Raw genomic sequence first — 57671 nt, 5'->3', positions numbered from 1 at the left:
GGTCGGACACGGCGGCGAAACACTCAGCCGAACCCGCGCTCGGTAACCCACAACCCCCGATCGCCCTGCGCGCCAACGGAATCAGCGCCACCATCGGAGAACACCGTGTCCTCACCGACATAGACCTGGCGCTCACCGCCGGCTCCGCACTCGCGGTCGTGGGCGCTTCCGGCGCGGGCAAGACCACCCTCGCCAGGGTGATCGCCGGTCTCCGTGCGGCCGAGGGTGGCTCGCTGCACTTGGCGGACAACCCGATCGAGATCGGCGGCAAGCGGCGGATCGGGCGCGGCGGCGACGGTATCCAACTCGTTCCGCAGAACCCGATGTCCGCATTGAACCCGCGCCGCACCGTCGCCCAAACCCTCGGCAGACCGCTGCGCCGAATCGCGCGTGTTCGGAAAAGCGCCGCACCGCAACGGATCACCGAACTACTCGACGCCGTAGAACTGCCCGCGGCGTTGGCAGCGCGGTACCCGCACGAACTGTCCGGCGGCCAACGCCAGCGGGTGGCGCTCGCCCGCGCCCTCGCCGCCGAGCCCTCGGTGCTGATCTGCGACGAGATCACCTCGGCCCTCGATCACGCGACCGCGGCCTCGATCATGGCCCTGCTGGACCGGATTCGCGCCGACCGCGGCACCGCCCTGCTCGTGATCACCCACGACATGAATCTGGTCGCTGGGCACTGCGCCGAACTGGTCGTGCTCGATCGAGGCCGCATCGTCGAATCCGGCCGCACCGCCGAGATACTCGCGAATCCCGTCGAACAGGCCACCCACGATCTGCTGGTCTGAGCGGGGCGGTGACGCGCGCCACGCCGCGAAACCCGAACTACCAGGGGTGATCCTCGCGACCGAGGAAATCGACCGGGAGCACTCCGGCGAATCTGGATGATGGAAGAGTGCTCCCGAAGAAGACCGGCGCCGTGGCCGCCGCGCTGCTGGCCCTTGTGCTCGCCGGCTGCGGCATCGGCCCCGATCTGCCGCCCATTCCCGAAGGCATCCCGCCCGGTCCCGGCACCCCGCTGCCGCTGATCGACGTGGACGGACCCGGCCGCACCGCACTGCAATTGCGCGGCTGGGCGGGAGACCAGGCCGACACGCTCGGCATCCCGCAGGTCGCGCTGGAGGCCTACGGCTACGCCGCCGCGGTGATGGCCAGGTCGCGGCCCGACTGCGGCATCGCGTGGACCACCATCGCGGGCATCGCCAGCGTCGAGAGCAAGCACGGCACCCACCGCGGGTCCGACGTCGACGAGTACGGCACCGTCGTCCCGCCGATCATCGGCATCCCGCTGGACGGCGCGCCGGGCGTCGCGCTGATCCGCGACACGGACGGCGGAAGGCTGGACGGCGACGAGTCCTACGATCGCGCGGTCGGTCCGCTGCAATTCATCCCGGAGACATGGAAGCGCTGGGGCGTGGACGCCAACGGCGACGGTGTGATCGACCCGCAGAACATCGACGACGCCGCGCTCACCGCCGCCCGCTACCTGTGCGCCAGCGGCGGCGATCTCACTTCCGAACGCGGTTGGCAGCAGGCGCTGATGACCTACAACCAGTCCACCCGCTACCTGCTCACCGTTCGCGACCGCGCCGCCGCCTACAGCGTGGGCCGCCGGGTCTGAGCGCTGGGCCGTGCGGTGCGCCGGAGTGCCGGTTACCTCGTACGCGGCGGGGGCGCTAGGCTCGGCACCGCACGGCCCATCCGTGAGACCTACCGTGCCAGCAGCCGAAGGAGTGTCGTTTTCGTGGCCATCATCGAACAGGTCGGAGCTCGCGAGATCCTGGATTCGCGCGGTAACCCCACTGTCGAGGTCGAGATCGCCCTCGACGACGGCACGCTGACCCGCGCCGCTGTCCCGTCCGGCGCCTCCACCGGTGAGCACGAGGCCGTCGAGCTGCGCGACGGCGGCGACCGCTACCTGGGCAAGGGCGTGCAGAAGGCCGTCGAGGGCGTCCTCGACGAGATCGCGCCCGCCGTCATCGGCCTGGACGCGGTCGAGCAGCGCACCGTCGACCAGGCGCTGCTTGACCTGGACGGCACCCCGGACAAGTCCCGCCTCGGCGCGAACGCCCTGCTCGGCGTCTCGCTCGCGGTGGCACGCGCCGCCGCCGAGTCCTCGGGCCTGGAGCTGTTCCGCTACCTGGGCGGTCCGAACGCGCACGTGCTTCCGGTCCCGATGATGAACATCCTCAACGGTGGCGCGCACGCCGACACCGGCGTCGACGTCCAGGAGTTCATGGTCGCCCCGATCGGCGCGCCGACCTTCAAGGAGTCGCTGCGCTGGGGCGCAGAGGTCTACCACGCGCTGAAGTCGGTGCTGAAGGCCAAGGGCCTGGCCACCGGCCTCGGTGACGAGGGCGGCTTCGCTCCCGACGTGGCGGGCACCCGCGAGGCGCTCGACCTGATCAGCACCGCGATCGCCAAGACCGGCCTGAAGCTTGGCAGCGATGTCGCGCTGGCGCTGGACGTCGCCGCCACCGAGTTCTACACCGCCGGTAGCGGTTACAAGTTCGAAGGCGCCGTCCGCAACGCCGCCGAGATGGCCCAGTTCTACGCCGACCTGCTCACCGCCTACCCGCTGGTCTCCATCGAGGACCCGCTGTCGGAGGACGACTGGGACGGCTGGGTCGCGCTGACCGACCAGATCGGCGACAAGATCCAGCTGGTCGGCGACGACCTGTTCGTCACCAACCCGGAGCGTCTGGAAGAGGGCATCACCAAGGGCGCGGCCAACGCGCTGCTGGTGAAGGTCAACCAGATCGGCACCCTGACCGAGACGCTGGACGCCGTCGAGCTGGCGCACCGCAACGGCTACAAGACGATGATGTCGCACCGGTCCGGCGAGACCGAGGACACCACCATCGCCGACCTCGCCGTCGCGGTCGGCAGCGGCCAGATCAAGACCGGCGCGCCCGCACGTAGCGAGCGGGTCGCCAAGTACAACCAGCTGTTGCGCATCGAGGACGCACTGGGCGACTCCGCCCGTTACGCGGGTGACGTGGCGTTCCCGCGCTTCGCGTTCGAGGGCTGACAGCCGCGGTGCGAGCGACGGGCCCGGAGGCGGCGACCTTCGTGACCACGCAGGGCCCTGGGAGCACCGCAGAGTGATACAGGGAGCGGTATGACCGAGCGACGTGCGCGTGGGACCAGTCCGGCCGGACGTGGGGACCGTCGCACGTCGCGTGCCGCTCGCTCACGCCCGAGGGCGGGCGCGGACACCGAGACCGCGGCCCGTCCCGCCGCGGTCAAACGCACGCGCAGGCGCACCGAGACCGCGGAGAAGAAGGCGCGACCGCGCAAGATAGCCCCGCGCGCCGGAGCGGACAAGCACGAGCGCACCATCCTCGGCTTGTCCACCGGCAAGGCGGTGATCCTCGCGGTCGTGGTGTGCGCGCTGGCGCTGACGCTGTCCGTGCCGATGCGCACCTACTTCAGCCAGCGCGCCGAGGCCGCGCAGCTGGCCCAGGAGCGCAATCAGCTGGAGGCCGATCTGGCCCGGTTGCGGGATCGCCGTGCGCAGCAACAGGATCCGGCCTACATCCGTTCGGAGGCCAGGGACCGGTTGCGTCTTGTGATGCCGGGGGAGACGCCCTACATCGTGCAGGTGCCCGGTATCGAGGCACCGCCGCGTCCCGCCGCGCCGCCGCGCTCCAAGGCGCCGGACCCGTGGTACACGGACCTGTGGCGGACCCTCTCCGAACCGCAGCCCGCGCCCGCCGCCGAAACGACGACGCCCGCCCCGCCAGGACCGGAAGGACCCAGGTGACCGCACCGACAGACCGCGATCTGGAGATCATCGCCGAACAGCTCGGCCGTGCGCCGCGCGGCGTGCTCGCCGTCGCCTACCGCACACCGGACGGGCTGCCCGCGGTGGTCAAGACCGCGCCGCGGCTGCCGGACGGCACCCCCTTCCCGACGCTGTACTACCTGACCGATCCCCGGCTGACCGCCGAGGCGAGCAGGCAGGAATCGGCGGGCGTGATGCGCGAGATGACCGAGCGCCTCGGCCGCGATCCGGAACTGGCCGCGGCCTACCGCGCCGCCCACGAGAGCTACCTGGCCGAGCGGAACGCGATCGAATCGCTCGGCACCGACTTCACCGGCGGCGGCATGCCCGACCGGGTCAAGTGCCTGCATGTGCTCATCGCACACAGCTTGGCCAAGGGGCCCGGCGTCAACCCGTTCGGCGACGAGGCGGTGGCGCTGGCCGCCGAGCACGGACTGCGCGGCACCGCCATCCCGGCCGACTGGCCGACATACCAGCCCGAGGACGGAGCACACCATGAGTGACCGGGTCGCCGCCATCGACTGCGGAACGAACTCCATCCGACTGTTGATCGCCGACGTGCTCGAGAACGGTCGCCTCGCCGACGTGCACCGCGAGATGCGGATCGTCCGGCTCGGCCAGGGCGTGGACGCGACGGGTTCGCTGGCGCCCGAGGCGATCGAACGCACCAGGGTCGCGCTCGCGGAATACACCCGGATGATGCGGGAAGCGGGTGTCGCGCGGGTGCGGATGGTCGCCACCTCCGCGACCCGCGACGCGTCCAACCGCGAGGACTTCTTCGCCATGGCCCGCGCCGAACTCGGCACCGTGGTGCCCGGCGCGGAGGCCGAGGTGATCACCGGCGACGAAGAGGCGCGTCTGTCGTTCACCGGCGCGATCGGCGAATTGTCCAGCGCGGCAGGGCCGTTCGTCGTCGTCGATCTGGGTGGCGGCTCCACCGAGCTGGTCTTCGGTGACGCCGACGGCGTGCACGCCGCGTTCTCCGCCGACATCGGCTGCGTGCGGATCACCGAGCGCTGCCTGCCCGGCGACCCGCCCACCGCCGAACAGGTTTCCGCCGCACGCGAATTCGCCACCGAGCGGCTCGCGGAGGCCTTTGCCGAGGTGCCCGTCGAGAACGCGCACACCTGGGTCGGCGTCGCGGGCACCATGACCACGATCGCCGCCGTCGCCCTCGACCTGCCCGAATACGACTCGGAGCGGGTGCATTTGACGGCGCTCACCCTGGATCAGGTTCGCGAGGTCTGCGACCGGCTGATCGGAATGAACCACGACCAGCGCGCCGCGCTCGGCCCGATGCACCCCGGCCGGGTCGACGTGATCGGCGGCGGCGCCGTCATCACCGAGGTGCTCGCCTACGAACTGGCTCGGCGCGCGAACATCACCGAACTGATCGTCAGCGAGCACGACATCCTGGACGGTATCGCCCTGTCCATCGCCTGATCGGCGGTTGTGCTGCCTTACGTCGGTCCCGTCGGCCGATAACGCTCGTCGGCGCGGCCCACGATGAGGGCGGCCAGTCGGGACAGCGACTCCTGGTTGCGCGGTTTCAGCATCGCCCGCTGCAGCTGGCTCGGCAGCAGCTTGCCCGGCCCGCTCATGGCGTGTTCGGTCATTCGAATGTGCGTGGTGTTGGGCTGAATCTCGGTCAGCTCCAGCAAGATTCGGGCGGAGCCGACCGGCCACAGGCGGGCCTCCAGCTCGATCAGCCGCGGCGGATCGACGTCGCGGACGGTGGTGTGGTCCCGCACGTTCAGCGGCCACAGGCCGACGCTGTGGTGAATCCGGGTGCCCACATCGGGCCAACCGGGATCGACCTCCCTGATGTGTGAGGCCCCGACCACCCAGCTGGAATACAACCAGCCGTCGGCGAGGACAGCGAAGGCCTGTTCGGGGTCGACCGGCACGGTCAGTTCGGCATCCAACATGTGCGCATCGCTTCCTTCCGGCTTCGACTGTCACGTTGCTGGGATCTCGCTCGTCCGCCTATCCAGGGTAGGCGGGAACCCCTACGGCCGCGCGGCAATGCGCCTCCGCTATCCCTGCCGTGGGTAAACGCCGCCCCAATGCCTGGGGACGGGTGAGTTGCTGCACAGTTGCAATTTGTGTCAAGGTGCTCTGCATGTCCCAAGTAGTGGAATCCGAGCGGCCGATCCCGGCTCGGACTCTGTTCGGCCACCCGATCGGATTGGCGAACCTGTTCGGCGTCGAGCTGTGGGAGCGGTTCTCCTTCTACGGCATGGTCACGATCCTCGGGTACTACCTGTATTACTCGGTGACCGACGGCGGACTCGGGCTGGAGCAGAGCACCGGCGTCGGCATCGTCGGTGCGTACGGCGGCCTGGTGTACCTGTCCACCGTGCTCGGCGGTTGGATCGCCGATCGGCTACTGGGGATGGAGCGGACCGTCTTCTACGGCGGCGTGGTCGTCATGGCCGGGCACATCGCCCTCGCGGTGCTGCCTGGGCTGGCGGGTGTCGGCGTCGGTCTCGTCCTGGTGGCCCTCGGCAGCGGCGCGCTGAAGGCGAACGCCTCCTCACTGCTCGGCACGCTCTACCCGAAGGACGACGCCCGCATCGACGGCGGCTTCACCCTCTTCTACCTCGGCATCAACATCGGCGCGTTCACCGGACCGTTGCTGACCGGCCTGCTCCAGACCCACCTCGGCTTCCACTACGGTTTCGGCGCCGCCGCCATCGGCATGGCGCTCGGCCTCACCCAGTACGTGGTCTTTCGGCGCAACCTGGGCAACGCGGGCCGCGAGGTGCCGAACCCGTTGCCGCGCAGCGCGATCTGGCCCGCCGTCGGCGTGGTGCTCGGCGCCGCGGTGGTCGTCGTCGTGGCCTTCGCGACCGGGCTGGTCACGCTGGAGAGCCTGCCCGAGGCGACGACGGTGGTGATTGCCGTGGCCTCGCTCGGGTATTTCGCCGTCATGCTCACCAGCGCCAAGGTCGCACCCGTCGAACGCAGCAGGGTGCGGGCGTTCATCCCGCTGTTCCTCGCCAACGCGGTGTTCTGGTCGTTGTTCCAGCAGATCTTCACGGTGCTCGCCGTCTACTCCGATGAGCGGATGAACTGGAGCATCTTCGGCTGGACCGCCCCGTCCAGCTGGATCGGCTCGGTGGAGCCGGTGTGGATCATCACGCTCTCGCCGTTGTTCGCGCTGCTGTGGACCAAGCTCGGCAACCGCGCGCCGAGCACGCCGCGCAAGTTCGCGCTCGGCGTCGTCGGCATGGGTCTGTCGTTCCTGCTGTTCGTGCCGCTCGCCGGATTCGACGACAAGTCGGTGCCCGCGCTGGCGGTTCTGGTGATCATGGCCGGGTTCGCTGTCTCCGAGCTGCTGCTCTCGCCGATCGGGCTCGCGGTCACCACCCAGCTCGCCCCAGAGGCGTTCCGGGCGCAAATGATGGCGTTGTACTTCTTTTCCGTCGGTATCGGTACGTCGATGTCGGGCGTTCTTGCTCGTTTTTACGCCCCTGAGCACGAAGTCGCCTACTTTGGCATCACCGGGGCCGTGGCGATAACGGTGGGACTGATCGTCGCGGCACTGGGACCGTGGATCAGTCGCTACATGGCCGGCGTCCACTAGCAAACCGGCGGCACCCGGCAATCCCGGCGTCCTGCCTCATCAGTAAGGAGAACACGTGGCGATTTCGAGCTCTTCTCGGCGAGATGGCCTATTTCGAACGAAGTCCGTCGAGCAATCGATTCGCGATACCGACGAGCCGGACTCGAAACTACGCAAAGATCTGACCGCCTGGGATCTCACCATTTTCGGTGTCGCCGTCGTCGTCGGCGCCGGCATCTTCACACTCACCGCCCGCACCGCGGGAAACGTTGCGGGACCGTCGGTTTCGCTGGCCTTCGTGTTCGCCGCCATCGCCTGCGGCCTGACCGCGCTGTGCTACGCCGAGTTCGCCTCCACCGTGCCGGTGGCGGGCAGCGCCTACACCTACTCCTACGCCACCTTCGGTGAGCTCGCCGCGTGGATCATCGGCTGGGACCTGATCCTCGAGTTCGCGCTCGCCGCCGCGGTGGTGGCCAAGGGCTGGTCGCAGTACCTCGGGCAGGTGATGGGCACCGGGCCCGCCGTCGTAGAGCTCGGGCCGGTGACCTTCGACTGGGGCGCGGTCAGCCTGATCACGGTGCTCGGCATTCTGCTCGCAGTCGGCACCAAGCTGTCGTCCCGGGTGTCGGCGATCGCGGTCGCCATCAAGCTCGGCGTCATCGCCGTGGTGCTCGTCGTCGGCGTGACCTACTTCGACAAGTCGAACCTCTCGCCCTACATCCCGCCGTCCGAGCCGGGCGCTGGCGGCGAGGGCATCCGCCAGTCGCTTTTCTCCTTCCTGACCGGCGCGGGCAACAGCAACTTCGGCTGGTACGGCCTGCTCGCGGCGGCCAGCCTGGTGTTCTTCGCGTTCATCGGGTTCGACGTCGTCGCCACCACCGCGGAGGAGACCAAGAACCCGCAGCGCAACGTGCCGCGCGGCATCCTCGGCTCGCTGCTGATCGTCACCGTGCTCTACGTCGCCGTCTCGCTGGTGCTCACCGGCATGGTTCCCTACACCGAGCTGTCCGGCGACGACGCGACGCTCGCGACGGCGTTCGCACTGCACGGCGCGGACTGGGCGAAGAACATCATCTCCATCGGCGCGCTCGCCGGCCTGACCACCGTCGTCATGGTGATGTACCTGGGACAGACCCGCGTGCTGTTCGCCATGGCGCGCGACGGACTGCTGCCCAAGCAGCTCGCGCACACCGGCTCCAAAGGCACGCCCGTCCGGCTGACCGTCATCGTCGGCGTGGCCTGCGCCTTGCTCGCCGGTTTCGTGGACTTTGGCACCCTGGAGGAAATGGTCAACATCGGCACGCTGTTCGCCTTCGTGCTGGTCTCGCTCGGCGTGCTCGTCCTGCGTCGCACCCGACCCGACCTGCCGCGCGGCTTCCGCGTCCCGCTGGTCCCGCTCATCCCGATCCTCGGCGTGCTCTCCTGCCTGTGGCTGATGCTCAACCTCTCCGTCGAGACCTGGCTGCGCTTCATCGTCTGGATGCTGCTCGGCTTCGTGGTCTACTTCGCCTACAGCCGCAGGAACTCCCTGCTCGGCAAGAGTCTCGCCGAATAACCCGGCCGCCGTGCCCCGCCCTCTCGGCGGGGCACGGCGTATCCTGAACCCCCGCCGATCCCACAACCCGAGACCCGCCGCGCCACCAATTCCGGTACAGCCGTACGAGTCGGTAGGCTGACCACACGCCCCTATAGCCCAATTGGCAGAGGCAGTGGACTTAAAATCCATTCAGTGTCGGTTCGAGTCCGACTGGGGGCACTCTGGCGGGGGATTTTTTTGTCGGCTCGCCGCTGTGTTTGGGGCCGAGTGGTTGCCCAAGGAAGTTTTGCCCAGGGAATTCGGGGGGTTGAGCAGGGGGATTTCGCGTAACGGGGTTCGGTGGCCGCCGATGTCACAAGCGGATCTCGGGGAGCGGAAGGCGGGCCATGCGGATTTCCCTGAAAAGTGTTGTGGCGCTGGGTATCACATTGGGGATGTGGGTGGTAGCCGGTGGTTTCGGTGGCACCGCCGCGGCGGAGCCAGGGTTGAAGTACTGCGCGGTGAGTCAGGGGCGGCAGTTTCAGACGGCGACTCCCGAGGAGGTCGGGCTCGACTCCGTGACGCTGGGTCGGGCGATCGCGGCGGCTTCTTCGCCGAATCGGCTGAATTTCAAGGTGTTTCGGAACAATTGTCTGATCGCGTCGGGGCCGCGGAACGGGTTGACCGGTGCGGTGCCGTGGAACCTGTGGAGTGCGACCAAGAGTGTGGTTTCGCTGATCGCGGGCGTCGCCGTGGACGAAGGGCTGCTGCGGCTCGACGATCCCATCGACAACTATCTGCCGCCCGGACTCGGCGATGCGGAACATCGGGGGATCCGCGTTCGGAACCTGCTCACCGAGTCGTCGGGGATCGATGTCGCGGTGGTGTCCGAGGGGGTGACCGGGCTGATGGAACTGGATTCCAATGTGGTTGCCCAGGCTTTGGCGATGCCGATCGAGTATCCGCAGGGCACGAAATGGCAGTACAGCCAGCGCGCCGTCGATCTCATCGCCTACGTGGTGCAGCAGGCGGTCGGCGAGGATTTTCAAGCCTATGCGCAGCGTAAACTCTTCGACCCGTTGGGTATTCGGGCCAGCGACTATTACTGGGCACGTGATCGCAGCGGAAACACCTACGGCTACGCGCATCTGGTGATGGCACCGGACGATTTCGCGAAACTCGGTCTGCTGGTTGCCAATCGAGGAAATTGGGGTAGCAGTCGGGTCGTCTCGGCGGATTACCTGGCGCGGGCTTCGGAACCTTCGCCGTCGCACGAGTGCTACGGCTTCTTGTTCGTGGTCAACGGTCCCGGTTGCGCGCCGGAATTCCCCGCTCTGCCCACGGACGCGGTGAAGATGAGCGGCATGATGCGCCAGGACAACTACATCGTGCCGAGCCTGAACCTGCTGGTCAGCTGGACCGGGTTGACCGTGCCCGGCGAGGCAGGCTTCGCCTACGGCGTGCTCCGCGATGTCGCCGGTGCGTTCCGGGAACCGCCGCTGCCCGACCCCGGGCCGTACGTCCCGCTGCCGGACGTCAGCATCACCGACCCGATGATGACCAACCCGGACGCCACCCTCGCCGCACTCGGACTCGGTCCCTACGCCTATCCGGGCTGCGACCCGATCACCTGCCTGGGGAAGCCGTTGCCGCCGCCGTTCGCCGATTGGCCCGTCGGCTGCTTCATAGTCGGCTGCTTCACCAACACGCCCGGTCGGCGATAGGTCGGTGCGGAAGCCCAGCCAACACAGACGCCGACGGGGAAGGTGCCTCGAGACGACGCCAAGCGGATCGTCTGGCTGACGTGACCGCTTGGCCAACGTCGATATCGGCGGAAGCGACCGCTGCTCGGCGCCGAGATGGGCCGTGACCACCGGCACCGGGAGTCGGGGAACACCCCCGATTGCCGCGGCGTTGCTCCCACCCGGGGCGATGACGAAAGCGAGGACGACCGTGCGGGTCGAGATCTGGACCGATATCAACTGCCCGTTCTGCTACCTGGGCAAGGCCCGGTTCGAGCGGGCGCTGGCGGAGTTTCCGCGGCGTGATGCGGTCGAGGTGGTGCACCGCTCGTTCGAACTGGATCCGACGTTGCCCGCGGGCGAGACCGGTCCCGTCGTCGCGAAGATCGCGCGGAAGTACGGCATCAGCGCGGCGCAGGCCGCCGCGAACGAACGCGGTATCGGCGCGCAGGCCGCGGAGCTGGGGCTGCCCTATCTGACCGAGGGCCGCGACTACGGAAACTCCTTCGACATGCACCGTCTCCTGCACTTCGCACTGGCCGAGGGCCGCCAGGACGACCTGCTCGACGCTCTCTATCGCGCCAACTTCGCCGAAGAGGCGTCGCTGTTCGGCGATGCCGAGCGGCTGGTCGAGATCGCCGTCGCGACGGGCTTCGACGAAGCCGAGGTCCGCGGCGTGCTCGCCGATCCCACCGCCTACGCCGACGCAGTCCGGGCCGACGAACGCGAGGCGGCCCGGCTCGGCGCCACCGGTGTGCCGTTCTTCGTGTTCGACAACAAGTACGGAGTGTCGGGCGCGCAGCCGTCGGCGGTCTTCGCCCAGGCGTTGGAGCGCGCTTGGGCCGATAGCGAACCGGCGTCGCAGATCGTGGGTGACGCTGAAGCATGCGGTCCCGAGGGATGCGCGGTGCCTGGCCGGAACTGACCCGGAGTCGGCTAGCTGAGCAGGAGCTGAACCTGGAGTTCTCCGACCAGGAATCCGAGAACGCCGCCGATCGCCACCAACTTCCATTCGTCCTGCTTGAACGCGGGGCGAAGAAGTCCTTCGTATTCGTCGTCGGTCAGCTCGCGGGTCTTCCGCACAACGAGGTCGCGCAGACCGAGGATCTCGATGGCCTGGCGTTCGAATTCCCCTGCGTGCGTACGCAGATACTGGATCGTCTCGCTGACGATGTCACGCTTCAGCGCCGCGATGCTGTCCCCGGCCACCAGTAACACCAGCGGGCGCGCGGGGGCGGATTGGGCATCGATGAACTCGTGCATCCGGCGAGCCAGGATGGTGGCCAACCGATCCGCGCGCGGACCGTCCAGCACCGCCGCCAAAATCCTGGTCGGCGTGAAGATCTCGGTCGCGATCAGATCCGCGTAGTCGGCGCACACCTGCTCGCGGCGCTTGTGGAACAGTCCCTGCCAGCGGAGTGGACCGAGCCGGAACGGCCGGACCGGGCGGAAGATCATTTGCAGCGCGAGCCAGTCGGTGGTCAGGCCGGTGACGCCGCCGAAGACCGGCATCAGCCAGGGCGAATGCGTGAACGCCCAGGTCACCATCTGTACGAAACCGAGCAGCGTGCCGAACAACAGCCCCGAGCGCACGATGAACCGCAGCTCGTGGTGCCCCACCCGGCGCACCATCTCGACCAGCAGCGACTTGTCCGTGACGAGCGTGTCGATGGCGATGGCACGCAGGTCCATCACCTGGTCGAGGTTGGTGTGCAGGTCGGTGACGATCTCGTCGATCAACTCCGGCACATCGCGCTGCACCCGCCGGACCATCGCGTCCTTGGCGAAGCCCGGCATCGTCACCCAGATGCGCGGCTCATGCCGCATCATCACCTCGTGCACCATGTGCGCGACGGCGGCGTCCAGCGGTTCGCGCAGCCGCGCGGTGAGCTCGCCGACGTCGACGCCTCCGATGATCTCCTTCGGATCGATCAAACGCGAGAACATCAGGTCGACGGCGATCGTCGCCATCCGCGGCGCGGCCCGCGGAATCACCCCTTGCCAACCCAACCACGGCGGTATGCCCCGGAATTCGAGCGGCCGCATCAACATCTCGACCGCGACGATCTTCGTGCTCCACCCGATCAGCGCCGCGACCAGCGGGATCGAACAGTAGAGCAGCCAGTTCTCGGCGAAGTCCGCGATCATGGCGCGGCTTCCGAGGTCGGCTTCGGTGTGGATGAGACAGTAGGAGGCTGCACGCCGGAACTGTAACAGGTTCTAATTGCGGCTCAGGGTGGCTTCTCGACAGCGGTAGTCAAATGGTGGCTAACCAAGATCGCCTAGCGACCATATGACTACCGTCGAATGCATTTCTCTATCGACCGTAGTCAAATGGCGGTAGCCCCATGGGCAGACGCAACAGGGCAACCCCGCGTCACCAGTCCGAAACGCAACCACGGCCGGTCGACCCGGCTGGAAGCCGAACCCACGCCCACCGACCGCGGGAGGTAACGGCACCTAACGCGCCCGGCACCGTTCGGGGCAATCTGGTTCGGCCAAACCATTGGCAGGCGCGTCCTGCCCGACGCGCTGGCCAGGATGGCGCGCGAGCGCCCGGATGTCACGGTCTCGCTGTGGGAGAAGCGCACCGGCCACCCGGCTGAACCCGACGCGCATAGTCACCCGAACGCAACCCACCGCCGAAACAGCCACGCCGTCCCGAAACCCGCACCGTCCTGAAACCCGCACCGTCTCAAAACCCGTATGCCCGCCAGCTCAGCTGTCGCGGTAGTTGCGCAACACGAGCGCCAAACACCCGGCCGCCGCCACCGCGAGCCCTGCGTACATCGAGGGATAGCTCAGCCCCGCCGTCTGATGCAGGAACGACAACGTCGCGGGCACGCCGAACCCCAGGTAGCTCACCGAGTAGAACACCGCCGTCAGCCCCGCGAGATCATCCGGCCGGGCGATGCGCTCGATCTCCTGCAACCCGGCGACGAGTCCGATCCCGTATCCCGCACCGAGCACGACGGCGGTCAGGATGGTCGCGCCCAGCGTGAGCGCGCCGGAAGCCCAAGTGGCGGCGAGCATTCCGCAGGTGACCAACGAAAGACCGACCACGGCGGCGCGCGAGGTTCCGGGTCGGTCGATGCGCCGAGCGACCGACTGGATGGCGAACCCGCAACCCAGCGTGATGACGGTGATCGACGCCGAGAACGCGATGGGCGCACCACTTACATGCGGCAGCATCAGGGTCGGCATCACCGCGTAAGCCGTTGCGGCAGAAGTGAACAACCACAGCGCGGCGGGCAGGGCGATGCAGAGGAAGCGGCGGTGGCCCGCGGCGGGGATCTTCAGATCGTCGATGAGCCGCTTCGAATCGACCTGAGGCAGAACCGTTTCCGGCGCGCGCGACATCCACGCGGCGGCGAGAACGCACAGCGCGGCATTGATCAGATAGGTGAGCGAGCCGGGCAGCGGCCCCCACTGCGCGAGCGCACCGGCCACGCCGGCCCCGACGGCGAACCCGCCGGTCAAGCTCATCGCCGACCGACGCGCACCGGTTCCCGCGGGCAGCGCCGGCCCGTGCGGCGGCTGCGAGAGCTCCTTGAGCCAGCTGCTGCCCACCGCCATCGCCAAGCCAAGGGCGACACCACACAGCACCCGCCCCGCCGCGAGCGCGAGCACCGAATCGGAGCCGACGGCCAGCAGGAGGGATCCGCAGGCCGCGATCAGCGGTGCGGGCAGCATGAGGCGGCGGCGTCCGTAGCGGTCGGACAGTGGCCCGCCGATCAACAGCGCGGGGACGATGCCAAGGACGTAGTAGAAGAGCAACAGGTCGACCGTCGTCAGCGGAAGACCGTGGCTCTTGTACATGACCAGCAGCGGAGTGAACTCGTTGCCGCCCCAGGCGATGGCGAAGACGGCGGCGGCGACGCCCCACCACCGTCTGGTTCCGGTGGGTGCTTCGGCGGGACGTAGGGCGGTCAGGGTCGTCATCACAGGCCACGTAGCTCCAGCTGGTGCACGCCCGCGAGATGGTCGACCAGCGCCGTGGCGAAACCGTCGACGTCACCGCCGACGACCAGCTCCGCGAGGCGGGCGTGCTGGTCGACGATGCGGTCGATGTCGAGCGGGCCGCGGCGCAGGGCGATGCTGTTCATCCGGCGCTGCCGCTCCCGCAGTGAGTCGTAGAAGTCGGTCAACAGCGGATTGCCCGCCGCGGCGACGTAGGTGCGGTGGAAGTCGGTGTCCTCGACGGCGAAGGCGTCCAGGTCTCGGCCCGCGGCGAGGGCGCGCTGCCGATCCAGCGAAGCGCGCAGCGACGCCGCGACGGTACCGGGACCGGTCGCCGCCAGCGTGCGAACGGCCGCGGTCTCCACGACGTGCCTGGCGTGCGCGACATGCGCGGCTTCGTCGGGCGGTATCGGCACCACCAGCGCGCCGCGCTTGGGGTAGAGCCGCATCCACCCTTCGGTCTCCAGCCGGAGAAACGCCTCGCGTACCGGCGTGCGCGAGGTGCCGAGCGCGGCGGCGATCTCGCCCTCGCTGATCAGCTCGCCACCGGGCAGCGCACCCGACAGGATGCGCTCTTTCACCTCGCGATAGGCGTGCTCGGCCGATGAATACGTCTTAGACACAAGTTGTATCTTAGGCAGGCACGCGGCGCGCCTGATCGGCCGGCCCGGGTCAGATCAGCGACACGATTATCGCGATAGCGACCACGGCGAAGACGGCCACCAGGGCGATCGTGACCGCCATCGCGGCCACACCCGTTCCGGGGAACCGGTGCCTGGTGCGCGGTTCCGGTGCGGAGAGGCCGGAGGTCTGTGCCGTTTCCGGTGGGGTCGAGCCGGGTGCGACGCCGCCGCCGGGTTCCAGATCGGGGGTGCGCGCGGGATCGGGGTCCATTGCCGACATGGGAATCACTTCCCGTCGTTGCCGGGTGTTTCCGGCGACTCGGGTTGCCGTCCGGACATCTTGCGATAAAGGACCACCGCGCCGACGAGCACGGCGATCCCGATGATCACCAGTAGCTCCATGTCCGCCGGTTACCCGCGATCGGGTCCGCCAATCACGTTGTGGGATCTCCAAGGCGGCGCGCGCCGCACTGGTGATTTCCCCAGCGATCGCCGAACGCGTTGCCGGTGCCCGACTCGCGCAAGGAACATCGAAAGGGATCGCGGTGTGGCGGGACGATGTCGCCGCCTCGCGATCGATTCCACAAGCCTGCCGACCCGTGGAAGGTGGATGGCGACGATGACATTGCGGCAGACCTTCGTGACCTATCGGGAGATGTACCGATTCCCCGTCGCGATCATGGGCACCCAGGTGGTCCTTCGGGTGGGCGTTGTGGGGGTCGTGGCGATGCCCGAGCCGCTAGGCACGCGCCTGCAGACCTTGTTACAGCCCGCGCAGCACGCCGGGCCCGTGTTCGTCGACCCGGACACCGGCCGGTGGGTCTTCCTCACGGCGGGCATCCCCACCGGCGAGCCGTCGCACCGGCCCTTGTTCGCCGAGGCCGACGTGCGGATCTCGGAGTGGGGTGAACAGGTCGCGCTACCGCTGCTCAGCGAATCGAGCCGGCCCATCTCGGACGAGCGCCGCTGGCTGTGGCCGCCGGGTTACGAGCTGCCGCAGCCTGCGCCGTTCGTCAACGAATTGCTCGGCGCTGTACCGAGATTCGGTCACCCTGGGGATATGCGGGGTCGCGCGTTAGCCGGTTGAGTTGTCGCGCGGGCAGTTTCGGCGGGACAGGGCTGGGCACCCAGCTGGCGACACTACCGATCCGCTGAACGAGGTGGTCGCATCATGGCATCCGACGGAGCGTGGGAGATTCCCCCGCTCGACGACGCACCGGATATCGCCCGCACGGCCGAACCGCAACCCGGGGAGACGATAGGCGACGCCAGGAACTGGGCAGGCTTCGTGCTGGTCGGGATCGGGTTGTCCGCCGTGGTCCTCACCATCGCCATCGCGGCGCTCGGCGCGGACGGAGGGGCGTTGTTCGCGGCCGTCGTCGCGAGCGCCGCGTTGCTGACGGGTACGGGGTTGCTGTTGTTCGAGCGGCGGAATCGGCGTGCGAGACAGCAAGATTCGAGCAACGAGCAGCAGCCTGCGACGTGGTGAGGGGGCGTTCCGCTCGCTCGAGCCGCCTCGGCCAGGCGCCGATCCGGCCGTCGCCGACACGGGCCCTCTTCGAAATGATCAGTCGGTCCGAGGGAGCGGTCGGCTCGGCGGATCAGTCGGCTCGGTCACAGTATTCGGGTCGACGGATCAGTGGGCTCGGCAGAGGAGTGGTCGGTGCTCGGCGGAGTAGTCGGGCTCGGCTCGGCGGAGTAGTCGGCCCGAGTGAGTAGTCGGCTAGATGGGATCAGTGGGCTCGGCAGACCTCGCGCGCGGCGTTCTTGGTCTCGTTGAACCGGTCGATGGCGTCGTTGAGCGTGTCGACGTCGACGCGGCGTTCGAGCAGATCGGCGAGGTTGTTGGTGTCGTCGCGGTAGGAGCGCAGGCTGCTCGCGACGTCCGGGGGCACGTCCCTGGTCAGCTTCTGGTCCACGTTGCGCGCGTTGGTGCGCAACGTGTTCACGGCGTCGCTGGCCTTGGCGTCGGCGTCGGGCGCGTTGTTGTTGCTCGCGTCGATGTAGGCGTTGAACGAGTCGACCGAGCTCTCGTTCGCTGCGGCGAAGGCGTCGCACGCCGCCCCTGCCGCGCGGGCGACGGCGGCGGCCCGCGACGAGGACGCCGCGGCCGAGGAGGCGGCGACTTCGGAGGTGTACGCGGCCAACTCGGTCTGGTTGACCTGGGGGTTGCCGGTGACCTGCGTGGAGCAGGCGCCGATGAAGATGATGCCCGTCGCGGTCGCCGCCGCCGCGGCGGCCAGGCCCCCGCGTTCCAGTCGTCGCATGTCCGTTCGCCTTTCCCCTCGGTGCGTCCAGCCGCGGACGAGACCGGACCCTACGACGTTACTGTGCGCGACCGGTCCAATCGCTCGGCGGGCCGATATCGATGGCCAACCGATATCGCGGGGCCTGGACCGGCCCGACCGGTCCGGATCGACGGGTTCGCATCAGCAAACGTGCTGGTCGGTCGGCATGGGGTGTCGGCGCTGACCCGGTCGGTTCGGGCTGAACGCAGGACACCGGTCCGCATCGCAGTCTGATGCGATGCGGACCGGTCGCGCGGTCAGTTCTGGCCGAGCATGCCGCGCATGGTGGCGATCTCGGATTCCTGCGCGGCGATTACCGCGCGGGCCAGCGCCTGGGCTTCGGGATTGACGCCGTCGGCCAGTTCGGTCTTCGCCATATCGATCGCGCCGGTGTGGTGTTCGATCATCATCTCCAGCCACATCTCGTCGAACGCGGGTCCGGACGCGGCCTGCAGCGCGGTCATCTGCTCGGCCGACATCATGCCCGGCATGCCGTGACCCTCATGGCCGCCGCCCGCGGTCGGCGCGGGCTTGCCGAAGCTTTGCAACAGGGTGCTGATCTGCTCCATCTCCGGCGCCTGCGCCTTCTCGACCTCCGCGGCCAAGGCGCGCAGCTGCGGGTTCTCGGTGTGGCTCGGCACCAGCTTCGCCATCTCGACCGCCTGCGCGTGGTGCGGGTACATCATCTGCAGGAACGTCACGTCGGCGTTGTTGAAATCGGTCCGCGCGGCCGAGGTGGCCGCCGCGGTGGTGCTCGACGCCGCGCCGTGGTCCATGCCGGACATCGAATCGGAATCGTCGCCACATCCGGCGGCGAACAGCAGGGCGCCCGATGCGAGTGCGGCGATCGTGAGGCGGGTACGGGTGATGAACATGGTTGAACTCCTTGGGAATTGCGAAAAGCACGGTTGATGAGGGCAGGACGGAACCACGCCGTGATCGAGCACGGACGCGGTCGACCTGTCAGATCCGCAGAATCGACAATTCGGCCAGGGACAACACGGTCCAAGGCGGTGGACGTTCACGTCTGGGCAGCCGGTGCCGCAGCTTCGGACCACCGCCGAGGTGGTCGCCCGCGATCCGGTACAGCAGAACGAGCAGGACCGCCATGGCGAGCGCGGTCAGGATGAAGACGCAGGCATGCAGACCGGCGTGGCCGTCGCCGCACTCGGCGCACCCCTGCTGAGCAGAAGTGCCCGCCGAGGATTCGCGGTGCGCAACCGCGCGGTCGACCCGATCGTCGAACCCGTGACGGTGGCCGCTGTCGGATATACGTGCGGCGTGTTCGGTCGGCGACGCGCTGCCCGAGCTCATCGCCAGGTCGGTGACACGCAGATCGATGGTCGCCGACGCGTTGCCCGTCGCCCGGCCGCTTGTCGTCGCGTGACCCCGAGCTGTGGGCACATCTGCGACCTGAGCCGCGATGGCGGCATCCGGGTCCTCCGCGACGGCTGCGGCTTGGCGCGACATCGGGGATGCGTGATCGGCCGTGACGGCGGCGGTGTGGTCGGCCGACTTGGCGGCGAGTGAGGCTCGGCCGGAGTCAACCTGGTCGGCCGAGCCGGCGGCAGCCTGGTTGCCCGAGCTGGTGGCAGCGTGGGTGGCCGAGCCGGTGGCAGCCTGGTTGCCCGAGCTGGTGGCAGCGTGGGTGGCCGAGCCGGTGGCAGCCTGGTTGCCCGAGCTGGTGGCAGCGTGGGCGGCCGAGCCGGCGGCAGCGTGGTTGGGGGTGCTGGTGGCGGCTGGGTCTCCTGCGGTGGCGGCAACTTGGTGGGCTGGCGCGGTGGCGGCGAGTGGGGCTGAGCCGGAGGCAGCGGGGGTGGTCGGGGCGGCCGCAGTGTGGCAGGCGGGGTTGGAGTCAGCCTGGTCAGCCGAGCCGGCGGCGGCCCTGTGGACCGAGCTGGTGGCAGCGTTGGTGGGGGTCCTGGTGGCGGCTGGGTCTCCTGCGATGGTGGCAACTTGGTGGTCTGGCACCGTGGCGGGGAATGAGGCTGGCCCGGAGGCAGCGGGGGCGGTCGACGCGGCGGCAGTGTGGCGGGCCGGGACAACAGGGTGGGCCGCGGTAGAGGTAATCGCGGATGAATGGTCTGCGGGGGTGGCGGTCGAGTGGTGGGCGGCCGACGCGGGGGTGGTGAAGATGCCGACGTGCATGGCCGCGATTCCGGCGATCAGGGCGACCATGCCCAGCAGCCGGGTGAACCCGGATGCATGCTGCGAGGCGGTCGGCGCGGTCACGTCAACCAGGGTATCGGGTCCGCAAATAAGTACCCGTACCCCCTGTATGTATCGGTGTTGCGCAGCTGCCCACCCTCTGTGCTGTCCACCCCACTGTGCTGCCCACCCGGCGGTGCTGCCCACCCGGCGGTGCTGTCCACTCGGCGGTGCTGTCCACTCGGCGGTGCTGTCCACTCGGCGGTGCTGTCCACTCGGCGGTGCTGCCCACCCGGCGGTGCTGTCCACTCGGCGGTGCTGCCCACCCCACTGTGCTGCCCACTCGACGGTGCTGCCCACTCGACGGTGCTGCCCACCCCACTGTGCTGCCCACTCGGCGGTGCTGCCCACTCGACTGTGCTGCCCACTCGACGGTGCTGCCCACACTGACGGTGCTGCCCACCCACGGCGCTGCCCACACCCACTGTTCTGCCCACCCCCAGCGCGTGCCCCGGCGGATGGCTTCCCACACACTTTGCATACGCCTCACACAGGCACCGGCTGTGTGAGGCGTATGCAAGGTGTGTGGGACCGGCGGGCATCCGCTTCCGCTCAGCTCGAGTGCGCTGGTTGGCGGCTTCGCGCGGCCGCATTGTGCGCGTGTACCTACGCAGCGCTCGGCTGGTACTGCGGAGGTTGTGCACGCCTCGCTGAGGTTTCGTACGCCTCGCTGATCTGTCTTCGCGCTGCGATGCGTGCGGAAGATCCGCGTCAGGACGTGGCGATGTCGATCACCAGGCGGGTCGGGTTGGACAGTGTGGTGACTGAGAAGGCGGGGCGGTCGGCGTTGACGCCGATGAAGGACTGGGTGGTGCCCTCGAAGACGGTGGTGCGGTAGACGCCCGCGATGCCGGGTGCACTCGGGTCGGTGGCGGGATCGGGGCCGGAGTAGGGGGTGACGCCGCTGTCGAAGGGGTAGGCCGAGCCGGTGATCTGGACTTCGAGCACGGACTGTCCGGCCACTTCGATGACATTGCCGCTGCCGTCCTGGACCGCCCGATCGGTGTACTGCACGATCCACCCGGGTGTTCCGGTGCCGCCGAGGTCGTAGACGACGCGGTCGAAGCCGGAATGGTGGCCGATGCGCAGATCGGTGACGGTGAGCGCGGCGTCGCTGGACGGGGTGCCGCGCTTGGGCCCCGCGTCGCCCGGCGGCTGGACGGGCGCCTCGACGAGCGAGCCCGTCGTCGTCGGCGGAGCCGAGGTGGCCGAGACCGATTCGCCGTCGTCACAGCCCGCGATCAGAGCCGCCGCGACCGCCACCGCCAACACCATCCTGTTGCGCATGGGGCTGATGTTACTCAGCGGCTGCACGGCAGCGGGTGACAATGACGGACCCGGCGTGTGCAATCGGCGTGCCGCACGAATCGCGCCGCCACCACGGCCGATCGACGGCCGGTAGCCAAGTGTTTCGGCCGACGCTCGATGATCGCGGCCCCGGGCGACCGGTGGCGGTCCCGTCGCAGCACTCGAGGCTGCCTCGGTATCCGATTGCCGTGCGCTCCGCTGGACGCCCACTCGCGGCGAACTCATGGCAGAACTCGGGGCTGCCTCGGTATCCGATCGCCGTGCGGTCCGCTGGGACGCCCACTCGCGGCGGACTCGTCGTTGCCCGCTCGTCGACGTCGCGGGTTCGGCGACCGCGATCAGCACCACCCATGCCGGGTTGCCCGCCGCCTCCAAGTCGAGCAGCCCGAACGACACCAGGCACGCGACGGTCGCCTGCGCGGCTGCGGCCAGCGAGAAGGCGGTCCCGTAGCCGCCGCAAGTACTCTCGGCGCGTCCCTAGGCTGTCGACGCCCGCGTGTGGCGGGCCGGTTCGCTACGGCCACGCTCGGTGGCCGGTCGGGAGAGTCGCCGGGAAGGTTCAGCGGGCGTCGCAGCCACATGGCGAGTGATCGGTTGCTGGGCAGTAGTTTTGAAGCGCTGACCTGGCTCGACATCGAACCTCCTGGTACGCGCCCCGGTAAAGCCCCCTTTCTGAAGTAGCGGCCTTCCCATTCGGGTTCGCCCCGAAAGACCGAGAGGTCCGTCGCGCTGCCCTGACCGTCGTCGGAATCCGAGATGTCCTACGCCCGAAACTCAATCGGCGCCCGACCCTGCCCCGGCCCACGGAAGGGGCGCGGCGCCGACACGCAGCCGCGGCTCGAGTCGCACCGCCGAGCCCGCGCGAGTTCCCTTGTGACAGTGGGCTTCACGCCGAGTTGCTAGCCGCGATGGCCGACCGGAACCCCCATTTGCCGGGCCGGGCGCGACTATTCGGCAACGATCTAGCACACTTGACGTGTGGACGATGTCGAGGACGTGTTTGGCCGACTGCGGCGGTATCCGGATGTGGAGGCGCTGAACCTCTATGCCGTCGATGCCGCCGACCGGCTGATCCTCGACGCGGCCGCCGACGCGATCGAGAAAGCCGGTAGCGGGAAGATTGCCGTTATCGGTGACAACTACGGCGCGCTGACGCTCGGCGCGATCGTCCGGCACGACCTGCGCGAGGTCCGTGTGCACCAGGATCTGCTCACCGGTGAGCTGGCGCTTGCCAACAACGCCCGCACGCTCGGCCTGGCCGACCGCTACACCGCGCACGCGCTCACCGAGGAACTGCTGAGCGGCGTCGAAGTGGTGTTGCTCCGGCTGCCCCGCGTCCTGGCGGGTCTCGCGGAAGTGGCCGACGCGATCGCGCGGTACGCCGACCCCGGGGTCAGCGTGATCGCGGGCGGGCGCGACAAGTATCTGACGAAGTCGATGAACGACGTACTCGCCGAGTCGTTTTCGACGGTTCTCGCCAGCCGGGGCAGGCAGAAGTCGCGCACGCTCTTCGTCGAGGGCCCGAAACCCGTTGGCGACCCGCGGTTTCCGGTGCGTGAATGCCTGGACGAGGTCGGCATCGAAGTCGTCGCCCACGGGGCGGCGTTCTCTGGTCCGCGCCTGGACATCGGAACCAGATTCCTGCTCCAGCACCTGAAGTGGATGAAGCCGGACGCTCGCGACGCCATCGACCTCGGCTGCGGCACCGGCATCCTGGCGGTGGCGCTGGCCAAGGCGCGCCCTGCGCTGCGGGTGGTCGGCACGGATCAATCGGCGGCCGCGGTGGCCTCGGCGCGGGCGACGGCGTCGGCCAACGACGTCGCCGACCGGGTGACGGTGGTGCGCGACGACGCGATGTCCTCGGCCGCCGACAACAGCGCCGACCTCGTGCTGTGCAACCCGCCGTTCCACGTCGGCGCCGCGGTGCACACCGGCTCGGCCATCAAGATGTTCGCCGAAACCGGTCGTGTGCTGCGCCCCGGCGGTGAACTGTGGACGGTGTACAACACCCATCTCAACTATCGCGGTGTGGTCGAGCGGATGGTCGGGCACACCGAGGTGATCGGCCGCAACCGGAAGTTCACGGTGACACGGTCGGTGCGTGGCCTGCACGACGTCCGGCAACGGTAGAGTCCGAATTGTCCGCCTCGGCGAACGTCTCGGGAACTCGACGCGAGTGCCGAACGTTGGACCAGGCAGTTGGATATCGAGCGAACAGCTCGGCAGACAGCGGCAACGACTCCAGAAAGGCACTCACGGTGCGCACCACAAGCAATCCGGTCTTCAAGAATTTGCCCAAGCAAGAGGGCGGCGGCTACGCCAACTTCGGTTCGGGTGTAGCGGGTGCCGGGCAGTTCGGACAGCAGTTCGGTAACCAGTACCCCAACCAGTACCAGCAGCAGCCTTATCAGCAGGCCCCGCCCACTCACCGGGCGATGACCATCGATGACGTGGTGACCAAGACCGGCATCACGCTGGGTGTGCTCGCCCTTTCGGCGATCATCGCCTACGGCCTCACCTCGGCCAACACCGGCCTCGCGCCGCTGTTCGTCATCGTCGGCGGCCTGACCGGCCTGGTCCTGGTGCTGATCGCCAGCTTCGCCAACAAGATGGACAACCCGGCGATCGTGCTCAGCTACGCGGTCGCGGAGGGCCTGTTCCTCGGCGCACTGTCGTTCATGTTCACCGACATCACCTTCGGTGGCGCCGGCGGTAGCGCGCTGATCGCGCAGGCGGTGCTCGGCACCTTCGGTGTGTTCGCGGGCATGTTGGTCGTCTACAAGACGGGCGCCATCCGCGTGACGCCACGGTTCACCCGCATGATCGTCGGCGCGCTCATCGGCGTCGTCGTGCTGATGCTCGGCAACCTGATCGCGAGCTTCTTCATCGACGGCGGCCTCGGCCTGCGCGACGGTGGCCCGCTCGCCATTGTGTTCAGCCTGGTCTGCATCGCGATCGCCGCGTTCAGCTTCCTGCTCGACTTCGACGCCGCCGACCAGCTGATCCGCGCGCAGGCGCCGGAGAAGGCGGCCTGGGGCGTGGCGCTCGGCCTGACCGTCACCCTGGTCTGGCTCTATGTCGAGATCCTGCGACTGCTGAGCTACTTCCAGAACGACTAGCGACCGGTCGGCGGGCGATCGACTGAACGAAGTCCCGCCTGACAACCGCGATCGAAAAGCGGACAGGGCGGCCACCAGGAAACCTGGTGGCCGCCCTTGTCGTCTGCGATCCGCTCTTGTCGTCGGCTCCCACCACCTGTCGGACCGCGGGTCGGCGGCGCCGCTGGTGTGCTCGGCGGTCCAAAACCGCTCCGAACGACAAAGCAGCCCCCGATCCGATGCGGATCGAGGGCTGCTCGGCGAAGCGAACTATCAGCTCAGCCGCTCGATGACCATCGCCATGCCCTGGCCGCCACCGACGCACATGGTCTCCACACCGAACTGCTTGTCGTAGGTCTGGAGGTTGTTGATGAGCGTGGTGGTGATGCGGGCGCCGGTCATGCCGAACGGGTGGCCGAGGGCGATGGCGCCGCCGGAGACGTTCAGCTTGTCCTCGTCGATCTTCAGCTCACGAGCCGAGCCGAGCACCTGTACGGCGAACGCCTCGTTGATCTCGAACAGGTCGATGTCGTCGACGGTCTTGCCCGCCAGCGCCAGCGCGCGCTTGACGGCCTCGATCGGGCCGAGACCCATGATCTCCGGCGACAGACCCGAGACGCCGGTGGACACGATGCGCGCCAGCGGGGTCAGGCCCAGTTCCTTGGCCTTGGTGTCGCTCATGATGACCAGCGCGGCGGCGCCGTCGTTGAGCGGGCAGCAGTTACCGGCGGTGATGGTGCCGTCGGGACGGAAGACCGGCTTCAGCTGGGAGACGGCCTCGTAGGTGACGCCGGCGCGCGGGCCGTCGTCGGTGGAGACCACGGTGCCGTCCGGCAGGGTGATCGGGGTGATCTCGCGCTCGAAGAAGCCGTTCTTGATGGCCTCCTCCGCGCGGTTCTGCGAGCGCACGCCCCAGCGGTCCTGGTCCTCACGGGTGATGCCGGTGGAGGTGGCGACGTTCTCGGCGGTCTGGCCCATCGCGATGTAGGCGTCCGGGATCAGGCCGTCCTCGCGCGGGTCGTGCCACACGCCCGCGCCGCCCTGGGCGGTCTTCGCGGTCCGCGCCTGGGCCTCGTCGAACAGCGGGTTCTGGGTGTTCGGCCAGCTGTCAGCCGAGCCGCTGACGTAGCGCGAGACGGTCTCGACGCCCGCGGAGATGAACACGTCGCCCTCGCCCGCCTTGATGGCGTGGAAGGCCATCCGGGTCGACTGCAGCGAAGACGCGCAGTAGCGGTGCACGGTGGTGCCGGGGAGGGTGTCGAATCCGAGCTGCACCGCGACGATGCGAGCGATGTTGAAGCCCTGCTCACCGCCCGGGGAGCCGCAGCCCAGGATCAGGTCGTCGATCTGGGTCGGGTCGAGCGCAGGAACCTTGTCGAGCGCCGCGCGCACGATCTGGGTGGTCAGGTCGTCGGGCCGCATGTCGACCAGCGAACCCTTGCGGGCCCGGCCGATGGGGGAGCGGGCGGTCGAAACGATAACTGCCTCTGGCATGAGGGCTCCTTCGTACTTGCTGCTCAGTTTTGTACTGGCACCTCTATGTGTACCGAACCTGTCGAGCGCCGGGAACGTCGCCCCGGCCATTGCGCGCTTCGGCGTCGTCCGCTGCGGCCGCGCCGGATTTCTGAGCAACCAGCCCGCGCAGCCGGGCCGCGAGTCCGCGACGCAGGCCGTGCGCGCCGCGGTCGGTGTTCAGTCCCCGCTGCTCCAGGGCCGCGAGCAGCGCGGGAAGCACCCGCGCCGCGGCGAGTTCGTAACCCGCCGCCGAGGGATGGAAGCCGTCGGCGGAGAACATCTGCTCGGGGGCGGTGCGGAATTCCCGGCCGAGCTCGCCGAGCGCTACCGGGTGTCCGCCCGCGGCGGTGGTGACCGCGAACTGCGCCCTGGCCAGTCGCACGCTCCAGTTCCGCACGATGGTGCGTAGCGGCTGCGGAATCGCGGATACCGTCCCCAGATCGGGGCAGGTGCCGACAACGACGACGCTGCCCGACAGATGCAGCCGGGCCACCGCGGCGCCGAGCCTGCGCGCCGAGGCGCCGATGGAGTGCTTCTTGGTGATGTCGTTGGCGCCGATGAAGATCACCGCGGCGTCCGGCGGCGGTCCCGCGACGAACATGGCGTCCACCTGTCCGGCCAGACCCTTGGAGGTGGCGCCGGAGATCGCCTTGGTGCTCAACCGGATTCGCTTCCCGCTGGCCTCGGCGAGTGCGCGGGCGATGCGCACGCCGGGCACACCGTCGGCGGTCAGACAGCCGACACCCGCCGCGGTGGAGTCGCCGAAGATCATCAAATGCAGGTCGGCGTGCTTGCCGGTGCGCCACGGCTCGGGCGCGACGCAGCCCGCGGTGTAGATGCCGTCCGCCTCCGGCGGCTTCGAGGTGTCGCGGCCGATCACGCCGCGCGCGACACCGGCCTGCGCCATGAGCAGCCGATACGCGGCCCACGATGCGGTGCCCGCACCGGAACCCGCGAGCAACGTCGCAGCACCGGTGACGGCGGCCGTTCGCCGGCTGATCCGAGGTGCTCCCACGCTCCGAAATTTTACGGGCTCGGGCCGACCGCCTCAGAAGACGTCGAACGTGCCGCGCGCCGGAATGCTCAGCGCGTCGGTGGTGACGGTGACCTCGATGCGGCCAGGCCCGGTGTCCTGGAACAGCGCGTACTGGATGCTGCCGTAGATGCCCGTGACCACCGTGTTCTCGTAGGCGCCTGTCGCGCCGGTGTTCAGGTTCCGCCACGCCACGGTGGTGCGCACCTCGCACAGCGGCGCGAGCGGGTACTGGCCGGGACCGATGCCCGCCACCGGCAGCGCGCGGACGTTCAGAATCGCCCGGCCCGGATACTCGGGGCTGGTGTCCGCCCAGGTCTGAATGGCGGTCCAGCAGAGTCCGCCGTGCGCCATGGTCGGCACGGTGGGGAACGACACCGTGCCTGCGTTCGCCTGCGCACCGGTCCCGATCAGCGCGGCCGTCGCCGTCGCGGCGAGGACGGTTGCGGCGCGAGCGATAGTGGGCTGCCTCATGTTTCCCGATCTTAAGGGCGCTCGGCCGACCGTGTGGCGTGTCGCCGAGGGGCGCTCCGAGCCGGGGTGCGCGAACTCACAGTGTTCGGCTCCGCCGCATTCCCCGGCCCCCGCGCGGTCACGTGGCGCGACCGCCCTCCGGGACCGTCGCACATGCCGTGACGGGCCTTCTGCAACGATAGGGCTATGCGCATCGCGGATCACGTCGTGGACCTCATCGGCAACACGCCCCTGGTCCGGTTGAACAATGTCGTCGGCCCGACCGACGGGCTCGTCGCGGCCAAGATCGAATACCTGAACCCGGGCGGCAGCGCCAAGGACCGCATCGCGGTGAAGATGATCGACGCCGCCGAGCAGGCCGGGCTGCTGAAGCCGGGCGGCACCATTGTCGAGCCAACCTCCGGCAACACCGGCGTCGGTCTGGCGCTCGTCGCGCAGCAGCGCGGCTACAAGTGCGTGTTCGTCTGCCCGGACAAGGTCTCCGAGGACAAGCGCAACGTGCTGCGTGCCTACGGCGCCGAGGTCGTTGTCTGCCCGACCGCCGTGCCGCCGGACCACCCGGACAGCTACTACAGCGTCTCCGACCGTCTGGTCCGCGAGATCGACGGCGCGTGGAAGCCGGATCAGTACTCCAACCCCGGCGGCCCCGCGAGCCACTACGAGACCACCGGCCCGGAGATCTGGCGCGACACCGAAGGCAAGGTCACCCACTTCGTCGCTGGCGTCGGCACCGGCGGCACCATCACCGGCGCAGGCCGCTACCTCAAGGAGGTGTCGGGCGGCAAGGTCAAGGTCATCGGCGCCGACCCGGAGGGTTCGGTCTACTCCGGCGGCACCGGCCGTCCGTATCTGGTGGAGGGCGTCGGCGAGGACTTCTGGCCGTCCGCGTACGACCCCGCCGTGCCGGACGAGATCATCGCGGTCTCCGACGCCGATTCCTTCGACATGACCCGCAGGCTGGCCCGCGAGGAGGGCCTGCTGGTCGGCGGTTCCTGCGGCATGGCCGTCGTCGCCGCCATCGAGGTGGCGCGGCGCGACCCGGACGCGGTCGTCGTCGTGCTGCTGCCGGACGGCGGTCGCGGCTACCTCTCCAAGATCTTCAACGACCGCTGGATGAGCTCCTACGGCTTCCTGCGCACCAGCCTCGACGGCAGCCCCGAGCCGCTGGTCGGCGACGTGCTGCGCGGCAAGTCCGGCGAGCTGCCCGACCTGGTGCACACCCACCCCTCGGAGACGGTGCGCGACGCCATCGAGATCCTGCGCGAGTACGGCGTCTCCCAGATGCCGGTCGTCGGCGCCGAGCCGCCGGTGATGGCGGGTGAGGTCGCGGGCAGCGTCACCGAACGCGACCTGCTCTCCGCGGTCTTCGAAGGACGCGCGCAGCTCACCGATTCGGTGGCCGAGCACATGAGCCCGTCGTTCCCGCTGATCGGTTCCGGCGAGCTCATCTCCGCCGCGACCAAGGCGTTGTCGGACACCGACGCGCTGATGGTGGTCGAGGACGGCAAGCCGGTCGGCGTCATCACCCGCCACGACCTGCTCGGCTTCCTGAGCACCGGCCGCATCGGCCACTGAGCCGCACCGCGTCCGCCCAGCCGGGGGCTCCACCGCGCGTGGGCGAGCCGCTCGGTTGCGTCCGAGCCGGTGGCGTGGCTGCGGCGGACGCGGCAGAACTCGATGGCGGCGCGGCGGGCACGACTTCGCCGTCGGGCCGCCGACACGCGAGATAGCTTGCAGCACAGCCCATTCCGTGCCGTCGGTGCGCTGTGCCGAGTCGTCGGCGGCGAGTTCTGCCGCGGCGTCCTCGAGGTGGAGGTCCTGCTGCCGCGGCGTCCTCTCGGCGGGGTCCTGGGTGGCGGCCGCACAGCCGCGGGGTGATCCAGTACCTGTCGCCTGCTGTCGCCGCCCGGGTGCTGGTCGACGAGTCCGCCGACGCTCGCCCTTCAGCTCCCGACGTCGACGCGGTCGGTGACTCCGACGTCCGCGAGGCGATCCAGCGACATCCGCGGCACCCACTCGGCGACGGGCCCAGTGCCCCGCCCCCAAAGGTTGGACAAGCACGGCCGACCAAAGGTCACCATCGGCCGGCCCACCGTGCTGAAGGTCACCCTCGGCCGGTTCACCAGGGCACGCAGGTCGGGTGAATGAAGGTGACGTCCAGTGGGTCTGGCGGGATGGCGGTGGCCTTCGGTCGGGTGCCGCGCCGACCATTCCGGACGCGGCGCCAGCTCGGTGGGACGGCTCGGAGTCGGCGGTGTCCGCTGAAGGCGGGAAACCTCTTCGGCCCCGCCGATTCTCGGCCCACCGGGGGCGCTCACGGGAAGCTTCGGAGGGCGTCCGCCGACGAATTCGACCAGGCGTGTCGATAAGGGCAAATTCTTCGCAAATTGGGGATTTCGGTGGATTTCCGGGGGTATAACCGGCCTGGGAAGTCGCCTCGGCAATCGCCCTGGCGTAATCGGATAGCGAAGGGAAGGGCGCGGTGTACACCTCCAGTTTGGCTATCGATTTCCAGCAAGGGCTTTCGGACGCGTGGAGTTCTATCGCGACGTTCGTGCCCAAGCTCGCCGGCTTCCTCGTCATCCTGCTGATCGGCTGGATCGTCGCGAAGGCGGTGGCGACGATCGTCGACAAAGTGCTCGAGCGGGTCGGCTTCGATCGACTCGTCGAGCGCGGCGGGGTCAAGAGGATGCTCGAACGCAGTAAATACGACGCGTCGGACCTGCTCGCCAAGCTGGCCTACTACGCGATCCTGCTGATCGCGCTGCAACTCGGCTTCGGCGTGTTCGGGCCGAACCCGGTCAGCGACCTGCTCGACGGCATCGTGTCCTGGCTGCCGAAGGCCGCGGTCGCGATCGTCATCATCGTCGTCGCGGGTGCCATCGCGCACGCGGTTCGCGAACTGGTCACCAACGCCCTCGGCGGCCTGTCCTACGGCCGCATGCTCGGCACGTTGGCCTCGGTGTTCGTCTGGGGTGTCGGCATCATCGCGGCGCTGAACCAGATCGGCGTCGCCACCACGGTCACCACGCCCATCCTGATCGCGGTGCTCGCCACCATTGGCGGCATCCTGGTGGTCGGCGTCGGCGGCGGTCTCGTCCGGCCGATGCAGCGGCGCTGGGACAGCTGGCTACGCAACCTCGAGCAGGAAGTGCCCGCGATGCGCGGCCATGCCGAGGCGTACCAGCGTGGGCGTGAGGACGCGTCCCGTGAGCAGTGGGCAGCTCAGCCCGCGCGCGCTCAGCAGTTGGCGCCGGAAGAGGCCATGGCGGGCGGGCGCCAGCAGGGTTACCCGCAGCAGCAAGGCGGTTATGTCGAGGGCCAGGGCGCGGGGTACGGCCAGGGTCCCGGCGGTGGCTACCCGCAGGGCGGTCAGGGCGGCGCCTATCCGCAGGGCGGCCAGCGCGGCGGTTACCCGGAGGGCGGCGGTTACCCCGAGGGTGGCGGCAGGCACGGCTACCGCGAAGGCGGACAAGGTGGCACCTACCCGCAGCAGGGCGGCCAAAGCGGTGGTTACCCGCAGGGTGGTCAGGGCGGCGCCTACCCGCAGCAGAGCGGCCAAGGCGGCGGATATCCGCAGGGTGGTCAGAGCGGCTACCCGCAGGGCGGCAGTGAGTACACCGAATACGGCGGTGAATCGCCCGAAACGCGGTAGTGCTGGAAATCGAGACGTCCGCCCTGGGTGCGCCCGGGGCGGACGTTTTTCGAGGTGACGGCTCGTCAGGCGGGCTGGTTGCCCGCGTACTGGCAGACGCCGGCGAGTCGCATCTGCAACCAGTCCGCATGAACCCAGCCCGGTGCGTCCGCGGGCGCACCGCTCGTCATGGGCGCGGCGTCCGGCTCACCGACGTGGTCGAGCAACCCGCGGACGTATCCGGCGAGCAGCACCTCGACGGGCACCGAGGAAGCGCCATCGATGCCGAAGTCGAGGATGTCGCGGACGGCGGCGGCGTGCTGATCGAGCGCCGCGGAGACCGCGGGGAATTCCGCGGCGGCGGTACGTGCCGGCACCCCGTGCGTCGTGTGCAGGCGGTTCAGCATTCGGCGCGCCGACACTTCGAGCAACGCGGGGCCAAGCAAAAACACTCGGAAATGCTAGCAATCAGTGGGCGTATATCAAAATGTGATGTTCGACCAATGTGGAGAGCCGTCCCGTAATTCAGCCAGCAAATCACGCGCGTGTAATTCAGCGGAACGCGTTGGCGTCGGTGAGCGCCTTGCCGAGCACCAGCTGGTGCACCTCCGCGGTCCCCTCGTAGGTGAGCACCGACTCGAGGTTGTTGGCGTGCCGCAGCACCGGGTAGTCGAGGGTGATGCCGTTGGCGCCGAGGATGGTGCGGCACTCGCGAGCGATGGCGATGGCCTCCCGCGTGCTGTTCAGCTTGCCCGCGCTGATCTGCTCGGCGCTGATCTCGCCGCGATCCTTGAGCCTGCCGAGGTGCACCGCGAGCAGCTGGCCCTTGCCGAGCTCCAGCGCCATGTCGGCGAGCTTGCCCTGGGTGAGCTGGTACGCGGCCAGCGGCTTGTCGAAGACCTCGCGGGACCTGGCGTACTCGATGGTGGCGCCGAGGCAGTCGCGGGCCGCGCCGAGGGCGCCGAAGATGATGCCGAATCGGGCCTCGCTCAGGCAGGCAAGCGGCGAGCTCAGTCCGCGCGATTCCGGAAGCACCGCGTCGGCGGGCAGTCGCACGTCGTCGAAGTCGAGTTCGGCGGTGATCGACGCGCGCAGCGAGAGCTTGCGGTGCATCTCCCGCGCGGTGAAGCCGGGCGTCCCCGCGGGCACCAGGAAACCGCGCACCACGGGCTTGGCGTCGCCGTCCTCGGCGTAGGCCCAGACCACCGCGACATCGGCCACCGAGCCGTTGGTGATCCACATCTTCGACCCGTTGAGCACCCAGTCGTCGCCGTCGCGCTTGGCCCTGGTGCGCATGCCGCCGGGGTTGGAGCCGAAGTCGGGTTCGGTCAATCCGAAACAACCGAGCGCGGCGCCCGCCGCCATGTCCGGCAGCCACCGCTGCTTCTGCTCCTCGGAGCCGAACTTGTGGATCGCGGTCATCGCCAGCGAGCCCTGCACCGACACCATGCTGCGCACGCCGGAATCGACCGCCTCCAGTTCCTGGCAGGCAAGGCCGTAGGCCGTCGCCGACATCCCGGCGCATCCGTAGCCGTCGAGGTGCATGCCGAGCAGTCCGAGTTTGCCCAGCTCCGGGGCGATTTCGCGAGCCGGGAAGGTGCCCGCCTCGAACCAGTCGGCGATGTGCGGACGCAGCCGTTGCGCCGCGAAGGCCGCGACGGTATCCCGGATTTCGCGCTCCTCGGCGGAGAGCAGTGCATCGATCGCGAACAGTTCTTCGACAGTCACCATGGTCTCAGCGTAATTGGCCGCCGTCGCGGTGAGACCCGCGTCACCGCACGCCCCGGGCGGATGGTCCGTGAGCGGCTTATCTACGCTGTCCCCATGAGTGAGCTGGGATTCTCCACACGCGCCGTGCACGCCGGATTCGATCCCGATCCCCAGACCGGCGCGGTCAACGTGCCCATCTACGCGAGCTCGACCTTCGCCCAGGACGGTGTGGGCGGGCTGCGCGGCGGCTACGAGTACGCCCGCACCGGCAACCCCACCCGCACGGCGCTGGAGGAGAACCTCGCCGCGCTCGAATCAGGCCGCTACGGAAGGGCTTTCGCGTCCGGCATGGCCGCGACCGACTGCGCGCTTCGCGCGACGCTGCGCCCCGGCGACCACATCGTCATCCCGGACGACGCCTACGGCGGCACCTTCCGGCTGATCGACAAGGTGTTCAGCCAGTGGGGGATCGAGCACTCGCCCGCGCACGTGTTCAACACCGACGAGATGCGCGCGGCGATCCGCCCGAACACCAAGCTCATCTGGGTCGAGACCCCGACCAACCCGCTGCTCAGCATCGGCGACATCCCAGCGCTGGCCGACATCGCGCACGCCGCGGGCGCGAAGCTGGTGGTGGACAACACCTTCGCCACCCCGTACCTGCAGCAGCCGCTGCTGCTCGGCGCCGACATCGTTGTGCACTCGACCACCAAGTACCTCGGCGGCCACTCCGATGTGGTCGGCGGCGCGCTGATCACCAACGACAAGGAACTCGACGCGGCCTTCGCCTTCCTGCAGAACGGCGCGGGCGCGGTGCCAGGCCCGTTCGACGCCTTCCTCACCATGCGCGGCACCAAGACGCTCGCGCTGCGGATGGAGCGGCACTGCGACAACGCCGAGACCATCGCCGACTTTCTCACCAAGCACCCGGCCATCTCCCAGGTCATCTACCCCGGCCTGCCCGACCATCCCGGTCACGTGGTGGCCGACAAGCAGATGCGCCGGTTCGGCGGCATGATCTCGGTGCGCCTGCACGGCGGCAAGGAAGCGGCGCACGACTTCTGCTCGCGCACCAAGATTTTCACCCTCGCCGAGTCGCTCGGCGGCGTCGAATCGTTGATCGAGCACCCCGGCGCCATGACGCACGCGTCCACCGAGGGTTCGCTCCTGGAGGTGCCCGCCGATCTGGTGCGGCTCTCGGTCGGCATCGAGGACATCAGCGACCTGCTGGCCGACGTCGAGCAGGCGCTCGGGAAGTAAGGACAGAGACGGGGATGGAGACGACGAAGCGGCCGCACTCGGGATCGAGTGCGGCCGCTCGCGTATCTGTCGGGTTTTCTCGTGGCGGATCCGGTCGGCGACCGGGCCGGTGCCTGCGCGCCGACGAGGAGCGCGCGGCGCGATCAGCCGTGGTACGGCTCGGCGCTGACCAGCGTCACCTTCATGGTGTTGCCGTTCGGCAGCGTGTACTCGCGGGTCTCGCCGACCTTCGCGTCGATGAGCGCGCCGCCGAGCGGGGAGTTCGGCGAGTAGGTCTCCAGGTTGGAGTTGCCGCGCAGGCCCTCTTCGCGGGTGGCGATGAGGAAGGTCTCGGTGTCGGACTCGTCGCCGTCGTAGTAGACCTTCACGACCGAGCCCGGCAACGCGACGCCGGACTTGGTCGGCGCGACGCCGACCTTGGCGGTGTTCAGCAACTCCTGGAGCTGGCGAATGCGGGCTTCCTGCTGGCCCTGCTCCTCGCGCGCGGCGTGGTATCCGCCGTTCTCCTTGAGGTCGCCCTCTTCCCGACGTTCGTTGATCTCCGCGGCGATGACCGGACGGTTGGCGATGAGCGCGTCGAGTTCGCCCTTGAGCCTGTCGTGCGACTCCTGGGTCAGCCAGGTCACGTTCGTCTCAGTCATCTCGATCACTCCCTAGTAGTTGTTCCCGGCGGGCCGGGATTCCCTGATGCACTGCTGCATTACCCACCGTGGGGAGGGCATGCACCAGCCGACGGCTAGAGCGATCCCCGGGGGTTGGTTCCACGGACCCCAACAGGACGTTCCGGGCAAACCCGAAAACCCGGAACGCGCAGCGCTGGCCGCCAATGCAGCAAACACGGCTCCGGGGTGCGGAACCGTGTATCACGCCATTTTAGCATGAATCACAAACATGCAGGTCGGAGTTTGTTTTGTCGGCGTCGCACCGTCGATTCGCTTCCGAATGGTCCGATCTGGGCGGGCGATCAGCCCGCGCGGAGGTATTCGGGAACGTGCTCGCTGCACCCGTAGACGCTGCCCGCGGCGGGGCGCGCGGACGAGCGGACGGTGGTGGTGAGTTCGACGGTCCCGCTCGGCGACGGCGCGATCAGCACCTCGCGGCGGCCTACTTCGGACTGGTCCCTGTCCATCGCGCGCACGAAGCAGACCACGGGTTTGCCCGGCTCGGCGCGGGTGACCTTGATCCGGACGGTGATGGTCGAGTCGTCTACGACCGTGTAGCCGAGCTGCTCGGCCTCGATGTCCTTCGGGCCGAACTTCTGGAACCCGAGGAAGGCGACGCCCAGCCCCGCGGCCACCACGACGACGCCCAGCACCAGCGCCAGCTTGCGGCGCGGCGTCCGCGGTTTCGTCCCGTAGCGGTCGGCGTGTCGAGCCGCCTGGTCGGCGGCCGAGTCGCCGCTGCTCGCGGGCGTCGGATCGCTCGTCACTTGTCGCTCCCGGGGGGGTACGTCGGAACAAAAGTCGGTCGAATGGAACTATAGGGAACGAAGACCCGACACCCGCGACCGAGAGCGATGGTGAACGAGACGTGAGTGGCCTTCGCCTCATGGCGGTGCACGCCCACCCAGACGACGAATCCAGCAAGGGTGCCGCGACGACCGCCCGATACGCCGACGAGGGCCACGAGGTCCTTGTCGTGACGTTGACCGGCGGCGAACGCGGCAGCATCCTCAACCCCGCGATGGACACCCCCGGGGTGCTGGAGCGCATCGATGAGATCCGTCGCGAGGAGATGGCGGCCGCGGCCCGCGCGCTCGGCGTGCGGCAGACCTGGCTCGGTTTCGTCGACTCCGGCCTGCCGGAGGGCGACCCGCTGCCGCCGCTGCCCGAGGGCTGCTTCGCGCTCGTTCCGCTGGAGGAGGCGACCGAGGCGCTGGTCCGGGTGGTGCGCGAGTTCCGCCCGCACGTGATCACCACCTACGACGAGACCGGTGGCTACCCGCACCCCGACCACATCCGCTGCCACCAGGTATCGGTCGCCGCGTTCGAGGCGGCGGGCGATCCGGAGCGCTTCCCCGACGCGGGCGAGCCGTGGACGCCGCTCAAGCTCTACTACGACCACGGGTTCAGCATGAAGCGGCTGGAGCTGTTCGCCGCCGAATACGAGCGGATGGGCGAGCCCTTCCCGTTGCAGGAGTGGCTGGACCGCATCCGCGCCTACGCGGTGGAGCGCGGCGACGTGATGTCCAGGGTCACCACCCAGATCGAGTGCGGCAAGTACTTCCCGCAGCGGGACGACGCACTGCGCGCGCACGCCACCCAGATCGATCCGAACGGCGCGTTCTTCGCGATCCCGCTGGAGATGCAGCAGCGGCTGTGGCCGACCGAGGAGTTCGAGCTGGCCAAGACCCGCGTGCGCACCGCCATTCCGGAGAACGACCTGTTCGCGGGCATCGAGGACGCGACCCGGTGATGCTGGTACTACTCGCGCAAACCCCGAACACTCCGACGGGCCCCGAATTCGGCAAGGCCTCGCCGCTGGGTCTCGCCATCATCCTGCTGCTGCTCGCGGGCACGTTCCTGCTGGTGCGTTCGATGAACCGGCACCTGAAGAATCTGCCGCCGACCTTCGAGCCCGAGCATCCGGAACCGGATCAGGAGGCCGACGAGGGGACCGACCACGGCGCCGTGCGCGCCGACGGGCCCGACGACGCGGGGGCCGAGGGGCGACCGCAAACCGGTTGAGCGCCGTCGTCGCGTCAGCGCGAATGCGCTTACCGGCCGGGGATTTCGAGTTTCCGGTGGTCTTGTGTCGAGTGGGCTGACGTTCGGCGCGAGTGCCGAGTTCGTCACAGCTCGTGCCTGAACCTGTTCCAGATCGGCCCTTCCAGCGGTTGCCATTGCGATCGCCAATTCTTTTGGCGCGCAACGCTTTAACCAGCACTGGCGGATGTTGTCGGTGCGGCGAATTCGCGATTGTCCGCCGGGCGCAAGCGTTTTCGAGGTGACGTGGGTCGAGCGCGTGGCGTGCTGCGTTGGCCGACACGTGTCAGCCGGTCGTGCTATCAATGCTCCAACTCCGCTCGACCGAAGGATGCCCATGGACACTCTGATCGGCCACATCGACCGCGCTCTCGACATGACCGGCGCCATCGTCGCCGCAGTCGACGACGACCTGCTCGCCGCGCCGACGCCGTGCAGCGACTGGGATGTGCGGGCGGTGCTGAACCACACGGTGGGTGGGATGCACACTTTCGCGGCCGCGCTGAGTGGGAACGATCCGCGCGGCGCGCGCGGCGACGACTGGCTCGGCGGTGACCCGCAGGGCGCCTACGCGGCCGCGGCGGAGGTGGATCGCGCCGCGTGGCGCAGACCCGACGTGCCGACCGCCACGGTGCAGCTCGGCCTCGGCCCGACGCCGGGACCGGCCGCCGCCATGATCCACCTCACCGAGGTGGTGGTGCACGGCGTGGACATCGCCTTGGCGATCGACCGCCCCGATCTGGCCGACGACGCGCTGTGCGCCGAAATGCTCGCGACGATGCACAGCATGGGCGGCATCGACGTCTACCGCACGCCGGGCATCTACGATGCCGAAGTGCCGATCCCGGACGACGCACCCCCGCACCGCAAGCTGCTGGCCTACACCGGCCGCAAGTGGTGAGGCGACGATCCGTTCGGTGAGCGGGGGGCGCGAACGCGTAATCTCGTGCGCCGCACCGGATGCCGCAGGATCGTCCTCTTGCGCTCGCCCGGGCTTCTTGCGCGGGCCGGTCAGATAGATCTCGTGATGGCGGCCGGTCACGGTCAGCCTTCGGCCGCCATGAACGCAATCGCATCGAGCCTCGGATCTCTAGCGGCGAGAGAGTCGAGCGGGGTCGAGTGTTTCAGAAGACGAAGCCGCGCAGGGCGAGGAAGCGGATGCCGCCGACCGCGGCCATGATGGTGAGCACGGCGGTGGCCTGCGCGAACTCGCCGAGGGCGGGTGCCGCGGACTCGAGGCAGGCCAGTGCCGCGGTGGAGATGAGCAGGCCGATCAGGGCGAGCCCGCCGCCTTCCCACTGCGCGGTGAACCAGCCGACTCGATCCGCCGCGTGGAAGGTGAGGTGTCGGTGTAGTTCGTTCGCGATGGCCGTGCTGACGATCGAGCCCGCGATATTGGCGACCAGCGGGCCGAAGCCGTTCGCGGCCATGAACAGCAGGACGTAGGCGATATTGCTGGAACCGCCGACCAGGGCGAAGCGGATCAGTTGGGCGAAGACGTGATCACCGCGCAGAAACCGGGTGACGCGGGTGAGCCATTCCGTGCGCGGAAGGTAGCGGCCCGCACCGGTATCCAGCTCCATGCCGACGTGAATCATCTTGTCCCCGTAGATCTTTCGCAGCCCGGAAGCCGCAACTGCTGTGCTGTTCACGGAAACACTGTCGCGAGAACGGCTGATACCGACCTGACACCCGACTGACACGCCACCTGACACGGTGTTCGGCCTGGTCACGGGCTCGCGCGCCAGCCGTTCGGTGAGCTGATGCGCGCGGCCGAAGAGCCGCACGGATGCGGCGGCTCCCGGAGTAGTGCGTCCCGAGGCCTGTCGGCCGGGTCGGTGGCGTTGGCGAGTCGATCGGTCAGGACTCGGCGATTTCGAGCGCCCCGGACGGGCAGGCATCGAAGGCCTCCCGCACCGCGGAGTGACCGCCCCGCGGGCTCGAGTCGAGCAACCGCACCCTGCCGTCGGCGTCGTCCTGATCGAACACCGCGGGCTCGAAGAGAGCGCACATCCCCGCGCCGATGCAGCGCTCCCTATTCGCTGAGATTCGCACTTTGTCATCTCCTTTCTTGTCCGACGGCTGCTATGCCCTGTCTCGAAGTCCCATCCGGCGCCTCCGCGATCGCCACGGATGCATCCGGCCGGACTTCGAGGCAGGGCCTAGGCCGTCCAGGTGACCGGCAGCTCGTGGACGCCATAGATGTTCATGTCGGTCCGGAGCTTCACCTCGTCGGCGGGGACGGCAAGCTCGAGCGTCGGGAAGCGACGCAACAGTCCCGCGAAACCGGCGCGCATCTCGATGCGGGCGAGTTGCTGTCCGAGGCACGTGTGGATGCCGTGGCCGAAGGCCAGGCGACCGCGAGCCTCGCGGCGGATGTCCAGTGCGTCGGGGTTGTCGAAGCGCTCGGGATCACGGTTGGCGGCAAGCAGCGAGACGACGACGGTCGATCCCTTGGTGATCGTTTCGCCGCAGACCTCGATGTCGTCGGTGGCGTAGCGATAGAAGATGTCGGCGACCGACAGGAAGCGCAGCAGTTCCTCGACGGCATCGGGCAGCAGATCCGGGTTGGCGCGCAGCTCGGCAAGCTGCTCGGGGTGCTCGAGCAGCGCGAAGGTGCCGAGCCCCAGCATGTTGGCGGTGGTCTCGTGGCCGGCGAGCAGCAGCAGGAAGGCGATGCCGGTCAGTTCCTCGACGCTGAGTTCGTCGTCGCGCGCCAGGTCGGACAGGATGTCGTCGCCGGGTTCGGCCCGCTTGCGCACGACGAGTTCGGCGAGGTAGGTGGTCATCGCGCCGTACGCGGCCATCTTCTCCTCGAGCGTCTGGTCCTTGACCAAGAACTTGGCGGAGTTGACCTGGAAGGTCGCGCGGTCCGCGTAGGGGACACCGAGCATTTCGCAGATCACCAGGGACGGCACCGGCAGCGCGAACTCCTTGACCAGGTCGACCGGAGGTGTCATCAGCGCCATCTCGTCCAGTTGCCGCTCGGCGACGTCGATGATGTGCTCTTCGAGCTGCTTCATGCGTTTGACGGTGAAAGCGCCGGTCAGCATGCGCCGCAGCCGGGTGTGGTCCGGCGGGTCCATGGCGATGAACAAGCCGGGAATCTGCGGGGACGGTTCGGTGGCGACGGGCATGCCGGGCGTCTCGTACGGCACGTGCACGACGCCGATGTCCTGGCGCGAGCTGAACCGTGTATCGGCCATGACCTGGCGGACCGCGTCGTACCCGGTGACGAGCCAGCCCTCGTGACCGTCGGGGAACACCAGCGGACAGACCGGGCGAGCGTCGCGCAGCCGGGTGATCTCGCTGGGCGGGGCGAAGGGGCCCGCATCGCGTTCCATGGGGAGGCCGTGCGGGATGGGAACCGTTCCACTCATCGGAATGCCTTTCGAATCGGTTGATGCGACCACGGTCGCCGACCGACCTGTCATGCGACTGACACGGCTCTGACACCGAAGCGGTCCGACTGAACGCCCCCGAACCCCGCGGTGACAAGGCGAAATTCGACGGCATCGCGGCCCGCTGCGCCGCATCGGCGGTCGGACGTCCGCCGCTGGCCCATGGCAAGATCGGCCGGGTGCAGATCGGGATTCTTGGACCATTCGAGGTGCGCACGGACGACGGTGTTCTCGCCGACGTGCCGGGCGCGCGGCTGCGCGGGCTGTTGATCGCGCTCGCGCTCGAACCGGGTCGCGCGGTCCCGAAAGCGACGCTCATCGACTGGATCTGGGGCGAGAATCCGCCCGCCGACGCGGCGAATGCCTTGCAGCGCTTGGTTTCCCGGCTGCGGAAGGCGCTGCCGGACGGGGCGATCGATGGCAGGCCGGACGGCTACCTGCTACGGGTGGAACCCGAGGCCGTCGACGCGGTGCGGTTCGAACGCCTCGTCGCCCAAGCCCGCAACGACGAGGATCCGCGCCGGCTGCGCGAGGCCCTCGCACTGTGGCGCGGCGCGGCCATGCAGGACGTCGGTTTGCGGGAGAGCGCGGCGTTCGACGCGTCGGTCACCCGGCTCGAGGGGCTGCGCCTGACCGCCATGGAGGACCGGTTCGATGCGGAGATCGACCTCGGCAACGGCGCGGAGCTGGTGACCGAGCTGACCGACCTGGTGGCCGCCCATCCGGTCCGCGAACGGCTCGTCGCCGCGTTGATGCGTGCCCTCGTCGCGTCCGGTCGCGACACCGAGGCGCTGCTCGTGTACGAACGCACGAGAGAGACCCTGGCCGACGAGCTGGGCGTCGACCCCGCACCGGAGCTGTCCGCGCTGCACGTCGCGCTGCTGCGTGGCGAGCTGGGACGGCGGGAGGAAAACCGGAAGACCAACTTGCGCGCCGAGCTGACCAGTTTCGTCGGCAAGGACGCCGATGTCGCCGCTGTCCGCGAACTCAACGCCGAGCACCGGCTCACCACTCTGATCGGGCCTGGCGGCTCGGGGAAGACAAGGCTGGCCACCGAAACCGCGCGCACGCTCCTGGGTGACCTGCCGGACGGTGTCTGGCTCGTCGAGCTCGCGGCCATCGGCGCAGACGGTGACGCGGGCAGCGGAAACAACGTCGCGCTTGCGACCCTCGCCGCGCTGAAACTGCGGGATGCGCTGTACGGCGAGGCGCAGGACGCGGAGCCGACGGACCGGGTCGTCGCGGCGATCCGCGAGCGGGCGATGGTGCTGATCCTGGACAACTGCGAGCACGTGATCGAGTCGGCGGCGGCGTTCGCCCATCGCGTGCTCGGGGAATGCAGGCGGCTGCGGATCCTCACGACGAGCAGGGAACCGCTCGGCATCACCGGTGAGGCGCTGTGGCCGGTCGTGCCGTTGGCCCTGCCCGCCGAGGACGCCGCACCCGACGAGATCGCGTCCGCTCCGGCCATCCGGCTGCTGCTGGACCGGGCGGGTGCGGTGAACAAGGACCTCGCGACCGACGCGGGCACATTGTCGACCGCGGCACGCGTCTGCCGGGCGCTGGACGGGATGCCGCTGGCCATCGAACTCGCCGCGGCCCGGTTGCGCACCATGTCCCTCGATCAGCTCGCCCATCGGCTCGACGACCGGTTCCGCCTGCTGACCGGCGGCAGCCGCACCGCGCTGCCGCGGCACAAGACGCTGCGCGCGGTGGTCGACTGGAGCTGGGAGCTGCTCAGCGACGCCGAACGGATGGTCCTGCGCAGGCTCTCGGTGTTCTCCGGCGGTGCGAGTCTCGAAGCGGCCGAGCGGGTTTGCGCCGACGACGCGGTCGACACGGGTGAGGTGCTCGAGTTGCTGACCGCCCTGACCGAGAAATCGCTGGTGCTCACCGTGGGCGACCGGGCGCCGCGCTACCGGATGCTCGGCACGATCAAGGAGTACGCCGAGCAGCGTCTCGCGGAGGCGGGAGAATCGGATCGGACGCGACGCGCGCATCTCGCCTATTTCACCGAACTCGCCGAGACCGCGGATCCACATCTGCGCCGCACCGAACAGCTGACCTGGCTGGCCACGCTCGATGCCGAGCACGACAACATCACCGCCGCGATGCGCGGTGCGCTCGCCGCGGGGGAGGCGGACGGGGCCATGCGGCTCGCCGCCGCCGCGGGCTGGTACTGGTGGCTCGGCGGGCACAAGGCCGAGGCCAACGAACTGATCATGGCGGCAACGGCCGTGCCGGGCGAGGTGGCGGACGAGATCAGGGCGATGGTGTACGCGTTCGTCGTGCAGTTCGTGACCTCCGGGCCGCAGAGCGACCAGTACCAGGCCGAGGAGTGGATCCGCAAAGGGTACGAACTGAGCAAGCGGGTCCGGGCCCGTCACCCGGTACTGCGATTGCTCACCCCACTGGAACGCCTGTTGCACGGGCCGGACGCCTTCTTGCCCGCGTGGGAAGCGCTGCTGGACGACGAGGACCCGTGGGTGCGCGCCCTCGGCAGGCTTCAGCTCGGCAAGATGCGTATTCAGCTGGGGCAGGGCGGCACGGAAGCGGACACCTGTCTCGAGATGGCGCTCACCGAGTTTCGCGCACTCGGCGAACGGTGGGGGATTTCGTTCGCCCAGACCGAGCTGGCCAATCGCATCGCGGTGCGCGGCGAGTTCGCCGCCGCGTGCGAGCACTACGAACAGGCGATCGCGGTCGTCGCCGAGATCGGCGCCGTCGAGGATGTCGTGCCGATGCGGTCGCGGCAGGCCCAGTTGTATTGGCTGGCAGGCGATGTGGAGTCGAGCGCGGCGGCGATGGCGGAGGCGCAGCGGTCCGCGGAACGCGTCTCCTGGCCTATCGTGCTGGCCGAGCTTGCGCTGTCGAAGGCGGAGCTCGCGCGCTGGCGCGGCGACGCCGCGCAGGTACGCCGGGAGCTCGACGAAGCGTTGAAGCTGATGGGCGACGACGCCGAACGGCCGAACATCCGCGCGATGAAACACGACCTGCTCGGCTACCTCGCCGAGGATCTCGACGAGACCCGTGCGCATCGCGACGCGGCTTTCCGGGCGGCATCCGAGACGGCGTATCCGCTTCTGATCGCCCAGGTGCTCGTCGGTATCGCGGATCTGGCGCTGCGTGTCGAACAGTACGAGCAGGCCGCACGGCTGCTCGCGGCGAGCGCCGACCTGCGCGGCCTGCCGGATCGTTCCCACCCGGACGTGGACCGGATCGAGCAAGCAACGCGAAACCGCCTCGGCGACATGGGGTTCGCCGAGGCGGTTCGGGAGGGTTCGGAGACGAGCTGGACCGAGCTTGTCGAGGTCACGCTCGCTTCTTGAACGTCGCGGACGCCCACAGGTAGCCGACCACGGCGATCCCGACGCACCAGGCGACGGCGGTGAGCGCGTCGCCGGTGTCCGGCGCGCCCGCGAGCAGCCCGCGCATGGTTTCGATGATCGGCGTGAAGGGCTGGTACTCCGCGAATTGCCGCAGGCCCGGCCCCATCTTCTCGGCGGGCACGATCGCACTGCTGAAGAACGGCAGCATGACCAGCGGCACGGCGGCCATACCCGCCGTTTCCGGCGACTTCGCCGCCAAGCCGAGGGCGATCGTGAACCAGCCCGCCGCGAAACCGAGCAGCACGACCATGCCGACCACGCCGAGCCAGTCGAGGGCATCCGCCGCCGGGCTGAAGCCGAGCAGGAAGGCCACCCCGAGGAGGGCGGCGATGGCGATCAGGTTGGTCAGCACGGTGGCGATGACGTGGCCGGTCAGCACCGCGCCTCGGGAGACGTCCATGACCTTGAACCGGTTGATGATGCCCGTCGTCATGTCGGAGTTCACCGCCGTCGCGGTGGCACCCAGCCCGTAGCAGACGGCCAGCAGGATGAGCCCCGGCGTCGCGTAGTCGATGTAGTCGACGCCGACGTCGAAGGCATCGCCGAACATGTAGACGAACATCAACATGATGATGATCGGCATCAGGACCGCGTTGAACACCGAAGTCGGGTTCCGGGCGATGTGTTTGAAGTTGCGGCGCAACATGACCATCGAGTGGGACTTGGCGCTCATTTCGCTGCTACCTCCGTGGTGCGGCCGGTCAGGGTGAGGAAGACGTCGTCGAGGTCGGGTGTGTGCACGGAGAACTCTTCTGCGCTGAGCGAGTACTCGTCGAGGCGGTCCAGCAGGGCGCGGAGCGATCTCGTCCCGCCGTCGCTGGGAACACGCAGGGTCAGTGCGTCGTCGTCCCGGGTGGCGTCGGGGAAGAGACGCGCGGTCGCGTCGAGTTGGGCGACGTCGGTGAACCGGAGCCGCACGTGCGTCCCCGGGATCTGGCGCTTGAGTTCGTCGGGAGTGCCCTCGGCGACCAGGCGGCCGTTGTCGAGCACCGCGATCCGGTCGGCGAGCTGATCCGCCTCCTCCAGGTACTGCGTGGTGAGGAAGATGGTCACGCCGTCGGCCACCAGGTCACGGATGATCGACCACATGGTGCGGCGGCTGCGCGGGTCGAGTCCCGTCGTCGGCTCGTCGAGGAAGATGATCCGCGGGTTGCCGACGAGCGTCATCGCCAGGTCGAGCTTGCGGCGCATACCGCCGGAGTAGGTCGACGCGGGCTTCTGTGCCGCCTCCGTCAGCTCGAAGCGTTCCAACAGCTCGCCGACGATCCGCTTGCCCTCTTTGCCGGAGACCCCGGTGAGATCCACCATCAGTTGCAGGTTCTCCTGCCCCGTCAGCAGCTCGTCCACCGCCGCGAACTGACCGGTGACCCCGATCGCCGCGCGCACCGCCTTGGCCTCGGTCCCGACGTCGTGGCCCGCGACGCGTACCGACCCGCCGTCGGCCGCTATCAACGTGCTCAGCACGTTCACCGTCGTCGTCTTACCCGCACCGTTCGGTCCGAGCAGGGAAAAGATCGTGCCCGCACGGACATTCAGGTCGATGCTGTCGAGCACCACCTTGTCCCCGTAGGCCTTTCGCAGTCCGGAAACCGCAATCGCTGAATTCGTCATGCGATCACCCTCGGCGCCCGCCCTGACACCCACCTGTCACGCCGCTGTCACGGCCCCTGACACGAGACCCACCGCCACAGCCCGACCCTCGTGATCGGATTCGGCTTTACAACCTCCGCCTGAACTGATGAGCCACGCGTAAAGAAGCCGGACTCTTGCGCGTAGCTCGAGCGACTCAGGGTGCGGGGGTCGACCATAGGGCGCTGATCGGCATGGCCAGCATTTTGGGTCCGAAGGGGAGTGTCTGCTTTCCGGTGTGCAGCACGAGACCCGCGCGGAAGTCGTCGCCGAGTCGTTCGGCGAGGTGGCGAAGGCCGCGAAAGTCGTGGGGGCTGACGGTTGACGCCGCCTTGACTTCGACTCCGACCACCTCACCTCGCCGGTTCTCCAGGACGGCGTCGACTTCGACCTGGTCGCGTGTGCGGTAGTGAAAGAGTTCTACTTCCTCGTCGGACCACGTGATTTGACGGGCCAGTTCCATGAGAACGAAACCCTCTAGGAGCGGACCGAACTGGCCGTTGGGACGGAGTAGGCTGCGGGTGTCGGCACCGATCTGGTGAGCCGCGATCCCCGAGTCGACGAAGGCAAGCTTAGGGGTAGTGGTGGCGCGGGTGCTGATGTTGCGGGACCAAGCCGGAATCCGTTTGATGAGGAAGATCTCCTCCAGCAGTGCCAGATACCGTTGCACGGTGGACGCTCCCACGCCGAGCTCGTTGCTCAGTGTCGCCGCCGACAGCAACCCGCCGGAACGGGCGGCGAGCATTCGCACGAGATTCCGCATCGCGGCAGTCCGTTCGATCTGTGACAGTTGCTGTACGTCGCGCGCGATGAGGTCGCCGACGTAGGAGTCGAAGAAGCTGCGTCGCCTGCGGTCGTTCGTGCGCGCGATTGCTTCTGGAAATCCGCCTCGGACCAGCCGGTCCGCGTACTCGGTTCGAGAAACGGCGGAGTCGTGGCGCAGCCGATCACCGGCGGTGAACACGGCGTCGATGAATCGATCCGGTGCGCCGTCGATTTCACCCTGCGAAAACGGCCAGAGCTCGATTGTCTCCATGCGTCCGACAAGCGTGTCCGGTAGCGAGCGCAGACCCAGTACCCGTGCCGATCCGGTCAGCAGGTATCGACCCGGCCGGGGGTCGATGTCCACCTCTGCCTTTATCGACAGCAGCAGGTCCGGTACCCGTTGGATCTCGTCGATCACCATCAAACCGTGGAGATCGACGAATCCGTCGGGGTCCGCGAGGGCGGCCTGCCGGGTCAGGGTGTTGTCGAGGTCCCGCCATTCGGCGTCTCGGTCCTTGGCGACGAGCCGCACGAGGGTGCTCTTGCCGCTCTGGCGCGCCCCATTGATCAGGACGACTCGGGTGTCCTCCAGAGCCGCGCTTACAGCGGCCTCGGCATGGCGTGGCAGCGCTGGTCCGAGGCGGGTTTGCATGCGCGCTCCTAATCTGTGCGGACGACGCCTGGTTGATCTGCCGCGACGCTGCTGGTGGATCTGCCGCGACGCTGCTGGTTGATCTGCCGCTATCGTAGCGGTTGATCTGCCGCAGGTGGTCTGGTTGATCTGCCGCAGTGGGAGCGGCGCGAGGGGCCGGAATTGTGAGACCGTGGAAGATATGAACCGGCTCGGGAAAGCGACCTCACCGTATCTGCGTCAGCACGCGGACAACCCGGTGCACTGGTGGGAGTGGGATGCCGAGGCGCTCGCGGAGGCTCGCAGGCGCGATGTGCCGATCCTGCTCTCCATCGGTTACGCCTCCTGTCACTGGTGCCACGTGATGGCGCACGAGTCGTTCGAGGACGAGGCGACCGCGGCGCTGATGAACGACCACTTCGTCTGCGTGAAGGTGGACCGCGAGGAGCGCCCCGACCTCGACGCGATCTATATGAACGCCACCGTCGCCATGACGGGTCAGGGCGGCTGGCCGATGACCAGCTTCCTGACCCCGGACGGCGAGCCGTTCTACTGCGGCACCTACTTCCCGAAGCATCCGCGCGGCGGGATGCCCTCGTTCGGTCAGCTGCTCACCGCCGTCAGCGACACCTGGCGCAACCGGCGCGAGGAGGTCGACAAGGCATCGGCCCAGGTCGTCGAGGCCCTGCGGGCGCAGGCCGCCGGTCTGCCCGACGCCGACCTGAGCGTCTCGCCCGAACTGCTCGATCACGCGGTCGCCGCGGTGCTGCGCGACGAGGACGCCGAGCACGGCGGGTTCGGCCGTGCGCCGAAGTTCCCGCCGTCCGCCCTGATGGAGGGACTGCTGCGCAGTTGGGAGCGCACCGGCGACACGGCAGTGCGCGATGTCGTGCACCGCGCGGCCGACGCGATGGCGCGCGGCGGCATCTATGACCAGCTGCGCGGCGGCTTCGCCCGCTACTCGGTCGACAACCGTTGGCTGATACCGCATTTCGAGAAGATGCTGTACGACAACGCGCAATTGCTGCGCGCCTACGCGCATCTGGCGCGGCGCACACCGCACGCGCAGGATTCGCTCGCGCTGCGTGTCACCTGCGAGACCGCGCACTTCGTCCTCGACGATCTCGGCACCGCACACGGCGGCTTCGCCTCCGCGTTGGACGCCGACACCCATCTCGAACCCGGCGGCCCCGGTGTGGAGGGCGCGACCTACGTGTGGACGCCCGCCGAACTGATCGGCGCCCTCGGCCCCATCGAAGGAGCTTGGGCCGCAGACTTTTTCGGCGTGACGACGGCAGGCAACTTCGAGCAGGGCACCTCGGTCCTCACCCGCTATCGCGATCCGCGGGACGCGGCCGAACAGGAGCGGTTCGATCGGGCGAGGGAGGCGCTGCGCGACGAGCGCGACAAGCGCCCGCAGCCCGCCCGCGACGACAAGGTGGTCACCGCGTGGAACGGCATGGCGATCACCGCGCTCACCGAGGCGGGTTCGGCGCTCGGGCGGCCCGATTGGGTCGCGGCCGCGGATCGCTGCGCGCGGTTCCTGCTGTCCGAGCACGTGGTCGACGGTCGGGTGCGCCGCGCCTCGTTGGGCGGCGTGGTCGGCGCCTCGGCCGGTGTGCTCGAGGACTACGCCTGGCTGGTCACCGGCCTGCTGGCGCTGTACCAGGCCACCGGCGACCCGGAACGGCTGGAGCAGGCGCAGTGGCTGCTGGACACCGCCGTCGAACGCTTCGCCGATCCCGAGGCGTCCGGCAGCTGGTTCGACACCGCCGACGACGCCGAAACCCTGGTCGCCCGTCCGCGCGACCCCATCGACGGCGCGACTCCCGCGGGCGCGTCCGCGCTGGCCGAGGCGCTGCTCACCGCCGCGGCGGTCAGCGACGTCGAACGCGCGGTGCGCTACCGGGAACTCGCCGAAGCGACGCTGCGCCGGGGTGCGGTCGTGCTCGCCCGCGCCCCCCGCTCGGCGGGGCAGTGGCTCACGGTCGCGGAGGCGGCCCTGCGCGGCCCGCTACAGATCGCGATCGCGTCGTCGGCCGAGAACGCCGACACCGCAACGGAATTGCTCGCCGTCGCGCGAGAACTCGCGCCGGGCGGCTCGGTGATCCTCGCGGGAGCCCCGGATTCCGCTCCGCTACTCGTCGACCGTCCGCTTGTGTCGGCCGCCGCCGCGGCCTACGTCTGCCGCGGATCGGTCTGCGACCTGCCGGTGACCACAGCACAAGACCTCCGGCACTCCCTGAGCCAAAACTGAAGTCCCCACCTAGGCTGGCCTACCCGCTGCCACACAGCTTTCATACGCCTCACATAGTCGGTGGCTATGTGAACCGTATGGAAGTTGTGTGGGAAACGCGGCGTCGGCCGAGGGGGCGGCCCCTCTTTGCGGGGGCGATCGGCATCGGGTTGACACCAACCCGAGCCCGATGTGAATATTCGGGCCAGTCAGTGCATGAATCGAACTCGGTCGCGGAGGGGGGTGTCGGTGTCGGCAGACAAAAGCGGCTCGGCCCGCTCGTCGCCGCCGACCGACCGCGTCGTCGCGCTGATGGAACGACTCGCCGCCCTCGAATCACCGGCTACCGCAGCGGATTTGGCTGACAGTGTCGGGCTGAGCCGCTCGACGGTCGGCGCCATTCTCGGCTCGTTGGACGGGCACGGCTGGGTGAGCCGGTTGCCGGATCTTCGGTATGTGCTCGGTCCGGGGTTCCTGGCCATGGCCGAGCGGGCACGCACCGCGCTCGAAGGTGCCGCGGCTGTGCCGAGCCTGCTCGACGGTTTGGCAGCCCGTGTCGGCTGCGGTGCGGCCCTGAGCGTGGTCGGATCGGGTCAGCTCGTCTTCATCGCCGTCACGCGCGGCGTCGGCCATATCCCCGCCGGAGTCGAGGTCGGACTCCGGCTTCCCCTGCAAGCACCCGCCGGCGCGGCCGTCGTCGCGTTCGCCGACCCTGCCGTCCAACGGAACTGGATCGCCGGCGGCCCGGCCGAGCGCAGGACCGAGTGGCAGCGCGGACTCCGGCAGATCGCCGACCGCGGCTTCGCCGCATGGGGAGCAGACGTCGCCGACCTGCATCGCATCGACGTTCTGGGTCGAGTCATCGCGCATCTGTCCGCCAATGCGTCGAATCCGCAACTGCGCGACGAGGTTCAGGCGCTCGTGGCCGAGGCCGGGGGACGGCTGCACACCGCCGCCGCACTCGATGCCGACGAACCGTTGCCGATCAGCTATCTGGCCGCGCCGGTTTTCGATCGGGGCGGAAACGCGCTGTGGGAGTTGCAGATCGGTCCACTTCGACCGTCCGTGTCGCGACCCGAGCGGCAGCACTACATCCGAGAACTCACCGCGGCCGCCCGCGCGCTCGGGGCCGTCATGGCCGACAGCTCCCGCTGATTCGAGAGCGTCGCACCAGTACCTCGGGAGCTCTCGAAACTCTTGCCAACTCCCGCCGCCCCTTCTAGCGTGTAGCGCCATGCGAATACTGGGACAAGGAAATTCGAGTATTCGCACTGGGCGGGTTTTCGGCCTGGTCGACGCCCCGCACCCACTAGTCAGGGAGAAAGCCCGTGTTCGAGAGACTGGGTCGCGCCGTCGCGACCGTCGCGCTGGGGACGACAGTGTTGCTGACCTTCACCACAGGATCGGCGACCGCAGCGTTTTCCCTACCTCCGGCCAATCCGCACCTGGGGCCATTGGGCACCGCGACCATGCACGGCGATGCCGAATCCTCCGATGCCACGCCGTTCGCCGGCCCTGGCGCCGGTGACGTGGACAGCGATTTCCGCGAACTCGCCGCCGCGTGCCCCACCATCCTGCAGGGTGCGGACGGTATGCCGCAGGCGCTGTGCACCAAGATCCTCGACCGCGCGCCGAAGGTGTTCCTGCTCGATCCGCGCAACGGCCACCCTCTCGCCTCGCTCGACCTGACCAAGGGCAGTCTGCTCGGCGGCGTCTACGCCTATCTCGACAACCAGGACCGCATGGTCACCGTCGACGGCAGCGGTGAGCTGCTGCGGATCGGGCACCGGCGCGCGGGCGACGACTGGCAGGTGTTCGTCGAGTCGAGAACCGATATCTCGCAAGCGGTTACGGGTCATTGCGGCGGCGGAGACTGTGACGCGGTCAGTTCGGTGATGGCCGACTTCGACGGTCGCGTGTGGTTCGCCACCGACAACGCGGCCGCCGGGTTCTTCGATCCGGCCACCGGAGCCACCCGATCGATCGTGCTCGGCCCCGGCGAGAAGGTGGCCAACAGCATCTCCACCGCTCCCGAAGGCGTCGCGATCGCCACCACGCACGCGCTCTACCTGGTCACCGTCGACGGCTCCGGCAATCCGCAGGTGAACTGGCGGTACGCCTACGATCGCGGCCCCGCCCGCAAACCCGGTCAGCTCAGCTGGGGCACGGGCGCGACTCCGACGTTCTTCGGTTCCGGCTCGGGCACCGAATATCTCGCCATCACCGACAATGCGGTGCCCAAGGAGAATCTGCTGGTCTTCGACACCACCACCGGAAACCTCGTCTGTTCGGTGCCCACCGTCGACGGCACCGAGAACTCGCCGATCGGCTCCGGCAACAGCCTCTTCGTCGCCAGCACCTACGGATACCCGTATCCGGCCGTCCCGGAGGGCGCTGGACCGAGCGAACCGGCCAGCGCCAAGTTCACCGGCGGCATGGTGCGAGTGGACGTCACCGGCTCCGGCTGCCAGGTGAAGTGGACCAATGACGCACTGTCCGCGGCTGTTCCGCGCCTGTCGGTGGCCGACGGCAAGATCTACACCGTCACCCGGCACACCATCATCCCGACCGGCAGCGTCGGCGTGACCGACAACTTCCGCTACACCGTCATCGACGCCGCCACCGGTCGCATCGAGAAAGAGAAGCTGATCGGCGCCACCGCGGTGCACAACACCCTGCAGATGGTCGGCACCATTTCCCCCGACCGCACGCTCTACCAGGGCACGATGAGCGGTTTGTTCCGCATCGCACCACGGTAGCGCCGCGTCCAGTGGTCGGCGCGGTAACCGACTGAAGGTCACCCCCATCCCTTCGGACCGACCGGAGGTGACCTTCGTTCACCCGACCTGCGTGCCCAGGGTGGACCGACCGAGGGTGACCTTCATCGCGATGGGCCGACTGACAGTGGCCTTTGGTCGGATTGTGCGTCCAACCTTTCTGGACGGGGCACTAGCGGCGGCTGCTGGAGGACGGGTCGACGGGCGCGTGTCGCCCGTGAGGGCAGGCGGGCGCGCGTCGCCCGTGACGGGCAGGCGGGTGCGGCAGAAAGGCCGTGTCGGCTAGTCCGATTCCGCTGCCGTGCTGCGTATTTCGGTGATGGCGCTGACCGGTGACTGGTCGGCGGTGGTGTCGGCGACCGGGTCGGTTGCGCCGGATGGCAGCGTGCGGCCGTCGGTTGCTTCGGCGGCCGCGTTCGGATTGCCATCCGGCAGCGCGCGGTCGTCGACGCCATCGACAGCCGGATCGTCCTGGGGCGCAGCCGGTTCGGTGTCGGTCCAGCAGGCCGTCGGTTCCTGCATGCCGCGCAGCAGAATGTTGTCGTAGAGCGTCCATTGCGCGCGCTCGTGCGGCGCCGCGGCCTCGATCACCGCGCCGCTCACCAGGATTCGGCGGGGCACGTCCTTGGCCTCGGTGGTCAGGCGGGCGGCCTCGTTGACGGCGTCGCCGATGACGGTGAACTCCAGGCGCGTATCGGTGCCGACGTCCCCGGCGAAGACCTGTCCGCGCGCGACACCGATGCCGATGTCGAGCTCGCCGATGGCCGTCACCTCGTCGCGGATTCGGCGGGCCGCGCGCAGCGCCGGAGTCGCGTTGTCCCGCAGCGCGATCGGCGCGCCGAAGATGCACAGTGCCGCGTCGCCCTCGAACTTGTTGACCAGCCCGTCGTTCTCCTCGGTCGCCGCGACGACGATCGAGAGCAGGCGGTTCAGCTTGGCGACGAACTCCTGCGGCGGCAGGCCGGTGGACAGCGCGACCGAGCCCGTCACGTCGACGAACAACGCGGAGACGACGCGCACGTCACCGGTCAGGTCCATGCCGCCGGTGAGCGCCCGCTCGGCCACCTGTGCGCCGACGTGCCTGCCGAATACGTCGCGCATCCGTTCGCGTTCGCGCAGATTCGCGGCCAGCTCGTTGACCGAGTGTTCGAGCCGCCCGATCTCGCTGCTGCTGCCGACCGGCACCCGGACGTTCGTCTCGCCCCTGCTGATCAGATCCAGCGCCAGCCGCAGCGTCCGCATCGGGGTGGCCACCGCGCGGGCCAGGATGGCGGTGGCCAGCGCGCCGACGCCGATGCCCACCGCGGACAGATAGATGGCGGTGCGGATGCGGTCCGAAGCGGCCGCGGCGGGATCGGCGAGCACCACGATCAGCATGGCGAGCGGCATGGCGCCCGCGACACCCCAGGTGACGACGACCCGCACCAGCACCGACGAACTCCAGTGCATGGTGTCGCCGAGCACCGCCGACACCACCGGAACGGTCGGCCGGATCAGCCGGTCAACGATCAGGAAGGTCACCGCCGCCGACTGCAACGCGCCGAGGGTGAACAGCGACGCCGTCACACCGGGGGTGTCGATTTCGGTCAGGTGGGTGAACGTGGCGGTCACGATGATCACGCCAGGTATCCACAGCGCCAGCGCCCGGACGGTGATCGCGATCGGCAGCCGCAGCAGTCTGCGCGCCTCCGCCACCGTCGGCTTGCGCTTCTGATCCAGCCAGCCGAAGTACCTGCTGCGGTCCCGCATGGCCAGGCCGACGCCCGCGAGCAGCCCGACCGCCGGGTAGATCGCGACAAGGCCCATGGTGCGCATCCAGTCCTCGCCGAGTCTGCCGAAGAACCCGCTGAGCCACAGCCCGGTGACGATGACCGCGAGACCGCTCAAATTCGCGGTGATGATCACGGCCGACAGACCCCAGTGGGCCTTGAGCGCCCAGACGACGAGCTTGGCGATCACGACGCGCGACCACCCGCCGGAGAAGGTGACCGCCGGTGCGAGCGGGGACGGGTGGCGACGAGTGACACGAAAAAGCAGCTTATCCGGCTCGATCGGGCCGAGAGGCGGCAACGGATATCTCGTTGGTCGGCCGCTCGGCACGGCAGTCGCCGAGACCATCCGCGGGTTGCCGAGGGACCCGGTGTGGCCGCCGACGAACCCGGGCGCGGCTGCCGCTCGGCGCAGGTGGCGAGAGTTCAGTGTGGCTGTCGACGGCTCGGCGCGGCTGGAACCTCGGCGGTGCCGGGCCGAAGTTCGGCGCGGACGCCCAGCCTCGAGTTCGGGTGGCCGTTGACGACTCGGCGCGGCTACCGAAACTCAGCGCAGCACGACCAACCAGATCGCGATGTAGTGACTCAGCGCCGCCAGCACCGTCGCGGCGTGGAAGAACTCGTGGTGCCCGAACACCGTCGGCCACGGGTTGGGCCACTTGGTGGCGTAGAGGATCGCGCCGCCGCTGTAGATCAGCCCGCCGATCAGCAGCAGGATCAGCGGCGCGATGCCGATCTGATTGTTCAGCTGCCCGGCCACCGGCACGATCGCCCAGCCGAGCAACAGATACAGCGGAACGCCGACCCACCGCGGCGCGGTCGGCCACAGCAGTTTGAGCGCGACGCCGGCGAGCGCCCCCGCCCAGACCACCGCGAGCAGCGTCTGCCCGGTACCTCCCGGCAGGCCGAGCAGCGCGAACGGAGTGTAGCTGCCCGCGATGAACAGGAAGATCATCGAATGGTCCGCGCGCTTCATCCGGATGCGGGTGCGCGTGGTCTCCCAGGTGACGCGGTGGTAGACGGCGCTGATGCCGAACAACCCGCAGACGGTGAGCCCGTAGACCAGGGTCGACCAGCCGGCCGTCGCGGACACGGTGGCCGCCTCGACGACAAGCGCGATCACCGCGAGCGCGGCGATGCCGACCGCCCACGTGTGGATCCAGCCGCGCATCCTTGGCTTGACCAGGGCGGCGAGTGCCTCGGCAGGGGAGGCGCCGACCAGCTCCGCGTCGGCCGCGCCGACAGATTCGGACACGAGTGTGACCTCCTAGTTAACCAATGAGTAACCTACGCCACCGTAGGTTCGCGCCGGATGCCACTGTACCGGGGAATCGCGGCCGATGCCGGAATCGCGCCACCGAGGCGTACTGTTGGACGCCGTGGAGCTTCGGAGTCGGGTGCGTGGTCTGCCATACCGCATCTACGAGGCCCGGCTGTCCAAGCAGCTGGCCGATAAACAACACCCACGCCACGTCGCGGTCATGTGCGACGGCAATCGCCGGTGGGCCAGGGAGAACGGGTTCACCGACGTGAGCCATGGCCACCGAGTCGGCGCGCTGAAGATCGCCGAGCTGGTCGGCTGGTGTTCGGACGAGGGCATCGAGATGGTCACCGTCTACCTGCTCTCGACCGAGAATCTGCAGCGCGATCCCGACGAGCTGGAGACACTGTTCGAAGTGATCACCGACGTCGTCGAGGAGCTCTCCGCGCCCGAACGGGATTGGAGCGTGCGTATCGTCGGCTCGCTGGACGGGTTTCCCGAGCTGATCGCCAAGCGGTTGCGCACCGCGGCGGAGCGCACCGAGGGACGCCAGGGTGTGCACGTCAACGTGGCGGTCGGGTACGGCGGGCGTCAGGAGATCACCGACGCGGTGCGCTCGCTGGTGCGCCAGGAGATGGCCGCGGGGGAGACCGGCGAGGATCTGGTGCAGTCGATCACCGTCAACGCCATCGGCCAGCATCTCTACACCTCGGGTCAGCCGGATCCGGACCTGGTCATCCGCACTTCGGGTGAGCAGCGACTTTCGGGCTTCCTGCTGTGGCAGAGCGCATACTCGGAAATATGGTTCACAGAGGTCTACTGGCCGGAGTTCCGCAGGGTGGATTTCCTCCGCGCCTTACGCGATTACGCGGCCCGACATCGCCGTTTCGGGGTCTGAAACGGCCACATTCCAGTACCGTCCGGTCTGTGCAAGTTATGACGCAGACCCCGCCGACGCCCGCGCCCGCCGCGCGCGGTGACGGGCCGGGTCGGCCCCTCAGCTACGAGGAGTTCGGCCGCCGCTTCCTCGAATACGCCGTGTCCGAAGAGCGCGTCGCCGCCGCGTTCGGCGAACTGACCGGAGCGGCCTTCGACATCGGCCCGATCCGAGTCGGGCCCGCTCGGCTGGCCAAGGTCGTCGCCCATGTGCGCCTTGGTATTCCGCGCGTGCACCGCCACCTCGACGAGGTCATCTCATTCGACCTGGTCCTGCCGCTGCGCGTCGGCATGCTCGTCGACCTCGGTATCGACCGGCACCGCTTCGAGGTGGACGGCACGGTCCACCTGCACCTCACCGCTCGCACCGCCGAACCGCTCCGGGTGCTCATCGAGATCGCCGAACCCCGCCTGCGCGATGTCCGCGTCAACGTGGCGGCGGGCACCAAGCGCGCCCAACTCCTGCGCGTCCTCGTCGGCGTAGACCACGAGATCCGCCGCTTCGTCGCCCGCTACATCGCCACCGAAATCCGCAAACCCCACATCGCCTCGGTACTCGACATCGACGTGGCGACGCGCTTGGACCAAGCGTGGCGGCTGTAGCCGACGGCTCTCACAGACCCGCGACGAGGTAGGCGAAGAATGCTGTCAGCGCCCACACCCCTGCCGTGAACGCGACGGCTTCGTCACGGACACGCGGATATCTGAACCACGCCGCGGCCGAGATCAGTGGCGCGGCGAGTAGCACGGTCCGCCAGTTCCACGGGAATGGGATGAGATCGTGTTCCGGAAACACACCGGCCCAGAGGCATATGAACGGATACGACGCACAGAACGCGGCCGGAATCGTCAAGAACCGCCACCACGTCAAGGATCCCACTGGCTCCCCCCAGTTATGTCCCCGCCTTTGATCGGCTCAGATCAGTCGACTGGTTGCGGGTCGGGAAGCTGTGGGCGGCAAAGGCTTAGGCGAGGGCTGGACCGCGTCGCGAGCCGCGTGTTGTGCCGTACGCAGGCCTTCGGTGCTGTATCCCGTTGCGGGGCAATGGATTACAACTTACGGAGTCGGAGGCGGTTGATGCTGTGGTCGGCGTCCTTGCGGAGGACGAGGGTGGCGCGGGGGCGGGTGGGGAGGATGTTCTCGACGAGGTTGGGGCGGTTGGTGGAGTTCCAGATCTCCTTGGCGGTGGCGGTCGCCTGCTCGTCGGTGAAGCCCGCGTAGTGGTGGAAGTGGGCGGCGGGGTCGGCGAAGGCGGTCTCGCGCAAGGTGAGAAACCTTTGCACATACCAGTTTTCGATGTCCTCGATGCGCGCGTCGACGTAGATGGAGAAATCGAACAGATCCGAAACCATAAGGCGCGGACCGGTTTGCAGCACATTCAGTCCCTCGACGATGAGGATGTCGGGCTGGCGCACGCAGTGCAATTTGCCGGGCACGATGTCGTAGGAGTTGTGCGAATACACCGGCGCGCACACCTCGGCCGCGCCGGATTTCACCTCGGTGACGAAGCGCAGCAGTTTGCGTCGGTCGTAGCTCTCCGGAAAACCCTTGCGGTGCATGATGCCGCGGCGGGTGAGTTCGGCTGTGGGATAAAGGAACCCGTCGGTTGTGACCAAATCCACACGCGGATGGTGGTCCCAGCGGGCCAGCAATGCCTGCAGCACACGCGCGGTGGTCGATTTTCCGACCGCGACGCTGCCCGCGACACCGATCACGAACGGCACCTGCTGGTCCGGATGCGTCTCGCCGAGGAAGGTCGCGGTGGCGGCGAACAGGCGCTGACGCGCGGCGACTTGGAGGTGGATGAGACGAGCGAGCGGCAGATAGACCTCCGCGACTTCCTCGAGGTCGATCTGTTCGCCGAGACCACGCAGCCCGATCAGTTCTTCCTCGGTGAGCACCAGTGGAGTCGATTTGCGCAGCGTTCGCCACTGCTTACGGTCGAATTCCACATAGGGGCTCGGCTCGCTCATTCGTGCCACTTACCCGACGCTCCATTTCGGCAAACACGCACTCGAGCCGGGTCGGCTCTGTGAGATTCGATCTAGCTCTCGCCGCATGGTCGAATTCTCCTCCGCACCGGCGCTGTGTGAAACGGGGGGTACCGCTACCGGCTGGTAACTACCTCGATACCTTGGCCGGTTGCCGCTACTGTCGGCTGGCATGGAAGCGCATCCCCTCGTCACCGAGTACCTGCGACTCGGCCTGGCTTTCGACCGGCTCGAGGAAGGTTTCGTCGACGCGTACACCGGCGACCCGCAGCTGCGCAGGGAGGTGCAGAACGCCCCCGCGCCGCAGCCACGTGATCTCGCGCGCCGCGCCGCCCAACTGCGCGCGGAACTGCCCGAGGCGGGCCTGTCCTCGGAGCGCGCGGAGTTCCTCGACGTGCACCTGCGCGCGCTGGAGTGCTCGGGCCGCAAGTTCGCGGGCGACGACATCGGCTT

54 protein-coding genes and 1 tRNA gene (2 of these 55 only partly in view) are annotated in these 57671 nt (G+C 68.7%); 29 read left to right on the top strand and 26 right to left on the bottom strand.

Annotation, left to right across the window (positions count from 1 at the left end):
* The 6 genes from CRP45_RS34550 to CRP45_RS11210 all read left to right on the top strand — a co-directional run.
* Window positions 1-791, top strand: partial view of an ATP-binding cassette domain-containing protein gene (locus CRP45_RS34550; protein WP_245910069.1) — the end only. The gene continues 2335 nt to the left of window position 1, outside the view; only the last 791 of its 3126 coding nucleotides appear in the window; its start codon lies beyond the left edge, outside the window; it ends in the stop codon at window positions 789-791.
* A gap of 107 nt (window positions 792-898) precedes the next feature.
* Window positions 899-1624: a lytic transglycosylase domain-containing protein gene (locus CRP45_RS11230; protein ID WP_101750178.1), complete on the top strand. Its 726-nt coding sequence runs from the start codon at window positions 899-901 to the stop codon at window positions 1622-1624.
* 123 nt (window positions 1625-1747) lie between these two features.
* A complete protein-coding gene (eno, locus tag CRP45_RS11225) occupies window positions 1748-3034 on the top strand; it encodes a phosphopyruvate hydratase (RefSeq protein WP_067784545.1) in 1287 nt (428 codons plus the stop codon).
* 90 nt (window positions 3035-3124) lie between these two features.
* On the top strand, window positions 3125-3769 hold the full coding sequence (locus CRP45_RS11220; RefSeq protein ID WP_097245026.1) for an FtsB family cell division protein: 645 nt from the start codon (window positions 3125-3127) through the stop codon (window positions 3767-3769).
* Window positions 3766-4293, top strand: a complete 528-nt coding sequence (locus tag CRP45_RS11215; RefSeq protein WP_067784551.1) for a DUF501 domain-containing protein — start codon at window positions 3766-3768, stop codon at window positions 4291-4293. Before CRP45_RS11220 ends, CRP45_RS11215 begins: the two co-directional genes overlap by 4 nt.
* A complete protein-coding gene (locus tag CRP45_RS11210) occupies window positions 4286-5233 on the top strand; it encodes a Ppx/GppA phosphatase family protein (RefSeq protein WP_067784554.1) in 948 nt (315 codons plus the stop codon). Before CRP45_RS11215 ends, CRP45_RS11210 begins: the two co-directional genes overlap by 8 nt.
* A gap of 17 nt (window positions 5234-5250) precedes the next feature.
* Here the strand turns inward: CRP45_RS11210 and CRP45_RS11205 are convergent, their stop codons facing one another.
* The gene (locus CRP45_RS11205; RefSeq protein ID WP_097245025.1) at window positions 5251-5718 is read right to left on the bottom strand and encodes an SRPBCC family protein; all 468 of its coding nucleotides are present in this window, start codon (window positions 5716-5718) and stop codon (window positions 5251-5253) included.
* A 194-nt stretch (window positions 5719-5912) separates the two neighbouring features.
* Between CRP45_RS11205 and CRP45_RS11200 the strand changes: the two genes are divergently transcribed.
* The 5 genes from CRP45_RS11200 to CRP45_RS11180 all read left to right on the top strand — a co-directional run bounded on the left by CRP45_RS11200 (window position 5913) and on the right by CRP45_RS11180 (window position 11541).
* On the top strand, window positions 5913-7379 hold the full coding sequence (locus CRP45_RS11200; RefSeq protein ID WP_067784567.1) for a peptide MFS transporter: 1467 nt from the start codon (window positions 5913-5915) through the stop codon (window positions 7377-7379).
* 55 nt (window positions 7380-7434) lie between these two features.
* Entirely contained in the window at window positions 7435-8913 is a 1479-nt protein-coding gene (locus CRP45_RS11195; protein WP_067784570.1) for an amino acid permease, read from the top strand.
* Between the two features lie 127 nt (window positions 8914-9040).
* Window positions 9041-9114, top strand: a tRNA-Leu gene (locus CRP45_RS11190).
* Window positions 9115-9509: 395 nt separating this feature from the next.
* Window positions 9510-10598, top strand: a complete 1089-nt coding sequence (locus CRP45_RS11185) for a serine hydrolase domain-containing protein (protein ID WP_245910068.1) — start codon at window positions 9510-9512, stop codon at window positions 10596-10598.
* Window positions 10599-10827: 229 nt separating this feature from the next.
* Entirely contained in the window at window positions 10828-11541 is a 714-nt protein-coding gene (locus CRP45_RS11180; RefSeq protein ID WP_097245451.1) for a DsbA family oxidoreductase, read from the top strand.
* Between the two features lie 11 nt (window positions 11542-11552).
* Here the strand turns inward: CRP45_RS11180 and CRP45_RS11175 are convergent, their stop codons facing one another.
* The 4 genes from CRP45_RS11175 to CRP45_RS11160 form a co-directional block, all read right to left on the bottom strand.
* Window positions 11553-12764 carry a DUF445 domain-containing protein gene (locus tag CRP45_RS11175; protein WP_097245023.1) on the bottom strand — a complete coding sequence of 404 codons (1212 nt, stop codon included), beginning with the start codon at window positions 12762-12764 and terminating at the stop codon, window positions 11553-11555.
* A 570-nt stretch (window positions 12765-13334) separates the two neighbouring features.
* Complete coding sequence (locus tag CRP45_RS11170; protein WP_097245022.1) at window positions 13335-14558, bottom strand: MFS transporter; 1224 nt, start codon at window positions 14556-14558, stop codon at window positions 13335-13337.
* Window positions 14558-15199, bottom strand: coding sequence for a GntR family transcriptional regulator (locus tag CRP45_RS11165; RefSeq protein WP_097245021.1), 642 nt, complete (start codon window positions 15197-15199; stop codon window positions 14558-14560). Before CRP45_RS11165 ends, CRP45_RS11170 begins: the two co-directional genes overlap by 1 nt.
* A 49-nt stretch (window positions 15200-15248) precedes the next feature.
* Window positions 15249-15470 (bottom strand): DUF6480 family protein, encoded by a 222-nt coding sequence (locus tag CRP45_RS11160; RefSeq protein ID WP_425436929.1) that lies wholly within the window; start codon window positions 15468-15470, stop codon window positions 15249-15251.
* 348 nt (window positions 15471-15818) lie between these two features.
* Between CRP45_RS11160 and CRP45_RS11155 the strand changes: the two genes are divergently transcribed.
* Window positions 15819-16286 carry a hypothetical protein gene (locus CRP45_RS11155; protein ID WP_143861406.1) on the top strand — a complete coding sequence of 156 codons (468 nt, stop codon included), beginning with the start codon at window positions 15819-15821 and terminating at the stop codon, window positions 16284-16286.
* Window positions 16287-16370: 84 nt separating this feature from the next.
* Window positions 16371-16688 carry a hypothetical protein gene (locus CRP45_RS11150; protein ID WP_097245019.1) on the top strand — a complete coding sequence of 106 codons (318 nt, stop codon included), beginning with the start codon at window positions 16371-16373 and terminating at the stop codon, window positions 16686-16688.
* A gap of 244 nt (window positions 16689-16932) precedes the next feature.
* Here CRP45_RS11150 and CRP45_RS11145 read toward each other — a convergent pair whose 3' ends face one another.
* From CRP45_RS11145 to CRP45_RS11130, 4 genes are all read right to left on the bottom strand, one after another.
* Complete coding sequence (locus tag CRP45_RS11145) at window positions 16933-17466, bottom strand: hypothetical protein (protein WP_097245018.1); 534 nt, start codon at window positions 17464-17466, stop codon at window positions 16933-16935.
* A gap of 278 nt (window positions 17467-17744) precedes the next feature.
* Window positions 17745-18362, bottom strand: coding sequence for a DUF305 domain-containing protein (locus tag CRP45_RS11140; RefSeq protein WP_097245017.1), 618 nt, complete (start codon window positions 18360-18362; stop codon window positions 17745-17747).
* 88 nt (window positions 18363-18450) lie between these two features.
* Window positions 18451-19719 (bottom strand): DUF6153 family protein, encoded by a 1269-nt coding sequence (locus CRP45_RS34935; protein WP_097245016.1) that lies wholly within the window; start codon window positions 19717-19719, stop codon window positions 18451-18453.
* A 687-nt stretch (window positions 19720-20406) separates the two neighbouring features.
* On the bottom strand, window positions 20407-20982 hold the full coding sequence (locus tag CRP45_RS11130; RefSeq protein ID WP_067784840.1) for an AMIN-like domain-containing (lipo)protein: 576 nt from the start codon (window positions 20980-20982) through the stop codon (window positions 20407-20409).
* 244 nt (window positions 20983-21226) lie between these two features.
* Here CRP45_RS11130 and CRP45_RS11125 point away from each other — a divergent pair, with 244 nt between their 5' ends.
* From CRP45_RS11125 to CRP45_RS11115, 3 genes are all read left to right on the top strand, one after another.
* On the top strand, window positions 21227-21454 hold the full coding sequence (locus tag CRP45_RS11125; protein ID WP_097245015.1) for a hypothetical protein: 228 nt from the start codon (window positions 21227-21229) through the stop codon (window positions 21452-21454).
* A gap of 527 nt (window positions 21455-21981) precedes the next feature.
* Window positions 21982-23133, top strand: a complete 1152-nt coding sequence (locus CRP45_RS11120; protein WP_097245014.1) for a class I SAM-dependent methyltransferase — start codon at window positions 21982-21984, stop codon at window positions 23131-23133.
* 128 nt (window positions 23134-23261) lie between these two features.
* Window positions 23262-24122, top strand: a complete 861-nt coding sequence (locus CRP45_RS11115; protein WP_067784604.1) for a Bax inhibitor-1/YccA family protein — start codon at window positions 23262-23264, stop codon at window positions 24120-24122.
* Window positions 24123-24374: 252 nt separating this feature from the next.
* Here CRP45_RS11115 and CRP45_RS11110 read toward each other — a convergent pair whose 3' ends face one another.
* Genes CRP45_RS11110 through CRP45_RS11100 form a run of 3 tightly spaced genes read right to left on the bottom strand, consistent with a single transcriptional unit; the run spans window position 24375 to window position 27123 of the window.
* Window positions 24375-25595, bottom strand: a complete 1221-nt coding sequence (locus tag CRP45_RS11110; RefSeq protein WP_097245013.1) for an acetyl-CoA C-acetyltransferase — start codon at window positions 25593-25595, stop codon at window positions 24375-24377.
* Between the two features lie 43 nt (window positions 25596-25638).
* The gene (locus CRP45_RS11105) at window positions 25639-26631 is read right to left on the bottom strand and encodes an SGNH/GDSL hydrolase family protein (RefSeq protein WP_097245012.1); all 993 of its coding nucleotides are present in this window, start codon (window positions 26629-26631) and stop codon (window positions 25639-25641) included.
* A gap of 33 nt (window positions 26632-26664) precedes the next feature.
* Window positions 26665-27123 carry a hypothetical protein gene (locus CRP45_RS11100; RefSeq protein WP_067784613.1) on the bottom strand — a complete coding sequence of 153 codons (459 nt, stop codon included), beginning with the start codon at window positions 27121-27123 and terminating at the stop codon, window positions 26665-26667.
* A gap of 186 nt (window positions 27124-27309) precedes the next feature.
* On the opposite strand from CRP45_RS11100, the gene CRP45_RS11095 reads away from it, so the two are divergent.
* Window positions 27310-28698, top strand: a complete 1389-nt coding sequence (locus tag CRP45_RS11095; protein ID WP_097245011.1) for a cystathionine beta-synthase — start codon at window positions 27310-27312, stop codon at window positions 28696-28698.
* Window positions 28699-29605: 907 nt separating this feature from the next.
* Window positions 29606-30778: a mechanosensitive ion channel family protein gene (locus CRP45_RS11085; protein WP_097245009.1), complete on the top strand. Its 1173-nt coding sequence runs from the start codon at window positions 29606-29608 to the stop codon at window positions 30776-30778.
* A gap of 65 nt (window positions 30779-30843) precedes the next feature.
* On the opposite strand, the gene CRP45_RS11080 is transcribed toward CRP45_RS11085, so the two are convergent.
* Together CRP45_RS11080 and CRP45_RS11075 are read right to left on the bottom strand one after the other, a co-directional pair.
* Window positions 30844-31209, bottom strand: coding sequence for a DUF6401 family natural product biosynthesis protein (locus CRP45_RS11080; protein ID WP_179830844.1), 366 nt, complete (start codon window positions 31207-31209; stop codon window positions 30844-30846).
* Between the two features lie 100 nt (window positions 31210-31309).
* A complete protein-coding gene (locus CRP45_RS11075) occupies window positions 31310-32488 on the bottom strand; it encodes an acyl-CoA dehydrogenase family protein (RefSeq protein ID WP_097245007.1) in 1179 nt (392 codons plus the stop codon).
* A 93-nt stretch (window positions 32489-32581) separates the two neighbouring features.
* Here CRP45_RS11075 and CRP45_RS11070 point away from each other — a divergent pair, with 93 nt between their 5' ends.
* Window positions 32582-33727, top strand: coding sequence for a cystathionine gamma-synthase (locus CRP45_RS11070; protein WP_067784628.1), 1146 nt, complete (start codon window positions 32582-32584; stop codon window positions 33725-33727).
* A 143-nt stretch (window positions 33728-33870) separates the two neighbouring features.
* Here CRP45_RS11070 and greA read toward each other — a convergent pair whose 3' ends face one another.
* Window positions 33871-34368, bottom strand: coding sequence for a transcription elongation factor GreA (gene greA / locus CRP45_RS11065; protein WP_067784632.1), 498 nt, complete (start codon window positions 34366-34368; stop codon window positions 33871-33873).
* A 323-nt stretch (window positions 34369-34691) separates the two neighbouring features.
* Window positions 34692-35156 carry a DUF4307 domain-containing protein gene (locus CRP45_RS11060; protein WP_067784636.1) on the bottom strand — a complete coding sequence of 155 codons (465 nt, stop codon included), beginning with the start codon at window positions 35154-35156 and terminating at the stop codon, window positions 34692-34694.
* Window positions 35157-35275: 119 nt separating this feature from the next.
* Between CRP45_RS11060 and mca the strand changes: the two genes are divergently transcribed.
* The 3 genes from mca to CRP45_RS11045 all read left to right on the top strand — a co-directional run bounded on the left by mca (window position 35276) and on the right by CRP45_RS11045 (window position 37333).
* Complete coding sequence (gene mca, locus CRP45_RS11055) at window positions 35276-36142, top strand: mycothiol conjugate amidase Mca (RefSeq protein ID WP_097245006.1); 867 nt, start codon at window positions 35276-35278, stop codon at window positions 36140-36142.
* Entirely contained in the window at window positions 36142-36414 is a 273-nt protein-coding gene (locus CRP45_RS11050; RefSeq protein WP_067784641.1) for a hypothetical protein, read from the top strand. The genes mca and CRP45_RS11050 overlap by 1 nt, the downstream gene beginning before the upstream one ends.
* A gap of 355 nt (window positions 36415-36769) precedes the next feature.
* Complete coding sequence (locus CRP45_RS11045) at window positions 36770-37333, top strand: TIGR03086 family metal-binding protein (protein WP_067784644.1); 564 nt, start codon at window positions 36770-36772, stop codon at window positions 37331-37333.
* A 223-nt stretch (window positions 37334-37556) separates the two neighbouring features.
* Here the strand turns inward: CRP45_RS11045 and CRP45_RS11040 are convergent, their stop codons facing one another.
* The 3 genes from CRP45_RS11040 to CRP45_RS11030 form a co-directional block, all read right to left on the bottom strand.
* The gene (locus CRP45_RS11040) at window positions 37557-38084 is read right to left on the bottom strand and encodes a GtrA family protein (protein ID WP_245910066.1); all 528 of its coding nucleotides are present in this window, start codon (window positions 38082-38084) and stop codon (window positions 37557-37559) included.
* Window positions 38085-38292: 208 nt separating this feature from the next.
* Window positions 38293-38487 (bottom strand): ferredoxin, encoded by a 195-nt coding sequence (locus tag CRP45_RS11035; protein ID WP_097245005.1) that lies wholly within the window; start codon window positions 38485-38487, stop codon window positions 38293-38295.
* A 107-nt stretch (window positions 38488-38594) separates the two neighbouring features.
* Entirely contained in the window at window positions 38595-39812 is a 1218-nt protein-coding gene (locus tag CRP45_RS11030) for a cytochrome P450 (protein ID WP_097245004.1), read from the bottom strand.
* A gap of 200 nt (window positions 39813-40012) precedes the next feature.
* Here CRP45_RS11030 and CRP45_RS11025 point away from each other — a divergent pair, with 200 nt between their 5' ends.
* Window positions 40013-43162 carry an ATP-binding protein gene (locus CRP45_RS11025; protein WP_097245003.1) on the top strand — a complete coding sequence of 1050 codons (3150 nt, stop codon included), beginning with the start codon at window positions 40013-40015 and terminating at the stop codon, window positions 43160-43162.
* Here the strand turns inward: CRP45_RS11025 and CRP45_RS11020 are convergent.
* The 3 genes from CRP45_RS11020 to CRP45_RS11010 form a co-directional block, all read right to left on the bottom strand.
* The gene (locus CRP45_RS11020; RefSeq protein WP_097245002.1) at window positions 43146-43895 is read right to left on the bottom strand and encodes an ABC transporter permease; all 750 of its coding nucleotides are present in this window, start codon (window positions 43893-43895) and stop codon (window positions 43146-43148) included. The genes CRP45_RS11025 and CRP45_RS11020 overlap by 17 nt on opposite strands.
* Window positions 43892-44833 (bottom strand): ATP-binding cassette domain-containing protein, encoded by a 942-nt coding sequence (locus CRP45_RS11015; protein WP_097245001.1) that lies wholly within the window; start codon window positions 44831-44833, stop codon window positions 43892-43894. The genes CRP45_RS11020 and CRP45_RS11015 overlap by 4 nt, the downstream gene beginning before the upstream one ends.
* Window positions 44834-45008: 175 nt before the next feature.
* A complete protein-coding gene (locus CRP45_RS11010) occupies window positions 45009-46268 on the bottom strand; it encodes an ATP-binding protein (protein ID WP_097245000.1) in 1260 nt (419 codons plus the stop codon).
* A gap of 181 nt (window positions 46269-46449) precedes the next feature.
* On the opposite strand from CRP45_RS11010, the gene CRP45_RS11005 reads away from it, so the two are divergent.
* The 3 genes from CRP45_RS11005 to CRP45_RS10995 all read left to right on the top strand — a co-directional run bounded on the left by CRP45_RS11005 (window position 46450) and on the right by CRP45_RS10995 (window position 51242).
* Entirely contained in the window at window positions 46450-48504 is a 2055-nt protein-coding gene (locus CRP45_RS11005; protein WP_097244999.1) for a thioredoxin domain-containing protein, read from the top strand.
* 228 nt (window positions 48505-48732) lie between these two features.
* On the top strand, window positions 48733-49638 hold the full coding sequence (locus CRP45_RS11000) for a helix-turn-helix domain-containing protein (protein ID WP_245910065.1): 906 nt from the start codon (window positions 48733-48735) through the stop codon (window positions 49636-49638).
* A gap of 173 nt (window positions 49639-49811) precedes the next feature.
* The gene (locus tag CRP45_RS10995; RefSeq protein WP_097244997.1) at window positions 49812-51242 is read left to right on the top strand and encodes a hypothetical protein; all 1431 of its coding nucleotides are present in this window, start codon (window positions 49812-49814) and stop codon (window positions 51240-51242) included.
* 300 nt (window positions 51243-51542) lie between these two features.
* Here the strand turns inward: CRP45_RS10995 and CRP45_RS10990 are convergent, their stop codons facing one another.
* On the bottom strand, window positions 51543-53219 hold the full coding sequence (locus CRP45_RS10990; RefSeq protein ID WP_245910064.1) for an adenylate/guanylate cyclase domain-containing protein: 1677 nt from the start codon (window positions 53217-53219) through the stop codon (window positions 51543-51545).
* 357 nt (window positions 53220-53576) lie between these two features.
* Complete coding sequence (gene trhA / locus CRP45_RS10985; RefSeq protein ID WP_342747019.1) at window positions 53577-54251, bottom strand: PAQR family membrane homeostasis protein TrhA; 675 nt, start codon at window positions 54249-54251, stop codon at window positions 53577-53579.
* A 118-nt stretch (window positions 54252-54369) separates the two neighbouring features.
* On the opposite strand from trhA, the gene CRP45_RS10980 reads away from it, so the two are divergent.
* Window positions 54370-55188 carry an isoprenyl transferase gene (locus CRP45_RS10980; protein ID WP_067784692.1) on the top strand — a complete coding sequence of 273 codons (819 nt, stop codon included), beginning with the start codon at window positions 54370-54372 and terminating at the stop codon, window positions 55186-55188.
* Between the two features lie 38 nt (window positions 55189-55226).
* On the top strand, window positions 55227-55829 hold the full coding sequence (locus CRP45_RS10975; protein ID WP_179830870.1) for a hypothetical protein: 603 nt from the start codon (window positions 55227-55229) through the stop codon (window positions 55827-55829).
* A 10-nt stretch (window positions 55830-55839) separates the two neighbouring features.
* Here the strand turns inward: CRP45_RS10975 and CRP45_RS10970 are convergent, their stop codons facing one another.
* Both CRP45_RS10970 and coaA read right to left on the bottom strand, forming a co-directional pair.
* Window positions 55840-56079 carry a hypothetical protein gene (locus CRP45_RS10970; RefSeq protein ID WP_143861405.1) on the bottom strand — a complete coding sequence of 80 codons (240 nt, stop codon included), beginning with the start codon at window positions 56077-56079 and terminating at the stop codon, window positions 55840-55842.
* A gap of 197 nt (window positions 56080-56276) precedes the next feature.
* Entirely contained in the window at window positions 56277-57209 is a 933-nt protein-coding gene (gene coaA / locus CRP45_RS10965; protein ID WP_067784698.1) for a type I pantothenate kinase, read from the bottom strand.
* Window positions 57210-57390: 181 nt separating this feature from the next.
* Here coaA and CRP45_RS10960 point away from each other — a divergent pair, with 181 nt between their 5' ends.
* Window positions 57391-57671, top strand: the 5' end (the start) of a protein-coding gene (locus CRP45_RS10960) for a DUF885 domain-containing protein (protein ID WP_097244994.1). The gene runs 916 nt beyond the window's last position; only the first 281 of its 1197 coding nucleotides appear in the window; the start codon lies at window positions 57391-57393; its stop codon lies beyond the right edge, outside the window.

The sequence above is a fragment of the Nocardia amikacinitolerans genome (assembly GCF_900215415.1).
In the GTDB taxonomy this organism is placed as follows: Bacteria; Actinomycetota; Actinomycetes; order Mycobacteriales; family Mycobacteriaceae; genus Nocardia; species Nocardia amikacinitolerans.
Note: the sequence above shows the minus strand (reverse complement) of the source record. Positions and strands in the feature narration are given on the sequence as shown.

Excerpts from the sequence above, each read along its gene's own strand:
- CRP45_RS11170 (WP_097245022.1), bottom strand. The coding sequence starts at position 14,558 with ATGACGACCCTGACCGCCCTACGTCCCGCCGAAGCACCCACCGGAACC.
- CRP45_RS11045 (WP_067784644.1), top strand. The coding sequence starts at position 36,770 with ATGGACACTCTGATCGGCCACATCGACCGCGCTCTCGACATGACCGGC.
- CRP45_RS11155 (WP_143861406.1), top strand. The coding sequence starts at position 15,819 with ATGACATTGCGGCAGACCTTCGTGACCTATCGGGAGATGTACCGATTC.
- CRP45_RS11175 (WP_097245023.1), bottom strand. The coding sequence starts at position 12,764 with ATGATCGCGGACTTCGCCGAGAACTGGCTGCTCTACTGTTCGATCCCG.
- mca (WP_097245006.1), top strand. The coding sequence starts at position 35,276 with ATGGCGGTGCACGCCCACCCAGACGACGAATCCAGCAAGGGTGCCGCG.
- CRP45_RS10975 (WP_179830870.1), top strand. The coding sequence starts at position 55,227 with ATGACGCAGACCCCGCCGACGCCCGCGCCCGCCGCGCGCGGTGACGGG.
- CRP45_RS11010 (WP_097245000.1), bottom strand. The coding sequence starts at position 46,268 with ATGCAAACCCGCCTCGGACCAGCGCTGCCACGCCATGCCGAGGCCGCT.
- CRP45_RS11050 (WP_067784641.1), top strand. The coding sequence starts at position 36,142 with ATGCTGGTACTACTCGCGCAAACCCCGAACACTCCGACGGGCCCCGAA.
- CRP45_RS11130 (WP_067784840.1), bottom strand. The coding sequence starts at position 20,982 with ATGCGCAACAGGATGGTGTTGGCGGTGGCGGTCGCGGCGGCTCTGATC.
- CRP45_RS11005 (WP_097244999.1), top strand. The coding sequence starts at position 46,450 with ATGAACCGGCTCGGGAAAGCGACCTCACCGTATCTGCGTCAGCACGCG.
- CRP45_RS10980 (WP_067784692.1), top strand. The coding sequence starts at position 54,370 with ATGCCGGAATCGCGCCACCGAGGCGTACTGTTGGACGCCGTGGAGCTT.
- CRP45_RS11220 (WP_097245026.1), top strand. The coding sequence starts at position 3,125 with ATGACCGAGCGACGTGCGCGTGGGACCAGTCCGGCCGGACGTGGGGAC.
- CRP45_RS11205 (WP_097245025.1), bottom strand. The coding sequence starts at position 5,718 with ATGTTGGATGCCGAACTGACCGTGCCGGTCGACCCCGAACAGGCCTTC.
- CRP45_RS11210 (WP_067784554.1), top strand. The coding sequence starts at position 4,286 with ATGAGTGACCGGGTCGCCGCCATCGACTGCGGAACGAACTCCATCCGA.
- greA (WP_067784632.1), bottom strand. The coding sequence starts at position 34,368 with ATGACTGAGACGAACGTGACCTGGCTGACCCAGGAGTCGCACGACAGG.
- CRP45_RS11110 (WP_097245013.1), bottom strand. The coding sequence starts at position 25,595 with ATGCCAGAGGCAGTTATCGTTTCGACCGCCCGCTCCCCCATCGGCCGG.
- CRP45_RS11030 (WP_097245004.1), bottom strand. The coding sequence starts at position 39,812 with ATGAGTGGAACGGTTCCCATCCCGCACGGCCTCCCCATGGAACGCGAT.
- CRP45_RS11150 (WP_097245019.1), top strand. The coding sequence starts at position 16,371 with ATGGCATCCGACGGAGCGTGGGAGATTCCCCCGCTCGACGACGCACCG.
- CRP45_RS11200 (WP_067784567.1), top strand. The coding sequence starts at position 5,913 with ATGTCCCAAGTAGTGGAATCCGAGCGGCCGATCCCGGCTCGGACTCTG.
- CRP45_RS11015 (WP_097245001.1), bottom strand. The coding sequence starts at position 44,833 with ATGACGAATTCAGCGATTGCGGTTTCCGGACTGCGAAAGGCCTACGGG.
- CRP45_RS11100 (WP_067784613.1), bottom strand. The coding sequence starts at position 27,123 with ATGAGGCAGCCCACTATCGCTCGCGCCGCAACCGTCCTCGCCGCGACG.
- CRP45_RS11020 (WP_097245002.1), bottom strand. The coding sequence starts at position 43,895 with ATGAGCGCCAAGTCCCACTCGATGGTCATGTTGCGCCGCAACTTCAAA.
- CRP45_RS11075 (WP_097245007.1), bottom strand. The coding sequence starts at position 32,488 with ATGGTGACTGTCGAAGAACTGTTCGCGATCGATGCACTGCTCTCCGCC.
- CRP45_RS11095 (WP_097245011.1), top strand. The coding sequence starts at position 27,310 with ATGCGCATCGCGGATCACGTCGTGGACCTCATCGGCAACACGCCCCTG.
- CRP45_RS11125 (WP_097245015.1), top strand. The coding sequence starts at position 21,227 with ATGGCAGAACTCGGGGCTGCCTCGGTATCCGATCGCCGTGCGGTCCGC.
- CRP45_RS11070 (WP_067784628.1), top strand. The coding sequence starts at position 32,582 with ATGAGTGAGCTGGGATTCTCCACACGCGCCGTGCACGCCGGATTCGAT.
- CRP45_RS11145 (WP_097245018.1), bottom strand. The coding sequence starts at position 17,466 with ATGCGACGACTGGAACGCGGGGGCCTGGCCGCCGCGGCGGCGGCGACC.
- CRP45_RS11140 (WP_097245017.1), bottom strand. The coding sequence starts at position 18,362 with ATGTTCATCACCCGTACCCGCCTCACGATCGCCGCACTCGCATCGGGC.
- CRP45_RS11160 (WP_425436929.1), bottom strand. The coding sequence starts at position 15,470 with ATGGACCCCGATCCCGCGCGCACCCCCGATCTGGAACCCGGCGGCGGC.